General features: G+C 59.6%; 54 protein-coding genes (2 of these 54 cut by a window edge). 31 read left to right on the top strand and 23 right to left on the bottom strand.

What is annotated here, in order from left to right; all coding sequences use genetic code 11:
* The 5 genes from GO988_RS03880 to GO988_RS03860 form a co-directional block, all read left to right on the top strand.
* On the top strand, nucleotides 1-892 hold the 3' portion of the coding sequence (locus GO988_RS03880) for a carboxylate-amine ligase (protein ID WP_157562194.1). The gene continues 212 nt to the left of window position 1, outside the view; only the last 892 of its 1104 coding nucleotides appear in the window; its start codon lies beyond the left edge, outside the window; the stop codon is at nucleotides 890-892.
* Between the two features lie 115 nt (nucleotides 893-1007).
* The gene (locus tag GO988_RS03875) at nucleotides 1008-1802 is read left to right on the top strand and encodes a type 1 glutamine amidotransferase (RefSeq protein WP_317164780.1); all 795 of its coding nucleotides are present in this window, start codon (nucleotides 1008-1010) and stop codon (nucleotides 1800-1802) included.
* Nucleotides 1803-1890: 88 nt separating this feature from the next.
* Nucleotides 1891-3081, top strand: coding sequence for a hypothetical protein (locus GO988_RS03870; RefSeq protein ID WP_157562192.1), 1191 nt, complete (start codon nucleotides 1891-1893; stop codon nucleotides 3079-3081).
* 61 nt (nucleotides 3082-3142) lie between these two features.
* The gene (locus GO988_RS24740; RefSeq protein WP_157562191.1) at nucleotides 3143-3637 is read left to right on the top strand and encodes a YkvA family protein; all 495 of its coding nucleotides are present in this window, start codon (nucleotides 3143-3145) and stop codon (nucleotides 3635-3637) included.
* A 175-nt stretch (nucleotides 3638-3812) separates the two neighbouring features.
* Nucleotides 3813-4691: a LysM peptidoglycan-binding domain-containing protein gene (locus tag GO988_RS03860; protein WP_157562190.1), complete on the top strand. Its 879-nt coding sequence runs from the start codon at nucleotides 3813-3815 to the stop codon at nucleotides 4689-4691.
* A gap of 220 nt (nucleotides 4692-4911) precedes the next feature.
* Here the strand turns inward: GO988_RS03860 and GO988_RS03855 are convergent, their stop codons facing one another.
* Nucleotides 4912-5784 carry an SDR family oxidoreductase gene (locus GO988_RS03855; protein WP_157562189.1) on the bottom strand — a complete coding sequence of 291 codons (873 nt, stop codon included), beginning with the start codon at nucleotides 5782-5784 and terminating at the stop codon, nucleotides 4912-4914.
* Nucleotides 5785-5945: 161 nt separating this feature from the next.
* Between GO988_RS03855 and GO988_RS03850 the strand changes: the two genes are divergently transcribed.
* The 3 genes from GO988_RS03850 to GO988_RS03840 all read left to right on the top strand — a co-directional run bounded on the left by GO988_RS03850 (nucleotide 5946) and on the right by GO988_RS03840 (nucleotide 8710).
* Entirely contained in the window at nucleotides 5946-6806 is an 861-nt protein-coding gene (locus GO988_RS03850; protein WP_157562188.1) for a Rossmann-fold NAD(P)-binding domain-containing protein, read from the top strand.
* A gap of 27 nt (nucleotides 6807-6833) precedes the next feature.
* Entirely contained in the window at nucleotides 6834-8147 is a 1314-nt protein-coding gene (locus GO988_RS03845; protein ID WP_198172493.1) for a BaiN/RdsA family NAD(P)/FAD-dependent oxidoreductase, read from the top strand.
* A gap of 110 nt (nucleotides 8148-8257) precedes the next feature.
* Nucleotides 8258-8710, top strand: coding sequence for a PA2169 family four-helix-bundle protein (locus GO988_RS03840; RefSeq protein WP_157562187.1), 453 nt, complete (start codon nucleotides 8258-8260; stop codon nucleotides 8708-8710).
* 202 nt (nucleotides 8711-8912) lie between these two features.
* Here the strand turns inward: GO988_RS03840 and GO988_RS03835 are convergent, their stop codons facing one another.
* A complete protein-coding gene (locus tag GO988_RS03835; protein WP_157562186.1) occupies nucleotides 8913-10889 on the bottom strand; it encodes a DEAD/DEAH box helicase in 1977 nt (658 codons plus the stop codon).
* A gap of 428 nt (nucleotides 10890-11317) precedes the next feature.
* Complete coding sequence (locus GO988_RS03830) at nucleotides 11318-11515, bottom strand: cold-shock protein (protein ID WP_157562185.1); 198 nt, start codon at nucleotides 11513-11515, stop codon at nucleotides 11318-11320.
* Between the two features lie 156 nt (nucleotides 11516-11671).
* On the opposite strand from GO988_RS03830, the gene GO988_RS03825 reads away from it, so the two are divergent.
* Both GO988_RS03825 and GO988_RS03820 read left to right on the top strand, forming a co-directional pair.
* Entirely contained in the window at nucleotides 11672-12100 is a 429-nt protein-coding gene (locus GO988_RS03825) for an acyl-CoA thioesterase (RefSeq protein WP_157562184.1), read from the top strand.
* 260 nt (nucleotides 12101-12360) lie between these two features.
* Nucleotides 12361-15864, top strand: a complete 3504-nt coding sequence (locus GO988_RS03820) for a UvrD-helicase domain-containing protein (protein ID WP_157562183.1) — start codon at nucleotides 12361-12363, stop codon at nucleotides 15862-15864.
* Nucleotides 15865-15898: 34 nt separating this feature from the next.
* On the opposite strand, the gene GO988_RS03815 is transcribed toward GO988_RS03820, so the two are convergent.
* Nucleotides 15899-16426 (bottom strand): vitamin K epoxide reductase family protein, encoded by a 528-nt coding sequence (locus tag GO988_RS03815; RefSeq protein WP_157562182.1) that lies wholly within the window; start codon nucleotides 16424-16426, stop codon nucleotides 15899-15901.
* Between the two features lie 151 nt (nucleotides 16427-16577).
* Here GO988_RS03815 and GO988_RS03810 point away from each other — a divergent pair, with 151 nt between their 5' ends.
* The 12 genes from GO988_RS03810 to GO988_RS03760 all read left to right on the top strand — a co-directional run bounded on the left by GO988_RS03810 (nucleotide 16578) and on the right by GO988_RS03760 (nucleotide 26663).
* Nucleotides 16578-18290 (top strand): S8 family peptidase, encoded by a 1713-nt coding sequence (locus tag GO988_RS03810; RefSeq protein ID WP_157562181.1) that lies wholly within the window; start codon nucleotides 16578-16580, stop codon nucleotides 18288-18290.
* Between the two features lie 37 nt (nucleotides 18291-18327).
* Nucleotides 18328-19332: a YitT family protein gene (locus GO988_RS03805; RefSeq protein ID WP_157562180.1), complete on the top strand. Its 1005-nt coding sequence runs from the start codon at nucleotides 18328-18330 to the stop codon at nucleotides 19330-19332.
* Nucleotides 19333-19420: 88 nt separating this feature from the next.
* The gene (locus GO988_RS03800; RefSeq protein ID WP_157562179.1) at nucleotides 19421-20248 is read left to right on the top strand and encodes an MOSC domain-containing protein; all 828 of its coding nucleotides are present in this window, start codon (nucleotides 19421-19423) and stop codon (nucleotides 20246-20248) included.
* A gap of 35 nt (nucleotides 20249-20283) precedes the next feature.
* A complete protein-coding gene (locus tag GO988_RS03795) occupies nucleotides 20284-20958 on the top strand; it encodes a DUF2461 domain-containing protein (RefSeq protein ID WP_157562178.1) in 675 nt (224 codons plus the stop codon).
* Nucleotides 20959-21303: 345 nt separating this feature from the next.
* A complete protein-coding gene (locus GO988_RS03790) occupies nucleotides 21304-21681 on the top strand; it encodes a RagB/SusD family nutrient uptake outer membrane protein (protein ID WP_157562177.1) in 378 nt (125 codons plus the stop codon).
* Nucleotides 21682-21690: 9 nt separating this feature from the next.
* Nucleotides 21691-21813 (top strand): hypothetical protein, encoded by a 123-nt coding sequence (locus GO988_RS24345; RefSeq protein ID WP_262885643.1) that lies wholly within the window; start codon nucleotides 21691-21693, stop codon nucleotides 21811-21813.
* Complete coding sequence (gene fucP / locus GO988_RS03785; protein ID WP_157562176.1) at nucleotides 21797-23050, top strand: L-fucose:H+ symporter permease; 1254 nt, start codon at nucleotides 21797-21799, stop codon at nucleotides 23048-23050. The genes GO988_RS24345 and fucP overlap by 17 nt, the downstream gene beginning before the upstream one ends.
* 3 nt (nucleotides 23051-23053) lie before the next feature.
* Entirely contained in the window at nucleotides 23054-23815 is a 762-nt protein-coding gene (locus tag GO988_RS03780; RefSeq protein ID WP_157562175.1) for an SDR family NAD(P)-dependent oxidoreductase, read from the top strand.
* 9 nt (nucleotides 23816-23824) lie between these two features.
* Entirely contained in the window at nucleotides 23825-24682 is an 858-nt protein-coding gene (locus tag GO988_RS03775; RefSeq protein ID WP_157562174.1) for a fumarylacetoacetate hydrolase family protein, read from the top strand.
* On the top strand, nucleotides 24669-25505 hold the full coding sequence (locus GO988_RS03770) for an amidohydrolase family protein (RefSeq protein WP_157562173.1): 837 nt from the start codon (nucleotides 24669-24671) through the stop codon (nucleotides 25503-25505). The genes GO988_RS03775 and GO988_RS03770 overlap by 14 nt, the downstream gene beginning before the upstream one ends.
* Before the next feature lie 37 nt (nucleotides 25506-25542).
* Entirely contained in the window at nucleotides 25543-26331 is a 789-nt protein-coding gene (locus tag GO988_RS03765) for an L-fucose dehydrogenase (RefSeq protein ID WP_157562172.1), read from the top strand.
* A 140-nt stretch (nucleotides 26332-26471) separates the two neighbouring features.
* Nucleotides 26472-26663 (top strand): hypothetical protein, encoded by a 192-nt coding sequence (locus tag GO988_RS03760; protein ID WP_157562171.1) that lies wholly within the window; start codon nucleotides 26472-26474, stop codon nucleotides 26661-26663.
* Nucleotides 26664-26837: 174 nt separating this feature from the next.
* On the opposite strand, the gene GO988_RS03755 is transcribed toward GO988_RS03760, so the two are convergent.
* Nucleotides 26838-27461: a deoxynucleoside kinase gene (locus tag GO988_RS03755; RefSeq protein WP_157562170.1), complete on the bottom strand. Its 624-nt coding sequence runs from the start codon at nucleotides 27459-27461 to the stop codon at nucleotides 26838-26840.
* A 124-nt stretch (nucleotides 27462-27585) separates the two neighbouring features.
* On the opposite strand from GO988_RS03755, the gene GO988_RS03750 reads away from it, so the two are divergent.
* Complete coding sequence (locus GO988_RS03750) at nucleotides 27586-28035, top strand: hypothetical protein (protein WP_157562169.1); 450 nt, start codon at nucleotides 27586-27588, stop codon at nucleotides 28033-28035.
* A gap of 20 nt (nucleotides 28036-28055) precedes the next feature.
* Here GO988_RS03750 and GO988_RS03745 read toward each other — a convergent pair whose 3' ends face one another.
* A complete protein-coding gene (locus GO988_RS03745; RefSeq protein ID WP_157562168.1) occupies nucleotides 28056-28535 on the bottom strand; it encodes a hypothetical protein in 480 nt (159 codons plus the stop codon).
* 147 nt (nucleotides 28536-28682) lie between these two features.
* Here GO988_RS03745 and GO988_RS03740 point away from each other — a divergent pair, with 147 nt between their 5' ends.
* A complete protein-coding gene (locus GO988_RS03740; RefSeq protein WP_157562167.1) occupies nucleotides 28683-29207 on the top strand; it encodes a GNAT family N-acetyltransferase in 525 nt (174 codons plus the stop codon).
* A 38-nt stretch (nucleotides 29208-29245) separates the two neighbouring features.
* Complete coding sequence (locus GO988_RS03735) at nucleotides 29246-29473, top strand: CDGSH iron-sulfur domain-containing protein (protein ID WP_157562166.1); 228 nt, start codon at nucleotides 29246-29248, stop codon at nucleotides 29471-29473.
* Between the two features lie 102 nt (nucleotides 29474-29575).
* Here GO988_RS03735 and GO988_RS03730 read toward each other — a convergent pair whose 3' ends face one another.
* Nucleotides 29576-30601, bottom strand: coding sequence for a hypothetical protein (locus GO988_RS03730; protein ID WP_157562165.1), 1026 nt, complete (start codon nucleotides 30599-30601; stop codon nucleotides 29576-29578).
* Nucleotides 30602-30695: 94 nt separating this feature from the next.
* Complete coding sequence (locus tag GO988_RS03725; protein WP_157562164.1) at nucleotides 30696-30950, bottom strand: acyl-CoA-binding protein; 255 nt, start codon at nucleotides 30948-30950, stop codon at nucleotides 30696-30698.
* Nucleotides 30951-31120: 170 nt separating this feature from the next.
* Here GO988_RS03725 and GO988_RS03720 point away from each other — a divergent pair, with 170 nt between their 5' ends.
* Nucleotides 31121-31645, top strand: coding sequence for a CinA family protein (locus GO988_RS03720; RefSeq protein WP_157562163.1), 525 nt, complete (start codon nucleotides 31121-31123; stop codon nucleotides 31643-31645).
* Between the two features lie 76 nt (nucleotides 31646-31721).
* Nucleotides 31722-33023, top strand: coding sequence for a metal-dependent hydrolase family protein (locus GO988_RS03715; RefSeq protein ID WP_157562162.1), 1302 nt, complete (start codon nucleotides 31722-31724; stop codon nucleotides 33021-33023).
* An 83-nt stretch (nucleotides 33024-33106) separates the two neighbouring features.
* Here GO988_RS03715 and GO988_RS03710 read toward each other — a convergent pair whose 3' ends face one another.
* The 5 genes from GO988_RS03710 to GO988_RS03690 all read right to left on the bottom strand — a co-directional run bounded on the left by GO988_RS03710 (nucleotide 33107) and on the right by GO988_RS03690 (nucleotide 41137).
* A complete protein-coding gene (locus GO988_RS03710) occupies nucleotides 33107-33850 on the bottom strand; it encodes a peptidylprolyl isomerase (protein ID WP_157562161.1) in 744 nt (247 codons plus the stop codon).
* 146 nt (nucleotides 33851-33996) lie between these two features.
* Nucleotides 33997-34917 (bottom strand): manganese catalase family protein, encoded by a 921-nt coding sequence (locus GO988_RS03705; RefSeq protein WP_157562160.1) that lies wholly within the window; start codon nucleotides 34915-34917, stop codon nucleotides 33997-33999.
* Between the two features lie 170 nt (nucleotides 34918-35087).
* Entirely contained in the window at nucleotides 35088-36272 is a 1185-nt protein-coding gene (locus tag GO988_RS03700) for a zinc dependent phospholipase C family protein (RefSeq protein WP_157562159.1), read from the bottom strand.
* A gap of 459 nt (nucleotides 36273-36731) precedes the next feature.
* A complete protein-coding gene (locus GO988_RS03695) occupies nucleotides 36732-38798 on the bottom strand; it encodes a M13 family metallopeptidase (protein WP_157562158.1) in 2067 nt (688 codons plus the stop codon).
* 287 nt (nucleotides 38799-39085) lie between these two features.
* Nucleotides 39086-41137 carry a M13 family metallopeptidase gene (locus tag GO988_RS03690; RefSeq protein WP_157562157.1) on the bottom strand — a complete coding sequence of 684 codons (2052 nt, stop codon included), beginning with the start codon at nucleotides 41135-41137 and terminating at the stop codon, nucleotides 39086-39088.
* A gap of 171 nt (nucleotides 41138-41308) precedes the next feature.
* Here GO988_RS03690 and xseA point away from each other — a divergent pair, with 171 nt between their 5' ends.
* Nucleotides 41309-42715, top strand: a complete 1407-nt coding sequence (xseA, locus tag GO988_RS03685; protein WP_157562156.1) for an exodeoxyribonuclease VII large subunit — start codon at nucleotides 41309-41311, stop codon at nucleotides 42713-42715.
* 25 nt (nucleotides 42716-42740) lie between these two features.
* Nucleotides 42741-43064 carry an exodeoxyribonuclease VII small subunit gene (gene xseB, locus GO988_RS03680; RefSeq protein ID WP_317164779.1) on the top strand — a complete coding sequence of 108 codons (324 nt, stop codon included), beginning with the start codon at nucleotides 42741-42743 and terminating at the stop codon, nucleotides 43062-43064.
* A gap of 68 nt (nucleotides 43065-43132) precedes the next feature.
* Here the strand turns inward: xseB and GO988_RS03675 are convergent, their stop codons facing one another.
* From GO988_RS03675 to GO988_RS03665, 3 genes are all read right to left on the bottom strand, one after another.
* The gene (locus GO988_RS03675) at nucleotides 43133-43672 is read right to left on the bottom strand and encodes a heme NO-binding domain-containing protein (RefSeq protein WP_157562154.1); all 540 of its coding nucleotides are present in this window, start codon (nucleotides 43670-43672) and stop codon (nucleotides 43133-43135) included.
* A 154-nt stretch (nucleotides 43673-43826) separates the two neighbouring features.
* Nucleotides 43827-44699: an anti-sigma factor gene (locus GO988_RS03670; RefSeq protein WP_157562153.1), complete on the bottom strand. Its 873-nt coding sequence runs from the start codon at nucleotides 44697-44699 to the stop codon at nucleotides 43827-43829.
* Nucleotides 44700-44719: 20 nt separating this feature from the next.
* Nucleotides 44720-45280: an RNA polymerase sigma factor gene (locus tag GO988_RS03665; RefSeq protein WP_317164778.1), complete on the bottom strand. Its 561-nt coding sequence runs from the start codon at nucleotides 45278-45280 to the stop codon at nucleotides 44720-44722.
* Between the two features lie 250 nt (nucleotides 45281-45530).
* Between GO988_RS03665 and GO988_RS03660 the strand changes: the two genes are divergently transcribed.
* Nucleotides 45531-46928, top strand: a complete 1398-nt coding sequence (locus GO988_RS03660) for an NAD-dependent succinate-semialdehyde dehydrogenase (protein ID WP_157562152.1) — start codon at nucleotides 45531-45533, stop codon at nucleotides 46926-46928.
* A 105-nt stretch (nucleotides 46929-47033) separates the two neighbouring features.
* On the opposite strand, the gene GO988_RS03655 is transcribed toward GO988_RS03660, so the two are convergent.
* The 5 genes from GO988_RS03655 to GO988_RS03635 form a co-directional block, all read right to left on the bottom strand.
* Nucleotides 47034-47801, bottom strand: a complete 768-nt coding sequence (locus GO988_RS03655; protein ID WP_157562151.1) for a YdcF family protein — start codon at nucleotides 47799-47801, stop codon at nucleotides 47034-47036.
* Between the two features lie 91 nt (nucleotides 47802-47892).
* Nucleotides 47893-48249, bottom strand: coding sequence for a thioredoxin family protein (locus GO988_RS03650; RefSeq protein WP_157562150.1), 357 nt, complete (start codon nucleotides 48247-48249; stop codon nucleotides 47893-47895).
* Between the two features lie 72 nt (nucleotides 48250-48321).
* Nucleotides 48322-50088 carry a DUF885 domain-containing protein gene (locus tag GO988_RS03645; RefSeq protein ID WP_157562149.1) on the bottom strand — a complete coding sequence of 589 codons (1767 nt, stop codon included), beginning with the start codon at nucleotides 50086-50088 and terminating at the stop codon, nucleotides 48322-48324.
* Nucleotides 50089-50200: 112 nt separating this feature from the next.
* Entirely contained in the window at nucleotides 50201-50818 is a 618-nt protein-coding gene (locus tag GO988_RS03640) for a class I SAM-dependent methyltransferase (RefSeq protein WP_157562148.1), read from the bottom strand.
* 195 nt (nucleotides 50819-51013) lie between these two features.
* Nucleotides 51014-52081, bottom strand: a complete 1068-nt coding sequence (locus GO988_RS03635) for a fatty acid desaturase family protein (protein ID WP_157562147.1) — start codon at nucleotides 52079-52081, stop codon at nucleotides 51014-51016.
* A gap of 416 nt (nucleotides 52082-52497) precedes the next feature.
* Between GO988_RS03635 and GO988_RS03630 the strand changes: the two genes are divergently transcribed.
* A complete protein-coding gene (locus GO988_RS03630; protein WP_232341353.1) occupies nucleotides 52498-53928 on the top strand; it encodes a DNA/RNA non-specific endonuclease in 1431 nt (476 codons plus the stop codon).
* On the opposite strand, the gene GO988_RS03625 is transcribed toward GO988_RS03630, so the two are convergent.
* Both GO988_RS03625 and GO988_RS03620 read right to left on the bottom strand, forming a co-directional pair.
* Nucleotides 53925-54776: an alpha/beta hydrolase gene (locus GO988_RS03625; RefSeq protein ID WP_157562146.1), complete on the bottom strand. Its 852-nt coding sequence runs from the start codon at nucleotides 54774-54776 to the stop codon at nucleotides 53925-53927. The genes GO988_RS03630 and GO988_RS03625 overlap by 4 nt on opposite strands.
* Nucleotides 54777-54928: 152 nt before the next feature.
* Nucleotides 54929-55968, bottom strand: partial view of a M28 family peptidase gene (locus GO988_RS03620; protein WP_157562145.1) — the 3' portion only. 610 nt of this gene lie beyond the right edge of the window; 1040 of the gene's 1650 nt are visible here — the last part of the coding sequence; its start codon lies beyond the right edge, outside the window; it ends in the stop codon at nucleotides 54929-54931.

The following is a 55968-nucleotide window of genomic DNA, read 5'->3' as shown; positions in this document are numbered from 1 at the left end:
CCTGCGCCGCCAAGTTATTGAGCTGGCCGACCGAGTGGGGTTGAAAATTGCGGCGGCGGGCACGCATCCATTCTCACGCTGGCAAGACCAACCCATTACGCCCGACGCACGCTACGATAAAATCGTGGAAGAATTGCAGGAGGCGGCGCGCTCGAACCTCGTTTTTGGAATGCACGTGCACATTGGCATCGAGAACCGCGACTTGGGCGTGTATATGATGAATGCGCTGCGGTATTTCCTACCCCACCTATTTGCCTTGAGCACTAACTCCCCTTTTTGGGAAGGCCGCGAAACTGGCTATAAGTCTTTTAGAACCAAGGTTTTTGAGCGGTTTCCGCGCACGGGCATTCCCGGGTATTTTACGAGTGCTTCTGATTACGACGAATTCATTGCGCTGCTCATCAAAACTGGCTGCATCGATAATGGCAAGAAAATCTGGTGGGATTTGCGTCTACACCCGTTTTTTGATACTATCGAATACCGCATTTGCGACATGATGATGCGCTCCGACGAAACCATTGCAGTAGCAGCAGTTATGCAAGCCCTCGTGGCAAAAATCTACAAGCTGAAGTGCCAAAATCTTAACTTTCGGCTTTACCGCAGCGCTCTTATTAAGGAAAACAAGTGGCGCGCCGCGCGCTACGGCATCGATGGAAGTCTGATTGATTTTGGCTCGCAGGAAGAAAAACCGGCTCGCCAATTAATATTAGAACTGCTCGATTTTGTTGATGATGTACTTGACGACTTAGGTAGCCGCCACGAGGTAGAATACGTACTAAAGATGCTGGAAATGGGCACCGGTGCCGACCGGCAGCTGGCAGTATTCCACGAAACCGGCGATTTAACTAAAGTGGTGGATTATATTCTGAGCGAGACAACGCACGGACTTTAACCACTGATGCTTAGAAATTTATTCGTATTTTTACGCCTTGTTTTTAGTAAAAAACCCATAAAACACTAGTGCCATCTATATAATTATGAGTACATTTCGAGTAGCTATTTTGGATATGTATAACAACTTCCCCAACGAGGGAATGCGTTGCATCCGCCAATTATTACGCCGCGCTGAAGTAAGCAATCAAGTAAATTTTGCCATCGATACATTCAACGTACGGGCCAATACTGAACTACCTGGCCTGGAGTATGATATTTATATTTCGAGCGGCGGCCCAGGCAGCCCCCTACCCTCTAGCGAAGCCTGGGAGCTGCCCTATTTCCAGTTTATAGATGCGCTTTTCGCCCACAACAAAGTTGCCGAGCGCAAAAAGCATCTATTGCTCATTTGCCATTCTTTCCAGTTAGTAAGCCGGCATTTAAGTATCGGCGAAGTGAGTAAGCGTAAATCCACTTCCTTCGGGGTTTTACCCGTGCATTTGACTGGTCCTGGCCACAACGACCCGGTTTTTGCACAGCTCCCAGAGCCTTTTTTTGCTGTAGACTCCCGCGATTATCAGCTTACCGATTTGCAGCCTGCTCGCTTAACGGAACTCGGTATCGAGGTGCTGTGCCTGGAGAAGGAACGCCCGCATATTCCACTGGCTCGCGCCATTATGGCCCTGCGCTTTTCCGATGAAGTTGTCGGCACGCAGTTTCATCCCGAAGCGGACGGCGAAGGCATGCTACGCTATATGCTCACCGATGAGCGTAAGCAGCAAGTCGTTACCGCCTACGGAGAAGACAAATACCACGAAATGGTGCGTCTACTCAGCGACCCTACTACCATTGAATTAACCGAGTCGATTATTGTGCCCACCTTTTTGCGCCGCGCACTTGCGGAGTTGGGCGAACCGGTTTTGGCTTAGTCAAGCACCCGTGTTGAACTGAATTTTGAAATTAATTGGCGCGAATCAAACTGGTTCGCGCCTTTTTTTATCCATAGCTTTTTCCTCTATGATTCCTGCCCCGCGCCAGCTTTTCAACGCCGCCTTTACGCCCACTAGCTATCAGCACATGTTGGCGGCCATTGACCAGGAATTGCCCGGTCAACTGGACTTTCGGGTAGCTGAAACCCCAGTATTTGTGCCAGCCGCATTGCGTGACAAACTAGTTCGCGCTGGCCAGGATATTATTGCTGTTTTACAGCAGCCTGATTTTAAGCAATTAACCCAGAATGCTATTCCTCCCGGTCAACGGGTACCAAATGAGGACGCGCACGCTGAATTTTTAACCTTTGACTTCGCCGTGTGCCGCAATGCTGCGGGTGAATTGGAACCACAGCTCATTGAGATGCAGGGGTTCCCCTCGCTTTATGCTTTTCAGGCTTACTTGCCTGGTGTATTTGCCCAGCATTATCCCATTGCCGATTCTGTTTCTCCCTTCTTAGAAGTAGCAAATGAAAGCCAGTATTTGGCGGAGCTCAAAGAGTTAATTATTGGAAACGAAAACCCTGAAAATGTTATTTTGCTGGAGCTTTTTCCAGAGCAGCAAAAGACGCGGATTGATTTTAAATTATCTAAAAAATACTGGGGCATCGAGGCGGTGTCGCTCCCGGATGTACGCAAGCGGGGCAGGCAATTATTTTATGAGAAAGACGGCCGTGAAATTCAAATTAAACGAATTTATAACCGCATCATTTTTGACGAATTAGCGCGTTATCCCGACCTACATCCCGAGTTTAATTTAATTGATGACGTTGATGTGGAATGGGTAGGGCACCCTAACTGGTTTTTCCGCATCAGCAAGTATACTTTGCCCTTAATAAAGAGTCAGTTTGCGCCTCCAAGCTACTATTTGCATACGCTGGAACACTATCCTGCCGACCTGGAGAATTATGTCCTTAAACCGCTTTTCTCGTTTGCCGGGGCAGGCGTCAAGCTTCACATCACAGCGGCAGAATTAGATGCATTGCCGGACAAGCATAATTATTTACTACAACGCAAAGTGCAGTATGAGCCCGTTGTGCAATCGCCCGATGGCCTCGTTAAATGCGAAATACGATTGCTGTACACCTGGCAAAAAACGGCTGCCCAACCTAAATTATTAGCTGGTCTGGCTCGCTTGAGCCGCGGTGAAATGATTGGGGTTGATTTCAATAAAAACAAGGATTGGGTTGGCGGCACTACCCCTCTCTTCGAGGTGTAGCCCTTTAAACTAAAGCGGGCAGGCTTGCGTAATAGGCAGCTATTGACTTTTCCAGTTTCCTATGCCTACTCTTGCTCAGCGCGGCCTGCAAATATCCAAAAACGCTGTTTTCAACCTGTTCGTCAATCGGGCAACTCGGTTGCTGGGTCGGCCATTCAAAATAATTACCGTTCTTAATGAAACCGCTGATAAACTAGCGGATGAAAAAAGCAAGGATAATAAGTTCAAGCAACTGTTCGACGTAGCGCTTACTTTGGTGCGGCTGGTACGCAGTTATGCCAATGGTAGCTACCGAGAAATCCAGACCAGCACGGTTGTTTCGGGCTTAGCTGTTCTTCTTTACGTATTATCACCTATTGATTTGATTCCTGACTTTATTCCATTAGTGGGACTTCTGGATGATTTGAGCTTGGTAAGTTGGTTTGTAGGTAAGTTTCATGGGGAGATAACGCGCTTCCGTGCATGGGAGCAATCAATGGCCATCTCTGTTTTGCCTACTACCCCTGCTCAAGGGGACGCTTCGTTGCCTGCGCTGGCTGAGCTTGGCCATTCATAATCACTTCCTCTACAGCTTACAATGCCCTAGCACCGATTTATAATTCGTGCTTGGGCATTTTAGCTACTACGCAGTAGCATTTGCCAAACGCTAAACCCAGCTGAAATGGCGGGTTCATACTTTCCACTTTTACTACGTTATCAATAACGTATTTCAACTGCCGTTTTTTCTGCGCATGCTTTTTCGTTTAATTCCTTTTGCGCGGCTTATTTCTGCCGTTGTTTTACCAAGTAGTTTATTACTGGCGCAGCCCCCATTAAGCCAGCAACCTACGCCAAGCACCCTAACGACTTCACAATTAATAACGCGCTTAACTGCGGCTATCAGCAATCTGAAGACACTGCGTGCGGTGGTAGATGCCCGAGAACGCATTGGCAATAAATACATACCTGCGGTATCGACTATAAAGGTGATTACAAAGCCTTTGCAGATTTATTTGAAGAATCAGAAAGGTGTTGAAGTATTGTATGTAACGGGGCAAAACAATGGCGATGCCTGGGTATACCCAGCCGCGTTTCCTTATATCACGCTCAGCCTAGACCCTAAGGGTGCGCTGATGCGCCGCGACCAGCACCATACAGCTTTGCAAATAGGTTTCGGCACCATCTCTGACTTGCTGGAGGGCTCTGATAAATTGCTCGATAAATCGTTTAATCGTTCTTTTCGCTACGTAGGCGATAGCACGACGCAGCGGCGCGCTTGCTACGTGTTGCGCTCCGATTACCCGCAGTTTCGGTACATAAGCTACAAAGCGGGGAAGAATGAAACGCCCGCTACGGTAGCAGCTCGTTACGGCTGCGGCGAATACCGCATTTTGGAGCGCAATAACCTTAGCCCGAGCAGCCAACTCTCGGAGGGACAAGTCATTCAAGTGCCCAATGCTTATGCTCGGCGCACCATTGTGCTAGTAGACCCAAAATCATTCTTGCCGATTTCGGTCACTGTTTACGATGACCGCGGGCTTTACGAGCGTTTCGAGTTTTCAAACGTTATCACTAACCAACCTATCCCCGCGGAAGAGTTCCAGAAAGGCTATAAAGGTTACAAGCTCTAGGCCACGGATTACCAAGGATGTTAGCGGATTACACGGATGTTGTGGACGGCGCTTAACTGCTCTATCAGTAAGATTAATAAGCAGATAGTAGATAGCTGGCTGGTAAGCAAATGACGATGAAGCCATTCATCGACACCACGAAAAAGGCCACCTATTCGGGTGGCCTTTCTGGCGTCTACAAAATCTGTAAAATCCGCCAACATCCTCGGTAATCCGTGGTCTAGCGGCGCATGGTTTTTTCAATCTGGTCCCACATTGCGGGGGTAAGAACGCCCAATTTGTTGAATTCGCCGGCACCGTTTAGCCACTCGCCACCGTCAATGGTAATAACCTCGCCGTTGACGTAGGCCGAAAAATCTGACACCAGGTAGGCCGCCAGGTTTGCTAGCTCCTGGTACTGCCCTACCCGCTGCAGCGGCACACTGGCCGCGGGGTCGAGTTGGCTGGCTAAGGGCTCGGGAAATAACCGGCTCCAAGCACCCTCAGTAGGAAAAGGGCCCGGCGCAATGGCATTGGAGCGAATACCGTATTTAGCCCACTCTACCGCCAGCGAGCGCGTGATGGCCAGCACGCCCGCCTTGGCCGCTGCCGAAGGCACGACAAAGGCCGACCCCACTGAAGCATAGGTGGTCACAATGTTGAGGATGGTGCCGGGCTGCTGCTCGGCTATCCAGCGCTTGCCAATGGCTAAGGTGCAATTGTAAGAGCCCCGCAGTACGATATCGACGATTACGTCGAACGCCTTGTGGCTTAAGCGCTCGGTAGGGCTAATGAAGTTGCCCGCCGCATTATTAAGGAGTACATCAACGCGCCCAAACTCCTCATACGTGCGGGCCAACATGGCTTCTACCTCGTCGTACTTGCGCACGTCGCAGGCTACGGCTAGCACTCGGCCACCCGTCTGCTGGCGCAGTTCGGATGCTGTTTGTTCCAGTACAGCGAATTTGCGGCTGGTAATAGTCACATTCGCCCCTAATTGCAGGAAATAAGTGGTCATGGCTCGCCCCAGGCCGGTACCACCACCCGTTACGATGATAGTTTTGCCGGCCAACGCATTGTCGCGGAGCATAGGTTGGGTGTAGGGAGTACTCATTAGGGGGGAGGTGGCTGGCCAGCTTCGTTCCGGCACTATTTATGCCCCGAAGGTAAGTAGCAACCTGTTTTAAACATCTGTCAGCACATAGCGCTTTTTCCTAGTTTATGTGCAACTTGCAGCCTTTTAGCATAACAAACTAGTATTCGAATACCATTTTTATGTCTGTTTCTCTCGCCCCAAACCCGGCGGCTACTACAACTACCGTGGCTATCTTAGGCTGCGGCTGGCTGGGCTTACCATTGGCGAAAGCTTTACTAGCGCAAGGCTACCGGGTAGTAGGCACTACGACCTCGGCCGACCAAGTGCCCTTGCTGGCGGCGGCGGGTATTGAGCCGCATTTGTTACAGCTAGGACCCGAATTCTCTTCGGCCGACGAAGCTCGGCTTACTCATTTATTGCAACAGGCCAGCCTACTGGTTTTGAATGTGCCGCCGCGTGCAGCGGTGGCTGGGGGCTACCCCCAGTTGCTACGCCCAGTGCACCGGGCGGTGGCCGCCGCGCGGCTCAAAGCCGTCCTATTCGTGTCGACTACCGGCGTGTATCCGGATGAGCCTCGGCCCATGTACGAAACCGATGCCGTAAGCACCCGCGATGCAGCCTCTGATGTGCTCCGTACCGAAGGGCATTTTGTGCCGCGCTATAGCCAGTGGCAGAGCACGGTGGTGCGCCTGGGTGGCCTCATTGGGCCCGACCGGGCGCCGGGGCGCTTCCTGGCGGGCCGGCGCGACTTGCCCCAGGGCGAAGCGCCCGTCAACTTGCTGCATCTCACCGACGCTGTAGGAGTCCTTTCTACTATCATTAACCAAAACATCTGGGGGCACACACTGAACGTTTGTGCAGCCTCGCACCCCACCCGGCGCGAATTTTACCCCGCCGCGGCCCAGCATATCGGCCTGGCCGCCCCCACTTTCCGCTCCGACAGCGGCGGGGGCAAGCTCATTGATAGCAGCCGCCTGCGCAGCTTAGTCCCCTATCAGTTTGCGCACGACGATGTGCTAGCAGCCCTCGCCTTTTGCTGATGGTTGGCGGCAGGGTTATCTTTGATAATGCCTGCCGATTTCGCTACCCCCCTCTCCAGTATTAACCCTCACGCTGCCCTGGCTCCTATTGTGGTGCTGGGCGGCGGGGCGGCGGGCTTTTTTGGAGCTATTGCCTGCGCTGAGGCTAACCCCGGTGTACCCGTCTTCCTGCTCGAAAAAAGCCCCAAGCTGCTGAGTAAAGTACGCGTATCGGGCGGCGGGCGCTGCAACGTGACGCACGCCTGCGACTCGGCGGCGCAGCTGGTACAGCACTACCCCCGCGGCGGCCGGCAGCTAAAGGAAGCCTTCCAAAAATTTGGCGTAGCCGATACCATTGCCTGGTTCGAAAAGCGGGGAGTCAAGCTCAAAACGGAGGCCGACGGCCGCATGTTTCCGACCACCGACAGCAGCGAAACCATTGCCCGCGCCTTGGAAGATGCCGCCCGCCAAGCCGGCGTACGCGTCTTCACCCGTACGGCTGCCGAGCACATTACACCGCTGCCCGGCGGTGGTTATAGCCTAGTGCTTAGCGGAGAAGGTAGTAGTAGCCTGGGCCCTACCCTCCTCGCAAGCCGGCTACTGGTAGCCACCGGCGGCAACTCGAAGTCGGTGGCTTATGATTGGCTGCGAACCCTAGGCCATACCATTGCTGAACCGGTGCCTTCGCTCTTTACCTTCAATGTGCCGGCCTCGCCCCTGCGCGAATTGCCCGGCGTGAGTGTATCCCACGCCCGCGTCGTAATAGCCGGCGAAAAGCTGCAATACGAAGGCCCTTTGCTAGTTACGCACTGGGGCGTGAGTGGGCCCGCCGTGCTCAAGCTCTCGGCGTGGGGCGCGCGCCGCCTGCACGAACTTGGCTACCACAGCACGGCGCTCATCAGCTGGGTGCCTGCCCATACGGATGAAACGTTGCGCCCTTGGGCCCAGCAGTTTCGGCTCGACAATGGCAAGAAGCAGGTGGCGGCCCACCCGCAGTTTGGCCTACCCACCCGCCTATGGCGCACCTTGGTCGAGCAGGCTGGTCTGAGCCCCGACACGCGTTGGAGCGATGTACCCGCCAAGGCCCAAAACCGCCTTCTAGAGCTATTGCTGCGCACGCCGCTGCAAGTGCAGGGTAAAACAACCTACAAGGAGGAATTTGTAACTTGTGGCGGTATTCCACTGGCCGAAGTTAATTTCAAAACGATGGAAAGCCGCTTGATACCTGGCCTGCATTTTTCTGGCGAAGTACTTGACATTGACGGTATTACTGGCGGCTTCAACTTTCAGGCTGCCTGGACTACCGGTTTCTTGGCAGGCCAGGCAATGGCCACGGCTACGGTGTCGCAGGCAGTAGCCTAGCAGCGCAAAAGCGGGTAGAAAATTGGGATATCTCAGGGCCAACCGCAACCTTGTGGGCCCTGCGCTAGTAAACCCGGCTAAACTCTCCCACTTTAATTTTCTTTCCACTCATGGAAGCCAAAGCCACCCAAGCCGCCCTCAACGAACTCATCACTGTCCTCAAAGATGGCCAGAAAGGCTACGCCGATGCGATGACTGACGTAAAGGACCAGCACCTGAAAGACTTGTTCAAGAAATATTCGGCGCAGCGGGCGAGCTACGTTACCGAGCTAGAAGACCAAATGTTTAAGCTTGACCTGCATCCCGATACCAACGAGGGCTCGTCGGTAGTAGGTGCCATTCACCACGCTTGGATTGACTTGAAAGCCGCCGTAACTGGCCACGACAACCACGCCATCCTCGCTGAGTGCGAGCGTGGGGAAGATGTAGCTAAGAAGGCCTACGAAGAAGCTACTAAAGTACAAGACTTGCCAAGCGAGCTTAAGTCGATTATCGAAAAGCAGTCACAAGGCGTACTCGCTGCTCATAATGAAATCAAAGCACTGCGCGACTCATCAAAGTAGTCTTTAAATTAGAGCAACACAGCTAAAAGCTGTTACAAACAAAACAGGCTACCCCAGTGGGGTAGCCTGTTTTGTTTACTAGCGGTTTAGTTGCCCCTACCCTCACTTCGGTTTTGCTGGATGCACGAGAAAAGAAGCTTAACTAAAAAGGCCCCAACTGCTTGAAGCAGTTGGGGCCTTTTTAGTTAAGCTTCAGGCAAGACTACTCGCCCGAGTCACGCTTGCCTTTGTAGCCGCCACCGTAGCTGCTGCCACCGCCTTGGCCACCTTTGTAGCCGCCACGCTGGTAGCCACCGCCTTGGCTGCCGCCACGGTCGCCGTAGCTGCTGCCGCCGTCACGGTTGCCTTTGTAGCCACCGCCATAGCTGCTACCGCCTTCACGACGGTCGCCGCTACCGAAGCCACCGCGGCTACCACCGCCAAACGGGGGGCGGCCACCTTCGCGACGGTCGCCGCCGCCGAAGCCACCGCGACGCTCGCCACCACCAAAGCCACCTTCGCGGCGCTCGGGGCGGTTAGTGCCTTCTTCTTTAGCAGCTGCGTCCTGCACCGGGGTAGCAATGCTGAACGTAACCGGCTGGCCTTGGATGCTGCTGCGGCCAAGCTGGCCCACAATCTCCTCAGCGAACTCGTTCGGTACTTCTACAAAGCTGAACTTGTCGTAGAGCGCAATATCACCCACTTTGTTGCCGGGCAGGTTAGTGCTCTCGCCAATCAAGTCCACTACATCGCGGGGGTGCAGGCGGTCCTTCTTGCCCATGCTGATGAACAGGCGGGTATAGCCGGGGCGGCTAGCGCCTTTTTCGCGGCTAGCGTCGAGGCTTTGCTCGTTGCGCTTATCCTCTTTCATCGTCATCTTGAGCAGCGCGGCCGCGATGTCGAGCGACGTCACTTCTTCGCTCTGGTCGAGCAGGCGCTGTACGCGGCCGATGTACTTGTCGAGGCCGCCTTTCTCCACAACCTCCTTAATCTGGTTGAGGAACAAAGTAGTTTTCACTTCCGACACGTCAGCAAACGAGGGCACTTGCGCCAGTTTGATATCGGCCTTGGTGAAGCGCATGATGTCGCGCAGCTTGTAGATGTCGCGGCCACTCACGAAAGTGAAGGCGCGGCCATTCTTGCCAGCGCGGCCGGTGCGGCCGATGCGGTGCACGTAGTACTCCTCGTCGGCAGGCAGGTCGTAGTTGAATACGGCCTCCACGTTGTCAACGTCGATACCGCGAGCGGCTACGTCGGTAGCCACCAAGATTTCGAGCGTGTTTTTGCGGAATTTATCGAGCGTGTTCTGGCGCTGAGCCTGGCTCATGTCGCCGTGCAGGCCGTCGGCGAAATAGCCTTTGGCTTGCAGGTCAGCCACAATCTCGTCTACCATGCGCTTCGTGTTAGCGAAGATGATGGTCGATTTCAGGTTGTACATGTCCATGATGCGAGTCAGGACATCCTTCTTCTGCGGGCCACGCACTTCGAAGTAGCTCTGCTCGATGTTGGACACCGTCATTTGCTGGTGGTTAACCTTCACTACCTGCGGGTCACGCTGGTACTTCTTGGTCATGTCCATAATCGGCTTGCTCATCGTAGCCGAGAAGAACACCGTCTGGCGATTCTCGGGCATCTTGCTGAGCACAAACTCGATATCTTCGCGAAAGCCCATGTCGAGCATTTCGTCGGCTTCGTCGAGGATGATTTTGGTCGCCTTATCAAGCTTCAGCGTGCCGCGCTCGATGTGGTCCATCACACGGCCAGGAGTACCGATGACGATTTGCACGCCGCGCTCTAGGGCGCGGAACTGCCGGTCGTAGGACGAGCCGCCGTAAATCGGCACTACAGCCAGGCCTTTCTTATACTTACCTAGCTTCTGGATTTCGCCCGAAACCTGCACAGCAAGTTCGCGGGTAGGGCAAAGCACAATTACTTGTACGTCACGGCTTTCACCGTCTACTCCTTCGATGGCGGGAATGGCGAAGGCAGCCGTTTTACCGGTACCCGTCTGGGCTTGGCCGATAACGTCTTTGCCAGCGAGCAATACGGGGATAGCGGCCGACTGAATGGGCGAGGCTTCCTCGTAGCCCATTTCGGTGATGGCACGCTGTACTTCAGCGGAGAGATTGAGTTCGTCGAAGCGAATTTTAGCTTTGTCGACGGCTTTAACGGGGGTATTTTCTACTTGTTCGGTATCCATGTTGGAACGGAATAGGTTGCTGGGCCGCCTGGTTTTCCAAAACCTGGGCAGCTTGTGGGGAATGAGACTACGCTCTGAAAACAGCCGGCTCAACAGCGGCGGCGCTTCTTCCCCCTCAACCTTCCTACTAACGACAAGGCGGAAAAAATACGACCGATAAAACGGGAAATTACTCGGCGGCCAACTACTTACTCTGGGCCACCCCGGCCACTCAATGGGGCCGTTCTCAAATGCGGGTGCAAAGGTACGTATTTTATTTGAGAAATTTGCTACTATAACCTTATTAATTTTCTTTTCTCCGTGCCCTACCCCCGTTTATTATGCCGATGGGGGTAGGGCATGGAGAAAAGAGAAAAGCTGTAAAAGCATAAAAGGTGCGATTCCAGCGAGGAATCGCACCTTTCGTAGCACTTAAAAGTGTCGTTAGCTTAGAGCAACGCTACTTTTACAGCGTTCGGGCCTTTGCGGCCTTGGGCTTCTTCGTACTGAACTTTGTCTTTCTCGCGCAGCGACTTGGCATCTACGAGGTCCGTGACGTGAACGAAGATGTCTTCGCCAGTTTCGTCATTTTTGATGAAACCAAAGCCTTTGGTTTCATTGAAGAATTTTACCGTTCCGGTCGGCATAATAAAAAAAAATTGGTGTGTCGTCAAGGCAATGGGCGAGCTGGAAGGACCTCGGATGCGTAAACAACCTGTGCGGACCGGAACAGCACCTCAATTCCTTGAGTTGCGCCAAAGATAGACAAAATTCCCGAACTTCGCCTACCCCTAAAAAAACTTATGGATACTCCCGAAGTCCCGTCCCGCGCTTTTAGTCACGACTTTAGCGTGGCAGAGTCGGACATCGACCAGCTCGGCCACGCCAATAACGTGGCCTATGTACGCTGGGTGCAGGACGTGGCTGCTGCTCACTGGCACCACCTTTATCCGCCTACCGATTCTCTTCCCCCCCAGGTGTGGGTAGTGCAAGAGCATCAGGTACGCTACCTGCGCTCGGCCTATGCGAGCGAGGAGCTGCGAGCTACTACGTGGGTGGCCGACGTGAAGGGCGCCAGTTCCAAGCGCCTCACCCGCATCGAGCGCGTGGCCGATGGGCAACTGCTGTGCGCCGCCGAAACACAGTGGGTGCTGTTGGATGCAAGCACTGGCCGGCCGGTGCGGGTGCCGGGGGACGTGGCAGAGCGGTTGCTGCCTATTGGGAAACAGTAAATAGTACGCTTCTGCTGCTTGCTGTCAGAACCCTTGGCTGCCCTAAATCATTACCAAGTATACTCAATGCCGCTCACCGTTGCAGCATCGTTCTGCCTCTCAAGTCCTCCTTAAGAAATAAAGCTCCCGCAACAAAATCAACGTTTTTTCCTGCGAAAGTATCTGATTGATAAAGCTTACAGCGGTTTGGCCCATTGGAAATCAGCTTTCCAGCTAAGCTATATCTCTAAGCAAGTTATTGTGTTTGTTCAACGTAAATAATGCCTGCCCCTTTTCGCATCTATTCCGCCTCAGCCGGCTCCGGCAAGACGTACCAATTAACGAAAGAATACCTCAAGCTGGCGCTGGGCTACCCCCAGCCGGCTGACCCCACGGGGGAGCGGCGTTTCAACCCAAGCTATTTTAAGAATATTCTGGCGATAACTTTCACCAACGACGCGGCGGGCGAGATGAAGGAGCGCATTGTAGGAGCGCTGCGACGCTTTGCGCAAGGTGCTGACGACAAGCCCGATGCCTTACTGACCGAAGTAGCGACCGAACTAGCACAGGAGCAGCAATTACCGCCCTACCTCACTACCCCCGCCGAGTGGCAGCAGGAGGTGCGGCGGCGGGCGGCGGCTACGTTTCGGCTGGTGCTGTACCACTACGCCGACTTTGCAGTGAGCACGATTGACTCGTTTGTGCAGCGGATTGTGACGGCTTTTACGCGCGAGCTGGGCCTACCCGCCTCGTTTGAGGTGGAGTTGGATACCGATAGCGTGTTGCGCTCGGCAGTAGCCGCGCTGCTCGACAAGGTGAACCGCGACCCGCAGAGCAAGCTGCTGAGCCAGACGCTGGCCGACTACGCGCTGGGCCAGGCCGAGCAGGGCCGCAACTGGAACAAGCTACCCGACGAGCTACTCGATTTTGGCCGGGCTTTGTTCAACGAGAGTGTGCACGAGGCGGTGGCGCAATTGAGCCAAAAAACGATGGCTGACTTTCGGACGCTCGACCAAGAAATTCGTACTCGGCAGCGCGCCACCGAGGAGGCCGTGCAAGCGCAGGCCGACCGCGCCCTGGCGGTGCTGACGAGCGGCGGCATCGCGGCCGAGCACTTGGCTAGTGGCGGCAACGGCATTTATGGGCACTTTACGAAGTGGGAGCGCTGGCTGAGCGCGCCCGAAAAAGACGCGCTGTTCCCTACCCCCACGGCCCGCAAAACCATCGAGAGCGGCAAGTGGTGGAGCGATAAGGCCAAGAAGGCCGGCCTGGTGCCCGCCGTAGAAGCTGCGCAGCCCGAGTTGGAAACGATATTTGGCGAACTGCTGGCCCTGCGCGAGCAGCACTTGCCGAGCTACTTGCTGCTGGGCGCGTTGCAGCCTTTTCTTTTTCATGCCTCGCTGCTGAGCGAGTTGAATAAGCTGGTCGAAAGCATCAGCCGCGAGCGCAACGTGGTGCTGATTTCAGAATTTAACCGGCGCATTGCGGCCATTGTGCTCACCGAGCCGGTGCCGTTTTTGTACGAGCGGTTGGGCGAAAAATACCGTCATTTATTGATTGACGAGTTTCAGGACACGTCGGTTTTGCAGTGGAATAACCTCTTACCCCTGGTCGAAAACGCGGTGTCGAATGGGGGGCTGTCGTTGGCAGTGGGCGATGCCAAGCAGGCCATCTACCGCTGGCGGGGCGGCGAGCTGGAGCAAATTTTGCGCCTCTACCAGGGCGACACGCCGGCGCTCGCCGCCCGCGCCCGCGATGCCGACATGCGCCACTTGCTGGAGGGCCGCTACTTCACGCTGCAAAACACGCTGGAGCCGCGCTCGCTGGCCACGAATTACCGGAGCCGGGCCGAGATTATTAGCTTTAATAATGAGTTCTTTACCTACGTTCGGGAGCGCAACACCGACGACGAATTGGTAGCTGGTATTTTTGAGGACGGGTTTCAGCAGCTGGTGCCGGCCGCCAATTCGGCGGCCATTGCCCCTACCCCCCCTGGCCACGTCGAGCTGCTTTTTACGAGCAAGGACGCGCCGGCGCGCCGCTACGCCCCTACCCTCGGCCAGTACCTCGACGAGCCGCTGCCGGGCTACCCAGCCGAGGCCGCGCTCGACTACAACGAAAGCACCTGCTACCTGGCGTTGCAACTGATAGAGCAGGCCTTGGCCGATGGCTACCCCCTGCGCGAAGTGGCGGTGCTGTGCCGCACACGCTGGCAGAGCCGGCTGATAGCCAAGTTTTTAAAAGAACGTGGCTTTCCCATTATCTCGGCTGATTCGCTGGCCTTGCAGTTTGCCGAAGTGGTGAACCTGCTGGTGGCCGTGATGCGGGTGCTGCACCAAAGCGGCGACACGCTGGCGCGGGCCGAAGCCCTGCTGCTGCTCGACAAAGTGGTGCGGCGCCTACCCCCTACCCCAGCGCGCGCCCGGCACATTGCCGAAGTGGCCAATGATAAGGAAACTGGCAAGCCCTTTTTTGACGAGCTGCGGAGCCTGGGTTTTGATGTGGACGAGCACCGCACCGGCAACTTGGGGCTGTATGAGCTGACCGAGCGGCTCATTGGCACGTTTGGGCTGCTGGGCGCTAATGCGGAAAGTGACTACCTGTTCCGGTTTTTGGATTTAACGCTGGAATTCAGCCTTAAATACGGCAACAACTTGGGCAGCTTTCTCACGCACTGGGACGAGCGCAAGGGCTCGCTGAGCATCAACGCGCCGGGCGGGGCCGATGCCATTACCATCACTACCGTGCACAAGGCTAAGGGGTTGGCGTACGGCATCGTCATCGTGCCGTTTGCCGACTGGACGCTGGTAACGCGGCCCGACACCTTGCTCTGGGGCCGGCTCGACGCGGCCGACAAGCCCCTGCCCGAGCTGCCCGATGTGGCCGTGGTGCGCCTCAACAAGACCTTGCCCTACACGCCATTGGCCGAGCAAGACACCGAGGAGCGCGAAAAAACCCTCCTCGACGGCCTCAACACGCTCTACGTGGCCTTCACCCGGCCGCGGCACCGGCTCTACATCATCAGCAAGCTGCCGGCCGAACCCAAGAAAACCACTGGCGAGCTGCCCCTTAGCCCTACCCCCGTGCCGGCCGCCAACCAAGGCCCCGCCCGCGATGTGGCCGACCTGCTGGCCGGCTACCTCCGCCACCGGGGCCAGTGGCAGGATGAAACCACCAGCTTTGTGCTTAACCAGGGTACAGCGGCCGACGTGAAAGCGCTAGCTGCGAAGCCGGCCGGCCGCCAGTTTGCGCTCACTAATCTTCGCTCTACGCCCTGGGATGAGCGGCTAAAGCTGCGACGCCACGCCACCACCGTATTCGATTTTGACGAGCAGGAAAAGCTGGGCGAACTCAACCGCAAGCTGCACTACGCCCTGCGCCGGCTGCTGTCGGCAAAGGATTTAAGCCGCTCGCTGCGCCAATTAGTAGCCGAGGGCATTGTTAATCAGCAGGAAAGGCCCGAGCTGGAAACCCGCCTGCGCACCCTGCTGGCCGACGAGCGCCTAGCGCCCTACTTTGCCGAAGGACTAGCGGTGGAAACGGAGCGCGAAATACTGGTGGGCGGCCACACGCACCGCGCCTACAAGCCCGACCGCATTGTGTTTGGCGAGGGGGGTAGCCGCGCCGAGCAAACCGTGACGATGCTCGACTTTAAGCTGCCGCCCCCGCAGGATATCCACAAAATCCGGCTGCGCGAATACGCCCGGCTGTTTCGCGAGCTTGGGTACGTGGACGTGCGCGGGGTTATTTATTATTTCGGCTCGGGTGAGGTGGTGGAGGTGTAGCCGAGCCGCTAAGCTGGCTGCACTTCCCTACCCCCTACTTCGCAGCCGAGCCTTTTTTACCCAGCAGTGTTTTGATAGCCTTAATGGCTTCGGGCACGGCCAGGATGGCCGTTGCGGTGGCGGCCACCGTACTGGCCTGGCAGTAAAAGCAGAGCTTTTTGTTCTCTTGCCACTCTTCGCGGCCTAGCTGCACATTGGTAACCAGGTCGATAAGGGTTTTGCCGAGCAGCGCAACTGGTAGCCAAGGCTGCTGCGTAGCCCGCTCCTGGCCGCCCGCCGAAGCCAGCGTAGCCGTGATGCCAGCCGTGATAATCATGGCCGGCGCGTCGGGCATTTGCAGGCGCTTGTAGGCGTAGTCGGAGGCGTCTACTTTATCAGAATCGAATACAGCGAGGGGCGGGTCGGGTAGGTGCGAAATGATGCCCGTCTGGTAGAGCGTCACGATTTGGCCGGCCACCGCCGTTACAAACGAAAGACCGATTATCCAGCGGCGGCGGGTAAGGTCGGGGCTATGGCCGAGGCGCAGCTGGCGCGAGAGTTCGGCGGGGGCAAGGGTAGGCATGAGCAGGGAATAATGGCTATATCTTTGGTACGCCGGGGCGCTGGCGCGGGTTATGCTGCGGCGCAGCCCACCCGTGGCTGGGCGCAACGCCTACCCGCCCCGTTGCGTCTATACCTATGCGGCCGTTTTGAGGCCGCCTTTATTATTGCTGATGCTTTCCAACCGACTTGCTACCTGGCCGCGCCTAGCGCTGGCTACCTCCCTTGCCCTACCCGCCACCCTGGCCGTGGCCCAATCTACCCCCGTTATTCCGGACGCGGCGGCACCCGCCACTACCACCACGCCCGCCGGGCCTACCGTGGCCGAAGCCGCTGCCGCTCAGTGGTATCTGCGCGACCCGCAGCTGGATAAAACGCCCGGCACCGGCACTACCCGCGCCTACGCCGAGCTGCTGAAGGGCCGCGTGCCCACGGCCGTAGTGGTGGCCGTTATCGACTCGGGCATCGACACGGCGCACGTCGACCTCAAGCCTGTGCTGTGGCGCAACCCCGGCGAAATTCCGGGCAATGGCATCGACGACGATAAGAATGGCTACATCGACGACGTGCACGGCTGGAATTTTTTGGGGGGTAAGGATGGCCGCAATATCTCGGTCGAAACCCTCGAAGTGACTCGCGTGGTGGCCAAGCTGGGGCCGCGCTTCGCGGGCAAAACCGCCGCCCAAGTGAAAGCCGCCGACAAGGCCGACTACGCCACGTACCTCAAGGCCAAAAAAGCCTACGACGCCAAGCGCAAAGAGCTTACGGAGGAGTTGCAGCAGGGCGAGCAGATAAGCGGCCCGCTCACGGAAATGACCTCCATGCTCAAGCAGAAGCTGGGCGTAACCCGCCTCGATACGGCTACTATGCGCCAAGCAGCCGCCAAGCTTCCCGAGGCGGAGGGCGGTGGCCTGTTGCTCTCGCTCTACCAGAACATGAAGCAGGGCGGCATCGGCGACACCGACGCCTTGCTGGCCGAAATTGGCACGGAGCTGAAAGACCAGCGTGAGCAGCTCGACTACAGCCTGAATACCAAATTCAATGCCCGCGCCGACATTGTGAAGGACAACCCCGACGACGTTACGCAGCGCAACTACGGCAACAACGACGTGACGGGCCCCGACGCGCTGCACGGCACCCACGTGGCCGGCATCATTGCCGCGGTGCGCACGAATAACCTGGGGGTACAAGGCATTGCCGCGGCTCCCGTGCAGGTAATGAGCGTACGCGCCGTGCCCAACGGCGACGAACGCGATAAGGACGTGGCCAACGCCATCCGCTACGCCGTCGACAACGGGGCGCAGATTATCAATATGAGCTTTGGCAAGGAGTTCTCGCCCCAGCGCCCGGCCGTGGAAGCGGCCTACAAGTACGCCGCCAGCAAAAACGTGCTGCTGGTGCACGCTGCGGGCAATGAAGACGATAACCTCGACGTCATCCCCCACTACCCCGCCTCGTTTTACCTCGATGGCACGGTGCCACCCAACTTGCTGACTGTCGGCGCTTCGGGCCCGCAGGACGATGAGAACCTGACCGCCAGCTTCTCGAATTACTCTAAGCGCCAAGTCGATGTATTTGCGCCCGGCGTGGGCATCTACTCCACACTGCCCGGCAATAAATACGGCTCGGAAAGCGGCACCAGCATGGCCTCGCCCGTGACGGCGGGGGTAGCGGCCGTGCTCAAGTCGTATTACCCCAGCCTCACGGCCGTCGACCTCAAGCGCATTATTCGGCAGTCGGCGCAGGTACACCATACGCTGGTGCTGGTGCCCGGCGAGAAGGGTAAGAAAGCGGATTTCGCTACGCTTTCGGCCACTGGCGGCATTGTCGATTTGTACGCAGCCCTACAGCTAGCAGCCCAAACCGAGGCAACCAAGAAGCCCTAGCTTCGGCGCCAGGTTGATTTTTTGCGTAAGTTGAGGCATGCTTCCTCAATTATTCATCTTAGAACGCCTGCGGCGGCTACGGGCTAGCCCAGCCGCCGCACCGGCGTCGGACGCCGCTATTACCAATCATCCGGCCATTGCCGATGCCCACCTGAACCCGCCTACCGGCCCAGCCGAGTCGTGGCTAAAATCGGAAATCCGCAACCTGCTTTACCTGGTAGCGGGCGTTTTTTCGGCGGCGCTCGCGCTCGAAGCCTTCATTCTGCCCAACGGCTTGTTTGATGGTGGCGTCACGGGCATTTCGCTGCTGGCGGCCCGGCTCACCCCTGGCCACCTGCCTTTGTCGGTCTACCTGGTTGCGCTCAACCTGCCGTTTATCTGGTTGGGCTACCAGCAGTTGGGTAGGAGCTTTGCGGTGCGGGCGCTGGGCGCCATTCTGGCGCTGGCCGTAGTGATTGAGGTGGTGCACTTCCCGGTCGTCACGCAGGATAAAATGCTGATTGCCGTGTTTGGTGGCTTCTTCCTGGGCGCCGGCATTGGCCTGGCCATGCGCGGCGGCGGCGTACTCGATGGCACCGAAATTCTGGCCGTGTACCTCAGCCGCAAAGCCAGCCTAAGCGTAGGCGACTTTGTACTGGTGCTCAATATCTTAATTTTTATTATCGTCGCCTTGGTGATATCCGTTCCCACGGCGCTCTATTCCATTCTTACCTACCTGGCCGCGTCCAAAACCATTGAGTTTGTGGTCAATGGCATTGAAGAATATACCGGCGTTACTATTATTTCCGAACACAGCGACGCCATCCGGCGCGCCCTCACCGAGCGCCTGGGCCGGGGCGTTACGGTATACGCCGGCCACCGCGGCTACGGCTCGCGCGGCGAGCAGCCCAGCCCCATCGACATTGTGTTTACGGTGGTCACGCGCCTAGAGGTATCGCAGGTCACGACCGAAGTTAACCAACTCGACCCCAGAGCTTTCATCATTATGCACAGCGTAAACGATGCCAAAGGCGGCATGGTAAAAAAGCGAGCGCTGCACTAGGCGTTGCCTTTGCAATTAGGGCTTAAAAAGAACGTCGGACCTCCTTACGGGAAGCCCGACGTTCTTTTTAAGCCCTAACTTTGCTCATATGCCTACCCCCTTGCCTACGCTCACCGGTCTATTTATTTATCCTGTTAAGTCGCTTGGGGGCATTAGTTTGCCGGCCGCCGAGCTCACGCCGCAGGGCCTGCGCCACGACCGCCGCTGGCTGGTAGTAGATGCCCAAAACCGCTTTCTTACCCAGCGCGAGCACGCCGAGATGGCGCTGCTGGCCGTGGAGGCTGCCCACAATGGGTTTTTGCTGCGCCACCGCCAGCGGCCCGAGCTGCTGCCGCTCTACGTGCCTTTCGTAGCCAGCCCCGATAAAACCTTGTTTGTCACCATCTGGGACGATATGGTATTTGCCTGGCGCGGCGCGCCCGAAGCCGACGAGTGGCTCAGCCTGGCCCTCAACCGCGCATGCAAGCTGGTGTACATGTCGGATATGGTGCGCCGCGAAGTCGAGCCCGACAAGCCCGAGCTGAACCCTGCCGGCACGCTCGTTAGCTTCGCCGATGGCTACCCCTACCTGCTGGCCAGTGAAGAATCGTTGGCCAAGCTCAATGCCCAGCTTGCCGAGCCTGTACCCATGGACCGCTTCCGGCCCAACCTGGTGGTGAGTGGGGTAGCGGCCGATGCAGAAATGAGTTGGGGCAATTTTCAGATTGCGGGCCACGCCTTTCGGGCGGTGCGAGGCTGCGGGCGCTGCGTCGTCACCACCATCGACCAGGCCACGGCCCAGAAAAACCCCAGCAGCGAGCCACTGCGCACGCTGGCCACCTACCGCAAGCAAGGCAGCAAAGTGCTCTTTGGCCAGAACGTGACGGGGCCCCCTAGCGGCCTCATCCAAGTGGGCGACACCTTGGAACTGGCCTAGAACCCCTACCCCCCCTAGTTGCGTTAAGGCCTGGCATGGACCTGGCTTTCGTACTGGATTTTTTGCGCCGCCTGGCGGCTAACAACAATACGGCCTGGATGCAGGCCCACCGCGCCGACTACTTGCGCGCCCGCGACACGTTTGCCGAACTCGTGACGCAAGTGCTGCGCCAGGCCACGCCCATCGCCCCCGAGCTAGCGGGCCTTACGCCGGCGCAAGTACTCTTTCGGCTCCATAAAAACGACCGCAGCCAAACTGACCCCGAACCTTACAAGCGCCGCCTGGGCGCGGGGCTAGTGCCGGGCGGGCGGCATGCGTTGCGCGCCGGCTATTTTCTGGCCCTGATGCCGGGGGGCGGCTCGTGGCTGCGGGCGGGACGCTTTACGCCTACCCCACCCGAACTGGCCGCCATCCGGCAAGAAATTCACTACGACAGCGCCGGGTTTCACCGCCTGCTCGAAGATGCGCTTTTGCGCAGCCACTTCCCTACCGGCTTAGATATGAGCGGCGAGCAACTAACGCGCCCGCCCCGTGGCTACGCCGCCACCGACCCCGACTTGCCCTGGCTCAAGCTCAAAAGCTATGGGGTAGGGCGCCTATTTTCGGATGCCGAGGTGCTGGCGCCCGACTTTATCGAGCGCGTAGTAGCCGGCATTCAAGCGGCGCGGCCGTGGGTCGAGTTTTTAAATACGGCCCTGCTCACGGCCTGATAAAAGGTGAGCCCAGTACCAGCCCTAGCTTGGCCTGGCCTACTGAGAGGAACTTCTATCTCGTTGTGTCGATTGCCTGAAAACTGCTTGGTTTTCCGAGCTAGCAGGCCAGCTAGGCTAATAGCCTACAAGAAGATGCCAAAAGCCAGGATAGGCTGCGGGTCCCAGGTTTTAATCTTTATAACCTGTTTCTGCTCACTTATCCAGCTCACGTACGCGGCATTTCCAGGTAGCCTGTGCGCTATGCTACCTGCGTAATCGATAGCACCTACGAGCCCTTTCGGCTAATTAGTCGTTTCGCAATGGTTTTTCGCACGCGATGGCAACTACGGCTTGCAAGCCGGCATGACCCGCACCCAGATGTTCAACGCCATTTTCTACGAGCGGCGGCTTGAGTTTGCCTTCGAGGGCAAGCGCTTCTGGGCTTTGCGGCGCTGGAAAAAAACCGAGAGCACCCTCGATGGCAAGTGCCGAATAGGGGCCTTTATCAACTTGAAAACCACGGCTATGCCTGCCGATTTCGCTACCACCCGCGACAACGAGAACCTCGACCTGGCTTATACCAACTACTTCACCATCACCTTCAAGCAGCTCGATACCAAGTACACCATCAACTGGCTGCCGGCTTACTACTTCTTTGCCATTCCGCAATCGGCCATCGACAACAACCCCAGCTTGGTGCAGAACAACGCCTGGGTCGGCGCCTTCGACCCGCTAAAATAACCAAGCGATTTGTCTATCTTCTTGTTTATCAATGCGCCGTTGCCCAACTTGGGTGGCGGCGCATTGGCCTATTCGGGCCTCGTGCGAGCTTCCTTCTGTTCCCTACCCCCACCCCATGATTACGCGCAGTAGCAACCGGCTTGCCATTGGTCTCATCACCTCGCTGTTCTTCCTGTGGGGCTTCGCGCTGAACCTGAACCCGATTCTGATACCGCACCTCAAGAAAGCCTGCCAGCTCACCGATGCGCAGTCGGCCTTTATCGATTCCGCTTCCTACATCGCCTACTTTCTACTGGCCATTCCGGCCGGGCAATTCATGAAACGCTTTGGCTACAAGGGGGGCATTATCGTGGGCTTGCTGCTGTTTGCGGCCGGCGCGTTTTTGTTTTACCCCGCCGCAGCTGCTCGCTCGTACGCCTTTTTTCTGGCGGCGCTCTTCATCATTGCCTGCGGCCTCACCTTTCTCGAAACCGCGGCCAATCCCTACATTACCGTGCTCGGCGACCCCGACGGGGCGGCCCGGCGCATCAACTTTGCGCAATCGTTTAACGGGTTGGCGGCCATGCTGGCGCCGCTGCTCGGCGGCATGTTCATCTTGTCGGGCCAGCGCCTGACGGCCGCGCAGGAGGGCGCCATGTCGCCCGCGCAGCTCGCGGCCTACCTCAACCACGAGGCGCAAGCCGTGCAAATACCCTACTTGCTTATTGGGGGGGTAGTGCTGCTGGTGGCCTTGGCCCTGCTGCGCACGCCCCTGCCCGAGTTGGTGGAAGAAGACGAAGCCAGCATTGCGGGCGGCTCGCTATTGCGCGAAAAAAACCTTTTGCTGGGGGTAGTAGCGCAGTTTTTCTACGTGGGAGCGCAGGTCTGCGTCAGCAGTTTTTTCATTCGCTTTGCCGAGCGCGTGGCGGGCATTGCGGAGAAAACGGCGGCGCTCTACCTGTCGGGGGCGCTGCTGGGCTTCACGGCGGGGCGCTTCATTGGCACGGCGCTGATGCAGTATGTGCGCCCGGCGCGCCTGCTGGCGTTGTACAGTCTGGTTAATTTTTTTCTGGTGCTGCTGGCCGTGCTGCTGCCCGGCAAGCCCTCGGTGTACGCGCTAATGGGCGTCGAATTTTTTATGTCCATCATGTTTCCCACTATTTTTTCGCTCAGCATTCGCGGGCTGGGCGCCAAAACCAAAGAAGGCTCGTCGCTGGTAATTATGGCCATTGTGGGCGGCGCTATTTTTCCGGTTATTGCGGGGCGCGTGTCCGATGCCAGCACCATCCAGGTGGCCTACGTGGTGCCGGCGCTGTGCTTTTTGGTAGTGCTGTTATTTGCGCTGCAAAACCTCAAAGTCAAATCTGTCAAGCTCGTCGCAGCTCACTAACGCATGTTTAGCTTAACCGGAAAACGCGCCGTCATTACGGGCGGTGGCAGCGGCATTGGCCGGGCCATTGCGCTGCTCTTTGCCCGCCAAGGGGCGGAGGTCCACATCATCGAACTAAACGCCGAAGCTGGGCAGCAGGCGGCCGACGAAATCCGGCAGGCCGGGGGTAGGGCCCACGTGCACGCCGCCGACGTCAGCCAGCAGGCGCAGGTAGTAGCTGCTTTTCAAGCCATTGGCTGGGTCGATGTGCTTGTGAATAATGCCGGCATCGCGCACGTCGGCACTGTCGAAACGACCAGCGAAGCCGACTTCGACCGCGTGTACCAAGTCAATGTGAAGGGCGCCTACAACTGCCTGTTTGCGGCCGTGCCGCTGATGAAAGCGCAGGGCGGCGCCATTGTGAACCTGGCCTCCATTGCGGCGCACGTGGGCCTCACCGACCGCTTTGCCTATTCGATGAGCAAAGGCGCCATCTTCGCCATGACCTTATCGGTGGCTCGCGACTACCTCAGTAGTAACATTCGCTGCAACAGCATCTCGCCCGCGCGGGTGCACACGCCCTTCGTGGATGGCTTTATTGCGAAGAATTACGCTGGCCGCGAAGCCGAAATCTTCGAGAAACTCTCCCGCAGCCAGCCCATTGGCCGCATGGGCACCCCCGCCGAAGTTGCTACCCTGGCCCTGTACCTGTGCTCAGACGAGGCCGGTTTCGTTACGGGCTGCGACTACCCGCTCGATGGCGGCTTTATTACGCTAAACACCTGATTTCTACTCATGAAACTCATTCGCTACGGCCAGCCCGGCCAAGAGAAACCCGGCATTCTGCTGCACGACCAGCGCTACGACGTTTCGGCTTTTGGCCAAGATTATACCGAAGACTTTTTTGCGACTAATGGCCTGCAACGGCTCGCCGAGTTTGTGCAGGCCAATGCCGGCGCTCTACCCCCGCTCGCCGCCGACGAGCGCCTGGGCCCGCCCGTGGCGCGGCCCTCCAAAATTCTGTGCATTGGGCTGAATTACGCCGACCACGCCCGCGAAACCGGCGCTACCCCCCCGCCCGAGCCGGTGCTTTTCATGAAGTCGACCACCGCCTACGTGGGGCCGAATGACGACCTTGTCATTCCGAAGAACTCGACCAAAACTGACTGGGAAGTGGAGCTGGCGGTCGTTATAGGTAAGCTCGCCTCATACGTAGAAGAAGCTGATGCGCAGGCGTATATCGCGGGCTACACGCTGCATAATGACGTGTCGGAACGCGAGTTTCAGCTGGAGCGCAGCGGCACCTGGGACAAGGGCAAGGGCTGCGACACCTTCGCGCCCGTCGGCCCGTTTCTAGCTACCCCCGATGAAATCGGCGACGTCAATAACCTGCGTTTGTGGCTGACCGTGAACGGCCAACCCATGCAGGATGGTACTACTGCCAACCTCATTTTCAAGATTCCCTTCCTCATTTCCTACCTCAGCCAGTTTATGACGCTGCTACCCGGCGACATCATCTCGACGGGCACGCCGGCGGGGGTAGGGCTAGGTTTTAAGCCGCCCGTGTACCTCAAGCCCGGCGACGTGGTGGAGCTGGGCATCGACGGGCTGGGCACGTCGCGCCAAGTAGTGAAAGCATATGGCCAGAATTGACGCCCACCAGCATTTTTGGCGCTTCGACCCGGTGCGTGATAGCTGGATAACGCCCGAGATGGCGGCTATTCAGCGCGACTTCCTACCCCCCGATTTAGAGCCTATTCTGCAACAGCACGGCTTCGATGGCTGCGTGGCGGTGCAAGCCAGCCAGTCGGAAGCCGAAACCGACTGGCTACTGGAGCTGGCCGCGGCGCACAATTTTATTAAGGGGGTAGTGGGCTGGGTCGATTTGCAGGCCGACAACGTGGCGGAGCGGCTAGCTTACTACCAGCAGTTTGCGAAGCTCAAGGGCTTTCGGCACGTGCTGCAAGGCGAACCCGACCGGGCGCTGCTGCTGCGGCCCGCGTTTCGGCGCGGCCTGACTGCGCTTTACCTGCACGGCTTCACTTACGATTTGTTGATTTTGCCCGACCAGCTGGCGTACGCTGCCGAGCTGGCCAGGGCCTTACCGCTGCAGCCGTTTGTGCTCGACCATAGTGCCAAGCCGCTCATCAAAGCTGGCGAGCTGGAGCCTTGGCGGCAGCACATGCGGACCCTGGCCGCCCACGAAAACGTGCTGTGCAAAGTCTCGGGCCTGGTGACGGAAGCCGACTGGCTGCACTGGCAACCTCAAGATTTTTGGCCCTACCTCGACGTGGTGTTTGAAGCCTTCGGGCCCCAGCGCGTCCTATTTGGCTCCGACTGGCCGGTGTGCAACGTGGCCGGCGGCTACGAGCGGCTGTACGCCCTGGTAGCGGATTACGTCGCCCGGCTGTCGGCCGCCGAGCAGGCGCAGTTTTGGGGTACCAATGCAGTGCGTTTTTACGGCTTGTCCGATTAATTGCTCGTTCCTTATTGCTTATTACTCCTTACCCACCATGGATTTACAGCTTCGAGACAAAGTGATTATCGTGACGGGGGGCGCCAAGGGCATTGGCGAAGGCATTGCGCGCGTGCTTGCCCAGGAGGGCGCCATTCCGGTTATCGTCGGCCGCCAGGAGGCCGATAACCAGCAGGCCGTGGCGGCCATTGAAGCGGCCGGCGGCCGCGCCGGCCAGGTAGTGGCCGAACTCGCCGAACCCGCCGCGTGCGAGCTAGCCGTGCAGGCCGTGGTGGCCCAGTTTGGCCGCATCGACGGGCTGGTAAACAATGCCGGCGTAAACGACGGGGTAGGGCTGGAAAAAGGCGACTACCAAGGCTTTATGCAAAGCTTGCACCGCAACGTGGTGCACTACTACCTCATGGCCCACCACGCCCTGCCCGAACTCAAAAAATCGCAGGGGCCCATCGTCAACATTACCTCCAAAACGGCCGAAACTGGGCAAGGCAACACCTCCGCCTACGCAGCCGCCAACGGCGGGCGCAACGCGCTCACCCGCGAGTGGGCCGTCGAGCTGCTCAAGTATGGCATCCGCGTCAATGCCGTGATGGTGGCCGAGTGCTGGACGCCGGCCTACGAAACCTGGGTGCAAACGCTGCCCAACCCCGAGGAGAAACTACGCGAAATCACGCGCAAGATTCCGCTGGGCAACCGCATGACCACGGCCGAGGAAATCGCCAACACCACGGCGTTTTTGCTGTCGGCCCGCTCTAGCCACACCACGGGCCAGATACTTCACATCGACGGCGGCTACGTGCACCTCGACCGGGCCCTGGCCAACGCTTAATCAGCTTGTTAGGCATACGCTAGTCGGCACCGAACCCGGCCGTTTCGCTGACAACCAACGGGTTGCCCCTACCCCCCTCGCAGACCAAGCGCTGCTGCGCAGCAAGCGCATTGGCATCTACGGTACCAGTTCGCACGCTTTTGAAGGCACGCAGCCATTTTTTAGCTACCCCGGCCGACTTCGAGCACATTATTCAAGCCTTAAAGCAAAGCCTGGTAAAACCCACGATGTACCTCACGTACCGCGTCGCGTTTGGCCAAATAAAGGAGAAGTTTGCTCAGTGGCTTACTTCGGTGGCGGGCGTCCTCAAAGCCGTCGTAGCGCTGCTTTGAGGACGCCCGCAGTTGCAGAAATTACTATATACTGCCTGTGCAACAATATTTTATGAGCTAATGCAGGAGCAACGACGGTTATTCTGGATTCCTTATCGCTTGGGGTACTGTAGCGCCGAAAGGGGGATAATAGGTCAACAACACCTGCTCGTTACCGCACTGCCCCTTTATTGACTAAAACAGCCCGAACAGTTTCCCATTGATGCGCTCAATGATGTCGCCCAAGTCTTCGGGGCGGCGCACGTAGTCCAGCTCGTTCACGTCGATAATGAGCAGCTTGCCGTGCTTGTAGTTGGCAATCCACTGGTCGTAGTGCTCGTTGAGATTTTTGAGATACTCGATGCTGATGGTGTTTTCGTAGTTGCGGCCCCGCTTCTCAATCTGGCCGATGAGCTTGGGCAGGTCGGCCCGCAAGTAAAGCAGCAGGTCGGGCGGGTTTACGAGGTCTATCAGGCTCTTAAACAGGGCGTAATAATTTGCGTAGTCGCGTTCGGCAAGTAAGCCCGACTGGTGCAGGTTGGCAGCGAAAATGTGCGCATCCTCGTAAATAGTCCGGTCTTGAATAACGCTCTTGCCTTGGCGCACTAATTCCTGAATGCGCCGCGTTTGCCGGAAGCGTCCGTTTAGAAAATATACTTGCAAGTGGAAGGCCCACCGCGGCATATCAGCGTAGAAGTCTTTCAGATACGGATTATCATCTACTTCTTCTAAAAAAACTTCCCAGCGAAAGTGCTGGGCCAGTTTGTGGGCCAGCGTGGTTTTGCCGGCCCCAATGTTGCCGACGATTGCAATGTGCATAGTGAGGTGAGAAATAGCAGGGCGGAAAGCTGGCAAAGATACGTAGCCTCCGCAGCCCCGCCGTACTTGCCGCATCCTTTACCCGGCCCCGCCGGTTCGCTCTGTTCTTCCTGCTTCTTTCGCTATGAAAACCACTTATAATACGGCCGAGCGCTTGCTCGACCTGCCCGACCCCCATCGGGCGCTACTGGCCGAATTCGACTATTTTCCGGCCCACGACTTGCTGTATGTGCGCTGGCACGGTCACCTCACGGCCTCGTCTATTGTGCAGGGCGCGCAGGCCAGCCTCGACTTATTTCGGGGCCGGCCCCTACCCCGCCGCTTGCTCAGCAACCATCGCCTCGCCACCGGCGACTGGGGCGAGGCGGTGCCGTGGCTGCACTACGAGTGGCTGCCACAGGCCCTGGAGCAGGGGGTAAGCGTCCTCTCTCACGTGTTGCCCCACGAGCTCAGCAGCCCAGTAACCGCGGCCCCTGGAGGGCCCGAGTTTGTGGATGTTCTCAAGCAAAATTTAGTACTCCGCTCGTTTCGCAACTCGCTGGCGGCCTGGCAGTGGGCCATCACACGCCGCTAGCCGGAGGTGGGGCATAGGGTTTATTTGTCGAGGCGCTCTTTTACGCGCCGGGCGCTTTGCAGGGTATGAAACTCGCCCTGGCAGCGGCGCACATTCACGCGCTCGGTAAGGGGCAGTTCGAGGCGCACGGCTTCGTAGCGGGCATTGAGGCGGGTAAGGGTGGCACTGGCTTCGTCCCAGTCGCGGTCGCTCCACTGGCGGCGCTGGTCGTTAGTGGCTTCTAGAAAGCGCTCGAAGAGGTCGTTTATCTGGCTGGCTGGCACGCGGCTGATATCGACGCTCTCGTGCAGCATTTTCACCAGCACAGGGTCAGCATTGGTTACGGCAGTAGTAGCCGTAGTAGCGCGGCGCGTAGTGGCGGCCGTGCGCGGCACCGAGGCGTGGGGGCGGCCACCTACCAGGTCGCCCTGGCGCAGCAGGCTATCCTGCGTTGTATTTTGAGCAATTCCCACCAAGGGTAGCGAAGCCAGCAGTACGGGCAAAAAAACGGCTTTTTTCATAGTAAATAGTACGGGGCTAGTGCAAAAGGATACGCCAGCCTAGGCAAATTAGACGCCAACTTAACGCGAAGGCCGGGCGCTGCGTATGCCGTGTGGGCCACAAAAGTCGCTTTTTTGGCCGACCTTCGCCCGCTTCTTACGCTTTATATGCCTTCTCGCTCTGTCCCGGCCGTTCCGGCCACGCCCCTCCACATTCAGCCCGCCACCGAGCAGGACATTCCGGCCATCATTGAGCTGGCCGAAGCTACCTGGGAGCCTACCTACCGCTTCATCATCTCGAAAGAGCAGATTGACTACATGTACCGCGTCATCTACACGCCGGCCTCGCTGCGCCGGCAGATGCGCGAGCAGCACCACACCTTCTTGCTGGCGTATGTAGAAGGGCAGGCCAGCGGGTTTGCCTCCTACTCGGAGAAGCCCGATAATGTGTACCACCTCAACAAAATATACGTCCTGCCCTCGCACCAAGGCCAGGGCCTGGGCCAGCACCTGCTCCAGGCCGTGGTCGAAGCGGTACGGGCCGCCGGGGGCCGCACGCTAGAACTCAACGTGAACCGCCACAACCCGGCGCTGGCTTTCTACGAGCGCCAAGGGTTTGCCCAGCACCGCGAGGAGGATATTCCCATCGGCCCGTACTGGATGAACGACTTTGTGCTGCGCAAAGACCTGTAGCCCTACCCCCCCCTTTACTCACCAACCCAAACCAGACCATGGCTACCAAATTAACCGTTCTCTCCAATGGCTCGCTCCGCGTGGAGGGCGAAGATTTCGAACTCGTCGATGCCCAAGGCCAGCCCTACGGCCTCGGCGGCCGGCAGCGCATCAGCATCTGCCGCTGCGGCCTCAGCGCCCAAAAGCCATTCTGCGATGGCTCGCACAAGGGCCACTTTGAGCACCCAGCCGTAGCCTTTGACTTGCCCGCGCCAAAAACGGTGTAGGCATAAAAATCAGCCCCCAAAGCCCGGCCTGCTGCACTTTGTGCAGCAGGCCGGGCTTTTTTTACAAACTAGATTGCGCTTGGCTACTCCTGCCCTACCCCCCTACATTACCTTCAGCATCAGCCACAGGTTGAGGCGCACCACGTCGCCCATCGAGTCGCAAGCATCAAATTTTTGGGTGCGGTGGTAGCGGTTGAGGGCCGTTTTGAGCTCGTCTACTTTGGCGACGGGGGCCAGCTCTTGGCGGCGCATCACGTCGAGCAGGGCCTTGAGGCGGTGACGCTCGGCGCGGGCGCGACGCGCCATTAGGGTGCGCTCCTCGGCTTGGTACTGGCGCAGGGTAGATGACTTGAGCAGCCGGGCGCACAGGTCTACTACGGGCGCATTATCCTTGAAAAACTGCGGCACATACATGGCCCGGCGGCCTTCGTAGCTCTGCTGGTCGAAGTCGATGGCCCGCACCCGATACTGCTCGTCCTCGAAGTCGGGCGTCACGTCGATGACGTAGTTGTAGGCCCGCATATCGCCGAGCAAGCGCGCAAAGCAGCGCTCGTTGAACTTGACAAACTCCTTGGCAATGCGCACTTGGTTGAGGTGCGGCTGGTTGAGCCGCAGCCGGATAAAGTCGTCGCCCGGAATGCCGGCAATATGCTCCTCGATGAGCGTATTGCCACTGTCTACGAGGTAGTTCATCGAGTTCGGCGACAGCAAATGCTCCAGCTCCAGGCCATAGAGACGCGAGGCATCAGCCTGCTTCACGTAGAAATAATCGTAGTTATCGTTGAGTTGGTTGAGGATGCGTACCCGAAACGGATGCGAGTTGCCGAAGCGGCAATAATCGATGCGGTCGGCCAGTAGGTCGTTGGCAAACGAGAGGTCGCCGGCCGTTTTGAGCAGCGCATATACTTGCACCAAGCCCTGGCTAAGCTCCACGAGCGTGCTGGGCTCGTAGAACACCGTTTGCCACAGCGTATCCTTGCCCGCCCGGTCGAGCAGCGGAAACGAATTGCTGAAGCGCAGCAAATCGGCGTAGCTCACGGGCAGCGGCGCCTCACGGTCGTAGTCGCGCAGGTATTGGCGCAGGGCCGGCGTGAGCGGGTAGCTGGGCTTTTTGCGGGAAATGTCCATCTGGCATTGCTATCAACTAGTAAGGCAACTCACTAAAACGTCCTGCTTCACTTTGCTCAGCAGGACGTTCTTTTGTAGCGTAACGCAGGAGTACCTACCCCACCAATTCTGCCACCAGCTCCACATACTGCTGGCGGGCAGCGTCTTTGCTGAGGCCGGCGAGTTGGTGCCAGGCATCGTGCTTGGCAATGGCCTTGAAGTCGAAGCCGCCGGGCCGAGTGCCGGTGTTGTCGCCTTCGGTGGCTTGCTTGTAGAGGGCGTAGAGTTGGAGGAGCACCGTGTTGGAGGGCTTGGCGGGCAGTTGCTGCGCCTGCTGGGCAGCCGCCTCGAAATCTTGTTGGGTAGTCATAAAAAAGAGAAAAGCGGGGAAAGTAACCGGCGCTTTAGCGGCGCTTAGGCTCACAAACGTAGCGCGTAGCGTCGGCTTGGGCGCGCCGCCCGGCTGGGCGCGGCTGCAACACCACGGCGGGCTAACTGCGTAGGATGGTAGATAGACCCTTGCTCCCTCTTGTACTCTGCATGAAATCCTCCCCGTTTGCGTCCGATTGCACTCCTCTCATCAAGCTCTTTCTGCAATATAAATTAACCTTGGCCCTGGCCGAAAGCTGCACCTGTGGCTTAGTGGCCGCCCAACTGGCCCCCACCGAGGGCATAAGCGATGTGCTGCTGGGCTCGGTGGTGACGTACCACGCGCTGGCCAAGCAAAAGCTACTGGGCGTGAGCGCCGAAACCATCGAGCTCTACTCGGCCGAAAGCCAGCAGACAACCAACGAAATGGCCATGGGCCTGCACCGCCACCTGCCCGAAGCCGACGTATGCGTGGCCGTGACGGGCCTCTGTGGCCCCGGCCCCTCAGCTACTCCCGATAAGCCGGTGGGCACCGTGTTCGTGACGATTTTTATTGACAAGCACGCCCACGAGTACCGGACGCAGTTTAAGGGCGACGCGAATAGCATGCGCCAGCAGGCCGCCGATTTTATCTATCAGCAACTGACGGAGTTACTCACGCGCCTGCAGCCGATGGTGAAGCCCGAGAAGCCCTGAGAAAAACGAGGGGGTAGCAAAGCGGCCTAGCGCGTAGCTTGCAGCGAAATTTTCACACTTTTTCGCTTCTTAGTCCATGCGCACTGCTACTCGCATACTCCTCCTACTTACTGCTTTCGGCCTGGCTGGGCCGGCCGCGTTTGCCCAAAAAACCTACCTGCACTGCGGGCGCCTGCTTGACGTGCGCAGCGGACGCCTGCTGAGCCAGCAAACGCTAGTGGTGGAGCGCGACCGCATTGTGGCGGTGCAGGCAGGCTACGCGGCTGGCGGCGCCCAAGACCAGGTTATCAACCTCGAAAACCGCACCGTGCTGCCCGGCCTCATCGACTGCCACGTGCACCTCGAAAGCCAGCAGAGCCGGGCCTCGTTTGCCGAGCAGTTTACCCTCAACCCCGCCGATATCGCCTATCGGGCGCAGGCCATTGCGCTCACGACGCTGCGCGCGGGCTTCACCACCGTGCGCGACTGTGGGGGCTCGGGCGTGAACACGGCGCTGCGCAAGGCCGTGGCCCAGGGCCTGGTGCCGGGGCCGCGCATTTACTCGGCGGGCACGGCCATTTCGAGCACCGGCGGGCACATGGACAGCACCGATGGCCTGAGTGATTTTATGATGGATAAGCTCAACCCCGGCCCCGCCGAGGGGGTAGCCAACGGCCCCGAGCAGTGCCGCCAAGCCGTGCGCGAGCAGTTTCGGCGCGGCGCCGACCTCATCAAAATTGCCAGCACCGGCGGCGTGCTCGACCTGAGCAAGGACGGTACCGGCGCGCAGTACACGGAAGAGGAAATTCGGGCGGTTGTGCAGACTGCCCACGACCTGGGCATGCCCGTGGCCTGCCACGCCCACGGCGCCGAGGGCATCAAGCGGGCGGTGCGGGCCGGCGTCACGAGCATCGACCACGGCTCGCTGATGGATGCCGAGGCCATTCAGCTCATGGCTAAAAGCCGCACCTGGTACGTGCCCACGCTCATCGCGGGCAAGTCGGTGGCCGATACCGTGCGGGCGCACCCCGGCTACTTTCCGCCCGTGATTGCGGCCAAGGCGCTCAACGTGGGCACCCAGATGCAGGGCACGTTTGGCCGAGCCATTAAGACGGGGGTAAGGGTGGCCTTCGGCACCGACGCGGGCGTGTATCGCCACGGCCAGAACGCCAAGGAATTTGGCTACATGACCGAGGCTGGTATGTCGCCCCTCAACGCTATCCGCACGGCTACCCTCAACGCCGCCGAGTTGCTCGGCGACCCCCAAAACCTGGGCGCGCTGGAGGCCGGCAAATACGCCGACGTGGTGGCCGTGGAGGGCGACCCTTTGCAGGATATCTCGGCGCTTACGCGGCCGAGTTTTGTGATGAAAGCGGGCAAGGTGTACGTGGGGCAGTAGGTCGGAATAAGCCTAGAACTAAAACCAGCACGTCGTGCCCCGACAAGCTCGGCACAACGTGCTGGTTTTATTCGACAGCCTGGCTACTTTACCACTTCCACCTTCATGGCTACGTCATTTATTGGCCATTTATCCTGAGGGTCGACGGGGATTTTAGAGATGGCCTCCACCACCTCAAGCCCTTCGGTAACCTCCCCAAACACAGTGTACTTGCCATCGAGCGAGGGCACGCCACCCAGCGTGCTGTAGGTTTTGATTTGGGCGGGCGTGAGGGGGCGGTCCGCCGCAGCTTTGGCCTGGAAAGGCACCAGCTTCTCGCCCACCACAAAGTAAAAATCGGTGTTCGACGACAGGTGGCCGGGGTTCTTTTCGTCGTCGTAGCGGGCCATGCCCAGCGCTCCTTTAAAGTGAAAATGACCTGGCCGAATTTCGGGAGGTAGGCGGTAGCGATGCAGCCGAATGGTGCGGTTCAGGCTTTGGCCGCCCTGTACGGCAAAGCCCTTGACAACGCGATTGAACACAGTTTCGTCGAACACGCCGCGGCGCGTCAGCAGCAGAAAATTGGCCCGGTGAATGGGCGTGTCGTCGTAGAGCTTCACCCGGATATTGCCCAAACGGGTCTTAAACAGCACCTCCGAACCGGGGTATTGGCGCAGGTAAGCCAGCATTTGGGGCGCCACGGCACTGTCGGCGAGGGTGGCAATGTTGGGCCCCGGCGCCTTGGGCTTCGGCGGGGGGGTAGTGGCCGCGGGCTGGTCGGCGGGGCCGCAGGCGGCGAGCACTGCCAAGGCCAAAATGAGGGGTAGGGAAAGGCGGGAAAACAGCATAAATAAGGGGCTCGAAGCACCGCCAAGATAGCGCCCGCGCTGGTTTTGCGGCCGGCTTACCTCCTCACCAGTCGCCAACAGGACGTCCTGCTTCGGCAAGCGGAGCAGGACGTCCTTTTTCCTTGAGCTAGTCTGTACTTACTGGCCTAGCGGTAGGCGCGCAACTCCTTTTCCAAGCCAAGTTTCTTGGCGATGTCAGCAAACATTTCGGGGTCAAAATCGTCTTCACCGGGCGAGTTAAGCTGGGGTTCCTCTTCGAGCACGGGGTAGGGCACGCCTTTGATGGCGCCTTCCTTCACCACGAGTTCCGAGCCGTCTTCGGGGTGCTGGCCATTCCAGATAAAGCCGGCTTCCTTGTAGGCATTGGGCGAGAACGTGTACAGCTCGCGGTGCAGGCCGTGCTTCATAAACTCGCGCGCTTCGGGGAAGGCTTTGTTGGAGAGGTTCGGCACGGGCATGATTTTCTTCACGTCTACGCCGGTCAGCTTCTCCAGGGCCAGGGCGTAGGCATACACGTGCAGGCCGCCGCGCACCAGCAGGTAGCCCACCATGGTGCGGGCGCAGGGGTCGGTTACCATCTCGTACACCCGCATTTTGTTGGCACGGGCGCCGCACTCCAAGAAGAAGTTGTGCAGCAAGTCGAGGCGCAAGTTGCCCGAGCTAAATACGTTGTCGCCCGTCCAGGGGCGGCCCATGGAGTCTACCGGCAGCGCGGCCTGGCCGCTGGCCAAGAAGTGGTGCGTATTGCGGGCATCGGCAGCGCCGGCCAGTGGGCCGGGCACGGGGTCGGTGCCGCGCTTGGTGGTGCCCGTTAGCAGCAGGTTGATGGCGTAGCTAACGGCCTCAATGTGCGAATACTCTTCGGCGGCAATAGCGGCCGTGAGCGAGTAGAATGGCCGCAGCCGGTTGCGCCCCCGAAAGTTGAACGACTGAAACGTGTAGTTCATTAGGGTGCTCATCTCACCAAATTTGCCGCCTAGCAATTCCTGCACGGCAGCGGCATCGTTGGCCGAAGGATTTTTGGGCTTGGGCAAGTCAAGTGACAGCTCGTCTAAACGCAGTATCATAGGCAAAAATGGTGAGGTGAAACAGTAAAAAAGCTGGCCCCGCCGCAGGCGGAACCAGCTTCTTATACGGCCACTTTGGCGCGGCAATCATCCACTATTTTATAGCCTGAACTATACGGCGAGGGCATTTTTCACGCAACATTCACGGTATTTGCGCGCTGCGCCCAGCATCACTTCTGCTTAACTTTTTCGGTGCCCGCGGCGCCCTTGGTTTTCACCTTCACTTTGGTGGCGCCGGCGGGCGCCGCCTCGGGGGTAGCGGGGGGGGTAGGCGTGGGGGGCGCCGCCTCGGGTGGGGGCGGCGGGGCAGCCTCGCCGTCGGCGGCCTTTATTTCGTCGGGGGCTTCGGCTTTTTTCTCTTTTTGCTGGGCCAGCAACAGCTTGTCTTGGGGCAGCGAGTTGGCTTTCCAAGAGGTGAGCTGGGCCGCCAGGGATTCTTTTTCCTCCTTGCCGAGCTTGGCGGGGGCCATAAGCTTGCTGAGGTCGGGCCGGCCGGCTTCCTGCCAGGCCGTGAGCCACATTGACGCCACCATGGGTGCGGCCGTTTGCAGGCGGTAGTCTACCTGGCCACCCACTTCCTTGTTGTAAGCGGCGGCAAAGGCATCGGAGTAGCGGCGCTGGGTGTGGCCAAAGCGGTGGCTATACGTGTACTTGGTTTGGGGCGTGAAGCCCTTGCTCACCTTGGCTTCGAGGTCGTAGGTGGCCGTGAGGAAGCCGTAGCTGCTCTGGATGACCCCCCAAATGGCGGCCAGCGGGTCTTTGAGCACCTTCCCCTCTTCCCCCGTCAGCTTATAAGCGTTGATAAACTGCTCGGGCAGCTGGCTTTCCCAGAGGCTGTGCAGCCCGGTTTGGCCCGTAAGCTGGCCGTCGTAGTTGACGGTGGTATGCAGCGGCACGAAGGCATCGGCGGTGTAGTGGCTTAGCTCGGCCGAGTACATAATGATGCCCACCGTGTCGCGCTCGCTAAACGCCGATACCAGCTTGTTCTTGGTTTCGATGACCGTCCAGGGCACAGTGCCGTACTTTTTGAGGGTATCGGCCGAGAACTTCTCCACTGCCTCGTCGTAGCCGCGGGGCACCTTGGCAAAGGGGTTGTCCTCCGAGTAGTGGTCCATGTCGATGAAGTGGCGAGCGGCCTCCTCCGGGTCTTTGGTACGGCGCTCGTCGGGGGCGGTGCTCAAGCGTACCAGCTCAGGCAAGTGCCGAAAGTAGAAGGCTTGCAAGCCCGCGGGCAGTTCGTACACGGCTACCTGCGTGATGACGCGGTGCCCAAAAAAGCCCCAGGCCTGCGCAGCCGGTGCCAGCGGCCCCAGCAGCAGCGCTGCCAGCCCAAGCGATAAAAATATCTTTCTCATAAAGCGAATACAATGGCCGGGCCCTACCCCCTCGGGTGGGCCAGCGGGGCCGAAGTTCGGGGCGGGCGCGCATATTTCCACCACTGGGCGGGCGCGAGGGAGTAGGCCCCCGGACCCCGGCAAAATCCAGTTTGCCAAATGCCAGAATCTTACACGTTCAGAACCCAACCTCCATTGCCCCTCGCTGCGTACAAGCCCTACCTTACTCTTGCCGCCTACTCTAGAAAAGCCACCAGCAGCGCTCGGTTTCCCAAAACGACGCGGCGGCCTATTCTGAGAAATAAAACAAACTTGTGTGTGGAGGTTGCAAAACCCCTGGCTGTAGCGGACTACTAAGCCCGGCTTTCTCTTGCGGGAAGCTGGGCTTTTTGTTGTAGCGTAGCTTCAAAGCTGAGCTGCAACAAAAAAGCCTGGCTATAAAGCCAGGCTTTTTTTATACACAAGTACTTTACCTACCCCCTACCAAATGCGCGAGCGGTCGGCTTCGGCACGCACCATCTTGGTGCCGTCTTTGCAGCCGAAGGCCTGGTAAAACTCAGGCATGTTCATGAGCGGGCCGTTAGTGCGGTACTGGCCGGGCGAGTGCGGGTCGGTCTGGATTTGCTGGCGCAGGGCCTCGGGGCGCTGGTTCGAGCGCCAGATTTGGGCGTAGCCCAGGAAGAAGCGTTGGTTGGGCGTGAAGCCGTCAATCTGCTTGCCGGCTTTGGCCTGCGCCGTCTTCTGAAACGCCTGGTAGGCGATGGTGAGGCCGCCAATGTCGGCTAGGTTTTCGCCCATCGTCAGGTCGCCGTTCACGTGCACCGAGTCGAGGGGCGAGAAGGCGCTGTACTGCTTGCCCACCATCGCGGCTTTGGCCATAAATTTCTCGCCGTCTTCTTTAGTCCACCAGTCGCGCAGGTTGCCCTTAGCGTCCGAGCGGCGGCCCTGGTCGTCGAAGCCGTGGGTCATTTCGTGGCCAATCACGGCCCCTACCCCCCCGTAGTTCACGGCGTCATCGGCCTTGGGGTCGTAGAAGGGCGGCTGCAAAATGCCGGCCGGGAACACAATCTCGTTCATGCTCGAGTTGTAGTACGCGTTCACGGTGGGCGGCGTCATGCCCCACTCGCCGCGGTCAATTGGCTTGCCAAACTTCTTGAGGTTGTCCTCATTAGCCCACTCGGCGGTGGCGAAAATGTTTTGCAACGCACTCGTGCGCGTGATTTTCAGCTTCGAGTAGTCCTTCCACTTGTCGGGGTAGCCGATTTTCACCGCGAAAGCGTTCAGCTTCTGAATGGCCTCCTTCTTGGTGGCGGCGCTCATCCAGTCGGTGGCCATGATGCGCTCGGCGTAGGCGGCGCGCAGGTTTTCAACCATTTGCTTGGCGCGGGCCTTGGCGGCGGGCGAAAACGCCTCGTCCACGTAGAGTTGGCCAAAAGCCTCGCCCAGCGCGCCGTCGGTGGCGCGCAACGAGCGCTTCCAGCGGGGCTGCTGCTGCTTGGCACCCGTCAGCACCTGCGAGAAGCGGAAGCTGGCGTCGTTGTAAGCTTTGGGCAGCGCCGAGGTTACGCCCGACACCAGGTGCCAGCGCAGGTACTGCTGCTGGTCGGCGATGGGCGTGTTGGTCATCAGCGTGTTAACGGCTGCCAAGTACTCGGGCTGGCCGATGATGAGGTCCTGGGCGCTGCTCAGGCCACTTTCCTTCAGCACCAGCGGCAGGTTGAGGTTGGGGTAGTCTTTGGCGGCCTGGGCCACCGGCACCTTGTTGTAGTTCTTGAGGCGGTCGCGCAGCTCAACGCGGCTGCGGCTGGCCTGAGCCATCTTGGTTTCGAGCGCGATTACGGCGTCGGCGTTGGTGGCGGCCAGGCTTGGGCTGTCGCCCAGCAGCTGGTAAATGGCAATCTGGTAGTTGCGGTACGCCGCCCGGATGCCCTTCGAGCGCCCGTCGTCCTTGAGGTAGTAGTCGCGGTCGCCGAGGCCCAGGCCGCCCTGGCCCATGCGCACGGCGTACTGGGTGCTGTTTTTGCTATCTTGCCCTACTCCAAAGCTGTACCAACCCGTACCAAACGACTTAGGGTCAGCCATGTACTTCTGAATATCGGCCAGGCTTTTGAGGCCAGCAATCTGGTTTAGGCGCGGCTGCAAATACTTGAGGCCGGCCGCTTCGATGGCCGCCGAGTCCATGGCGGCCGCGTAGAAGTCGCCTACTTTTTGCTCGTTGGTGCCGGGCTTGGCGCTGCGGTCAGCGGCAGCCTTCTCCAAGATGCGCTTCTCAATGGCCTGGTTGTTATTCGTCAGCTCGTTGAAGCTGCCCCAGCGGGTTTCGGCGGGCGGCACGGGGTTATTTTTCAGCCAAGTACCGTTCGCGTAGTGGTAAAAGTCTTCGCAGGGTGCTACCGACTGGTCGATGTTGGCCAGGCTGATGCCTATTCCTTGCTGGGGGGGGGTAGGCTTGGTAGGTTTGGCCGGCGGCCCAAAAGCCGTGGTAGCAGCCAGGCTGCCGAGCCCCAGCGTAGCGAGCGCCAACCGCGAAATGGTAGTAGAGGACATGAAAAGGAATGAGTTGAAGAAAAGACAGAAAGCCGAAAGTAAGGCATAGATGCAACCTCGGCAGCACAGTTGCATTGCTTGGGGGTAAAGGCGGGGGTAGGGTCAAAAAATTCCCGCAAAAAAAGAATGCTGCGCTGCTAAAAGAGAACGTCATGCTGAACGAAGTGAAGTATCTCGCTCGCTTCGCTGGGGAATTAACAGCCCCAGCGGCGTGGCAAAGATGCTTCACTAGCGTTCAGCATGACGTTCTCTTTTAACGGCCTTTCAAAGCCAACTACCCTGGTAGCCTACCAAATGCGGGCTTGCTCGGCCGTGGGACGCTCCATCTTATCGGAGGGCTTGCAGCCGAAAGCTTGGTAAAACTCGGGCATGTTCATGAGCGGGCCGTTGGTGCGGAACTGGGCCGGCGAGTGCGGGTCGGTTTGCACCTGCTGGCGCAGGTATTCGGGGCGAGCGTTGGTGCGCCAGATTTGGCCCCACGCCAGGAAGAAGCGCTGGTTGGGCGTGAAGCCGTCAATCGACTTGCCTTCTTTAGCCTGCGGCGTTTTCTGGAAGGCCTGGTAGGCAATGGTGAGGCCGCCGAGGTCGGCCAGGTTTTCGCCCATCGTGAGCTTGCCGTTCACGTGCACCGAGTCAAGGGGCATGAAGGCGTCGTACTGCTTGCCCACCATGGCAGCTTTGGCGTTGAACTTCTCGCCGTCTTCCTTGGTCCACCAGTCGCGCAGGTTACCGTGCGAATCGTACTGCCGGCCTTGGTCGTCGAAGCCGTGGGTCATTTCGTGGCCAATCACGGCGCCAATACCACCGTAGTTCACGGCGTCATCGGCCTTGGGGTCATAGAAGGGCGATTGCAGGATGCCGGCCGGGAATACAATCTCGTTCATCGGCGGGTTGTAGTAGGCGTTCACGGTGGGCGGCGTCATGCCCCATTCGGTGCGGTCAATTGGCTTACCAAACTTGCTCAGGTTGTCCTGGTTGGCCCACACGCGGGCGGCCAGCACGTCTTGCAAGTAGCTCTGGCGCGTAATGGTCAGCTTGGAGTAGTCCTTCCACTTGTCGGGGTAGCCGATTTTCACCACGAAGGCGTTCAGCTTCACTAGCGCTTCCTTTTTGGTGGCGGCGCTCATCCAGTCGGTAGCCATAATGCGCTCGGCGTAGGCTTTGCGCAGGTTTTCAATCATTTCCTTGGCGCGGGCCTTGGCCTGCGGCGAGAAAGCTTTATCGACGTAGAGCTGGCCAAAGGCCTCGCCCAGCGCGCCATCGGTGGCGCGCAGCATGCGCTTCCATCGTGGCTGCTGCTGCTTGGCGCCGCTCAGCACCTGCGAGAAGCGGAAGGCCTCGTCGCTGAATGCTTTCGGCAGGGCCGAAGGCACGCTGTTCACTAGGTGAAAGCGCAGGTACTGCTGCTGGTCGGCGATGGGCTCGGCGGCCAGCATGGCGCTCACTTCTTTCAGGAAAGCGGGCTGGCCCACAATTACTTCCTTGGCCGTGCCCAAGCCCATCGCCTTGAGCATCAGGGGCAGGTTGAGGTTCGGAAATTCTTTGCTGGCCTGAGCTACCGTCAGCTTGTTGTAGTTGGCAATGGGGTCGCGCAGGTCTACGGGGCTTTTGCTGGCTTTGGCCAGGCGCATCTCAATGCGCATCACCTTGGCGGCGTTGGCGGTAGCTGTGGCCTCGCTGTCGCCCAGGTTTTTGAAGGTGTTTACCAGGTACGACTGGTACGCGGCCCGAATGCTTTTCGAGCGCGCATCATCCTTCAGGTAGTAGTCGCGGTTGGGCAGCGTGAGGCCGCCCTGGTAAAACTGAAAGGCGTACTGGGTGCTGATTTTCTCGTCTTGCCCCACGCCCGCGTTAAACCACGCGCTGCCGGCCTGCGACTTAGGGTCGGCCAGGAAGGCCTGCATTTGCGGCAGCGTTTTAATGGCCGCAATGCGGTCGAGGTAGGGCTTGAGGTAGGTCAGGCCCGCTTTTTCGATGGCCATCGTGTCCATCGCAGCGGCGTAGAAGTCGCCTACTTTCTGGGCGTTGGTGCCCTTGGCGGCGGTTCCCGCGTTGCGGGCCAGCTCCTCCAGAATGGCTTTTTGGGTGGCGTTGTTGCGGTCGGCCAGCTCGTTGAAGCTACCCCAGCGGCTTTCGGCGGCTGGCACGGGGTTGTTTTTCAGCCAGTTGCCCGAAGCATAAAGGAAGAAGTTATCGCAGGGCGATACCGACTTGTCGATGTTGGCCGGGTTGATGCCAACGGGAGAGGTAGTTTGGGCCGCGGCGGGGGTGCCAATGGCCAGGCCCAGCGCCGCTACGGCTAGGGCCGCGCCCCGCTGGTAACGGGAAGTTTTTGACATGTAAGAAGAAAAATGTGGATGGGTTGGGGCCCGCAAGTTAGCGTCGGGACAACGACGCCACAAAGGCTGGACTGTTGCAGGCGGCTGGGTGGGGTAGGCGGTAGCTAGCCGGGGCGGTACTTTTACTACTTGTTACTTATCCGGCAAGCGCCAGCTTCCCGTACGCAGTTTATGCCGCTTTACCCCCGCCGCGCCGCCCCTACCCCCGCCGAGCCGGCCGCCCCGCTTAGCCTGGGCGCGCTGCTCACGCAGGTGCGCGCCGCCCTGCACCACCGCTTCCCCGACAGCTACTGGGTGGTGGCCGAGGTAGCCGAAATGACCCGCCCGCGCCAGCAGGGCGGCCACTGCTACCTCACCCTCACCGAGCCCGCCGCGGGCGCCGAGGCCCTGGGCTTCACGGCGCAGGCCCGGGCCACGCTTTGGGGCAGCCGCTATGCCCAAATCGCGCCCGCTTTTGCCGAGGCCACCGGCCAAGAGCTGCGCCCTGGCCTGCGCCTGCTGCTGCGCGTGAAGGTGACCTTTCACGAGCAGTACGGCTTTTCGCTCGATGTGCTGGCTCTCGACCCCAGCTACACCGTGGGCGAGCTGGCCCGCCTGCGCCTAGCTACCCTGCGCCGCTTGCAGGAGAAAGACCTGCTCGAGCGCCAGCAGGAATTGGCCCTACCCCTCGGTCCGCAGCGCCTGGCTATTATCTCCTCCCCCACGGCGGCGGGCTTCCAAGACTTTGTGCATCAGCTTGAAGAGGCGCCTTACGACTTTGCCCTCACGCTGTTTCCGGCGCTTATGCAGGGCGAGGGCGCGCCCGAAAGTATTCGGGGTGCCCTCGATGCCATCCGGCCGCGCCGGGGGCAGTTTGAGGTCGTTATCCTTATTCGGGGTGGTGGCTCGAAAACAGATTTGCTGGCCTTTGACGAGTATGGCCTGGCGGCGGCCGTGGCCTCGTTTCCGCTGCCCGTGCTCACCGGCATCGGCCACGAGCGCGACGAGGCGGTGGTGGACCTCGTGGCCCACCGCGCCCTCAAAACCCCCACCGCCGTGGCCGCCTTTCTGGTAGACCGCCTGGCCCGGCTCGAAGGTATTTTTCTAGATTACGCCGAGCGCGTGGCGGCGCTTAGCCAGCAGCACTTGGCCCGCCACCACGCCCACCTCCAGCGCCTGGCCGACCACTCGCGCGAGGCCGCGCGCCAGCAGCTGCGCCGCACCCAGGCGGCACTAGCGCAGCGCAGCCGCCAAGCTACGCAGGTGCCACGCCAGCACTTGCGCCAGCTCGGCCAGCAGCTCGAAAGTTTTCGCTATACCCTACCCCAGGCGGCGCGCCGCAGCCTCACTCGCGAGGAGCAGCGCCTGCGCCAGCGCTCGCGCACGGTGCTGCGCCGCTTTGCGCGCCACCACCAGCGGCGGCGCGAGCAGCTACTGCGCCAGCGCTTTTTGTTGCAGCGCGGGCTGGAAAAGAAATTGGTGCGTTTAGAGCTAAAAGTGCTGCATTTGGAAACGGCTGCCCTGCGGCGCGAAAACCAAATTTTGCGCCAGCAACCTACGCTGGCTCAGCCCTCCGGCTTGCCAACGCACAACGCCTAATTCTCTTACTATAATCCAAACAGAAGTGACCTACAACGAAGCCATTCAAGAATTAGAAACCATTCTTCGCAGCCTCGAAACCGACCAGGTAGATGTCGACGACCTTACGGCCCGCGCCGAGCGCTCGGCCGAGCTCATCCGGCTGTGCCGCCACAAGCTGCGCCACGCCGAGGCCTCGCTCGACCGCGTATTCGACTCGCTTGATGAAGAAGAAACCGAGCCCGAAGAGGACGACGAAGACCTTGACGACGATGACCTTGCCGAGGACGACAGCGAAGACGACGATGCAGAAGACGACGATTATCAGCCCGGCGGCCCTGGCCGGCCCGCGCAGCCTCGGCTATTTTAGCCGCTCAGCTTACCTGAAGGGGGTAGGGTGCGGGTGCAAGCGCCGCACCCTGCCCAAGGCGCCGGAAATTAATTGCGGCGAACGTGAATTTGCACGCGCTCGCCGTCTTCGCTGGTGGTAGGCAGCACGTCGATGCGGTCGGCTTCGTCGTAGTAAGTGGCTACGCCGCGCACAATGCCCACGGCCAGCCCCCCCATGCGGCGCGCCGACACATAATCAATCAGCAGTTCGTTGGCGTTGAGGCGCGTGACCTGAAGCACGGGCGGCGCATTGTCGATATGCTCGCGCCGCACTTGGTTATGCAGGCTATTTTCGGTGTGCTCCAGCATATCAAGCGTGCGCCAGTCGGGGTTCAAGTACTTCTGGTACATATACATGAGGTCGGGCACGAGGTATTCGCCAAACTTCTCGTGTAGCTCGCCAGCCGGAATACCCGTCATCTCGGCAGCCCGGCCTATCAAGGCGTACAAATGCTCGTCGGGGTACACTTCCTTGTGGCTAAAATTCCCTTCTTCGAGGCCCGCCAGTTCTACCAGCTTCACCCAAGTGCTGTGGTCGTATTGCGTCTGAACGTATCGTTTGAGCAGCGTTAGAATGGTGCCGTGCATCAGGGAGGGGATTAAAGCTGCTCGCTAAACGACTGAGCCAGGCAAAAAGTTAAAAGGGATGCTACCCGGCTTTTCAGCTAGGTAGCATCCCTTTTTTTACCTGTGCGTGGCGGGCGCTAGGCTTAAAATATTTATAACGAGCGCGTTAGCGAAGTCAAATATTTCCAATCACCGTCATAGTGGTGAGGGTGGGGCCGGCGCTGCCGCCCGTGGGTTCCACCGTCATGGCAAAAGCCTGGGCGCTGGCAATATCCTTCATGAGCTGCAGGCTGTCGCCGGTGGCCGTATTAATGGCCAGCACGCCCGCATCAACAGGCTTGCCGTTGTCGAGGGCCCACAGCTGGTACTGCTTGCCCGCGGGCAAGGCAGGTAGCTGCTGCACATCTACATACACGCGGTGCGAGGCTTTATTAAACAGCACGCGAGCGTGCGCTTGGGGGTGAGCGGGCGTGCCAGCCAGCGCCACCATTTTAAACTCGTTGGGCGAGCGCAGTACATGTAGCTGCTCCTGCGTAGAGGTGAGGCGGCGCTCCATTACTTGCGAGGTTTGGGCAAAGCGGGCCTGGCTGTTTTGAGCGGCTACCAAAGCCGTATTGGCCTGCTGCCAGCGGGTGTAGAACAGCGCGTTAGCTAGTAGGCTTAGTAGCAGGGCCACCGAGGCGGCAATGGCTAGCTCGTTGCGGCGCGGGGCGGGCTCGGCAGCTGCGGCGGGCTGGGGGGGGTAGGCGTTGGATGCCGATACGCGCATGGTAGTGGCTTCGGCCACCAGGTTTTCGGCGGCATCAACAGGGCGCCCAATTTCGGCTAGTACGCGGCCCAGCACCCGCTCGCGCAGGCCGGCCGGCGGTGTAATGGCATGTACTTCAGCGTAAACGCCCGCGCCCGCCAACAGCTCGTCGAGTTCTTGGCGCACTTCGGGCGAGCGCCGGGCCCAGGCCTCTACCTCGGCCTGGCCGGCCGGATCTAGCTCACCCAGCGCATATTGCGTTAAGCGGCCCGACTCTATATAGGTTTGGAAATCTTCCACGGATGGTTCGAATAATGCTGTTAGCGGATAAGTTTGGCAAGAATCTTCAGCGCGGTTCGAGCCCGTGTTTTCACTGTGCCTAGCGGCAGGTTTAGTTCTTCGGCCGCCTCACTCTGAGTGAAACCGCCAAAATAGAGCAGGTCGATAACCTGCCGCTGCTCGGGCACTAGCTGCTTCGTAATTTCTTGCAGGCCAACATGCTCGGGGCGGAAAGTTTCCGGGGCAGCCTGCCGCTGGGCGGCAAGGCTATCGTCGAGGCCCTGGGTTTTAGAACCTACGCGATGTTGCCGCGAGCGGATTTTGTCGATGGCCAAATTCCGGCTAATATTTACAACCCAGGTAAAAAGCCGGCCCTTGGTGGTGTCGTAGCTTTCCATGGCGTGCCAGATTTTGACCAGTGCTTCTTGCAGCACATCCTCGGCTTCGTCGTCGGCTTTCACAATGCGGTGAATGACGCCGTATAGGGCCGCCGAGTAGCGGTCGTAGAACTCGGTCATGGCCGACTGGTCCCGCGCTCGCAAGCGCTGGACCAGTGCCGCTTCGGCGGCAGTTGGGGTGGAGATGAGGGGTAGGTCGGACACGGGTAGGGCGACGGGGACTAAACCGGAGAAGCCAGCCGAAACGTTCGGTAACTCTGGGCGAAAGTAGGGGTAAGAGGCGTTTTTGACCCGCTAACCAGCGGCTGGCTCGCAGTGCTTGGGCAACCAAGCGCGCAACCCAGATGGGGGTTATACGGTTTGGCAAGGCAAGCGGCCGCCCAATTGGGCGGCTCCGCCTCAATTAGGTAGTAGCTGGCAATGCGGCGCTTACCTTCTTCCTACCCCCTCCCCCATGGCTATCGAATCCATCAACCCTTATACTGGCCGCCGGCTGCGCCGCTACGCTGCATTTTCGTGGGCTAAGACCGAGCGGATTTTAGCCCAGGCGCACCGCGCGGCGGTGCAGTGGCGCACTACCACGTTTGCCGAGCGTGCGGCCGTGCTGCGCCGGGCTGCCGCGCTGCTGCGCGAGCGCCAAGAGGACTTGGCCCGCCTTATGGCCCTCGAAATGGGCAAACCCCTGCGCGACGGCCGCGCCGAAGCCCAAAAATGCGCCGCCTGCTGCGACTTCTACGCCGCGCACGCCGAGAACTTTTTGGCCGATGAGCTGGTAAAAACGGATGCCGGCCGCAGCTTTATCAGCCACGCGCCGCTGGGCGTGGTACTGGCCATTATGCCCTGGAATTTTCCGCTTTGGCAGGTGGTGCGCTTTGCCGCGCCGGCCCTGATGGCGGGCAATGTGGGCCTACTCAAGCACGCGCCCAACGTGCCACAGTGCGCGTTGGCGCTGGAAAAGATTTTTCACGACGCGGGCCTACCCCCCGCCGCGTTCCGGACCTTGCTTATTGAGACGGATTTGGTGGAAAAACTACTGGCCGACGACCGCTTGCGGGCCGTGACGCTCACCGGCTCGGAGCGGGCGGGCAGCGCCGTGGCCGCGGCGGCCGGGCAGCACATCAAAAAAACCGTGCTGGAGTTGGGCGGCTCCGACCCCTTTATCGTGCTGGCGGATGCCGACGTGGCGCTGGCGGCCCAAACCGCTGCCCAAGCGCGCATGATTAATGCGGGCCAGAGCTGCATTGCGGCCAAGCGTTTTATTATCGAAAAGCCCGTGTACCGCGAATTTGTGCAGCTGCTAAAAGGGCACCTGGCGCAGTTGCGCTACGGCGACCCGCTCGACGAAGCCACCGACTACGGCCCGCTAGCCCGCCCCGACCTGGCCGACGGCCTAGCCCAGCAAGTGGCCGACTCCGTAGCGCAGGGTGCCAAAATAGAGCTGGCGGGCGGTCAGGCCCAGCCCGGCGCCACGCGCTTCGACCCCATGGTTTTGAGCAACATCAAGCCTGGCCAGCGCGCCTACACCGAGGAGCTGTTTGGGCCCGTGGCCCTCGTGTTTGTTGCCAAAGACGCGGCCGATGCTGTACGCCTGGCCAACGACTCGCGCTTTGGGCTGGGCGCGGCCGTTTGGACGCGCGACGTGGCCCAGGGCGAAGCCTTGGCCCGCCAGCTCGAAAGCGGGGCCGTTTTCATCAACGGCTTAGTAAAATCGATGAACGAGCTGCCCTTCGGCGGCGTCAAGAAATCGGGCTACGGCCGCGAGTTGTCGGCGCTGGGCATCCGCGAGTTTGTCAACCAGAAATCGGTGTGGATTGCCAAAGAAGCGCAGCCCAGCCACGAAAAAACGGAGTAGGCCCCTAGCTGATTGTTTAGTCATTGCTAGCGGTTGTGGCCGCGCTACGCTCACCGTAACTGAAGGGGTAGGGCCCTGCGGACAGTATAGCCCTACCCCCTTTGGCTAGCAGTAGCCCGCAGCTTTATACACCAAGTAGCCAGCCATTTCGTGCAGCAGCAAGCTCCAGCGGGTGAGGGCGTCGATGTCGGGCACGAGCCAGTAGTCGGGCGTCCAGTAGCGGTCGGTGGTGCGAAAGTCGCCGGGGAAGGCCTGCGCCTGCAAGCCTACTTTCGCAAAGCACCCCTGCGCCCGCCGTTGGTGAAAGGCCGACGTAATGAGCACCAGCGACTTGATATCGGGATGTTGGGCAAGCAGCTGCTTGGTATAGCGCGCGTTCTCGCGGGTGTTGCGGCTGCGCTCTTCGAGCAGAATAGCCTGGCGGGGCACCTTGGCCAGCAGCAGCAGCGTGGCCAGGTCGGCGGCCTCGGTGCTAGCCGTGGCCAGCACCGCCCCCGAGCCGCCCGAGATGATGATGTGCCGCACCAGCCCCGCCCGGTACAGCCACAGCGTGTAGGTAAAGCGGTCGCCGCCGCGGTGCAGGTACACGCGGTCGTGGGGCGATTTTTGGCCGCTCGTGACGCCCGTGAGCAGCACCACCGCATCGGCCGGGGCAATGGCGCGCAGCGGCACGGGCGGTTTTTCCCAGGCTAGCAGCGCCTCATTTACCAAGGCGTTGTTGGTGCCCAGCAGCGTGAGCAGCGCGGCGGCACGCAGCCAGTTGCGCTGGGCGCGGCCGCCGCCCTTAGCCACCAGGGCGGCTAGCAGCAGCGCCACCAGCCACACGGCGGGCAGCAGCACCACATCGAGGGTTTTGGAGAGTAGAAAGAACAAGTGTTGCGCTGAATTGGGTACTGGTCACAAAAGAACGTCATGCTTCGCTACGCTCAGCATGACGTTCTATAGTTTTTCAGCTTAATCAGCCCTACCCTGCCACGGGCACGAAAGCGCGCAGGCGGTCGAGCTGAGCCACTACTTCGGCCTCGGTAGTAAGGGCATCGCATTCGAGTAGGCGGCCCTGGCAATAGCTCACAAAAAAAGGGGCTATTTTTTCAGCCATCATTTTTTTGGCCACCGGGTTTTCGTCCGAGTTGAGACGCACAAACAGAATACCCACGTTTTCGGGCGCATCCACAAACTTGGCGAATGGCGGGGCAAGCAACTCACACGCCGCACAATTTTCGGAGGTGAACTTGGCAAATACTTTTAGGTGCTCGTGGGTGAGGCGGCGCAGGTGGTCGTCGTCCGTATCAACTACGTGCTGGCGGGCTTCTTCGGTCATAGAGAACAGGTTGGGAATTGCGGCTGAAACCAGCCGGCTGGGGCAAAGGTTCGGCCGGTGGCCGCGGGCGCTTTAACGGTGCAGCATCAGTTCGCGGATATATTTGACAGGTGCGCTGCCGTAGCTCAAAAATAGCTCGTTGAAGTTTTTCAGGTTGAATTTCGCACCTTCGCGCGCCTTCACTTCGTCGCGTAGGGCCACAATTTCGGTGTAGCCCGTAAAGTACGAGCTAAGCTGCACCTGGCTAAGCGTGGCGCGGTGCCACTTGTTGCGCGCCTCCGCCTCTTCTTGGAAGCCGGCGCCGGTCAGCAGCGCTACCACATCTTTTTCGCTGGCATTCTGGGTCTGAATGAGGTTATCGACCACTGCGTTCAGGGTCGAGCGCATGTTCCACTTGTCCCACAGCAGCCAGATTTCATCCGAATTGTTGCCGTAGCCACTTTCCAGCATCATGCGCTCCGAGTACACGGCCCAGCCCTCAACCATCGCCCCGTTGCCGAAGATGCTTTTCACTAGCGAGGGCGAGCGGTTGGCGTACACGAGCTGCGTGTAGTGCCCCGGAATGGCCTCGTGGATGTTGAGAATTTGCAGGGTGTAGTCGTTGTACTCGCGCAGGTAGCTCTCGGCCTGGGCGGCCGTCCAGGTGGGGGGTAGGGGCTCCACGTTGTAGTAGGTATTGGCCTGCTTGTCGTAGGGGCCGGGGGGGCTCACGCTGGCGCCCGCCCCGCTGCCGCGCATGTAGAGCGGTGTTTCGCGCACCACCAGCGGCTTGCTGGGGTCCTGGGTAAGCAAGTGGTGGTCGTTCACGAATTTGGTGAGGGTCGGGATTTGGCGTTTCACCGCATCCACGAAGCCCTCGCGCGGGGCGTGCTTCAGCGTCAGCTTGTCAATGACCTGGCGGATGAGCAGCAACGTATCCTTCGGCAGGGGCTGGCCGGCGCAATACTTGGGGAAAAGCCGCGCCGCCCGCCGGCCCATGTCGTGCAGCAGGTCGGCCTTGTGCTTTTGGGCCAGCTCCAACACCTGCGCGGCCGAGTAGCGCGACTGAATGTCGAGCGCAAACTTGCGGTCAAACAGCGCCCTACCCAGCCGAAACGAGCGGAAGCTCTGCTGCGTGAGCACTTCTTGTTTCAGAAAATCGACGTAGCCCTGCACTGCTTGCTGCGCCCCCGCAATGCGCTGGCTCAGCAGCTGCTTTTCGGCGGCACTCAGGCCCGATTTGCGCACCGAGTCGGCCAGAGCCGGGCCGAACACGGCCAGGCCGCCCTCGTTCTGGGCCACGCCCAGCGCGGCGTGCTCACGGGTGGGGTGGCTGATGTTGGCGCGAGCCGCGGCATAATAGGCGCCGGCCTGGGCAATCTTGTCGGAGATGTTGCGCAGGCGACGGTCGAGGGGGTAGTGGCGGCCATTAAGCAAGTCGCCCACGCTGGCGCCAAGGTTGTAGCTGGCCGGGTTCCACTGCCAGTTGCGCAGCGTGTCGGCGTACCAGCGCGCCGAGCGCAGCTCGTTGGCGAGCAGGCGCAAGTCAATCTGGTTGCCCGGCGAGAGGCTATCCAGGGTGAAGCCGGCCAGCGCCCCCAGGTTTTTGGCCATAAAAGCGGCATCGCTGCGGCGCTGCTGCTCGTTGGGTATCACCAGCAGCGAGTCGTATTTATGAAAACCCTGCGACGAAGCATAGTCCGGGTTCTGCTTCCACAAATCCAGAATAAACCGGTCTTTGAAGCGGTCGAACCGCGCATCGGCGGGCGTGGCGGCTGCCTGGGCAGCGGTGGTTTCAGGGGGGTTGCTAGTACAGGCGGGTAGGGCCAGCGCCAGCAAGGGGAGGTAGCGAAGCTTCATTCAACAAAAATAGGGGTGGGGCTTACCAAGCTTCCCTACTATACGCACGAGCGTGCCAAGCAACTCGCGTCCGTGGTCGCCTAGCGCCGCCTGCGCTCGGCGGCGCCTAGTTTCAACGGTACATAAACACCGTAAAGTCGCCCTCCCAATACCCTTCCAGCAGTTCGGCGCGCGAGGCCAGCGTTTGGCAAAAAGCCAGAATACCGGCGGGGTCGTAGGCCGCCAGTGGCCCACCGCCGGCCGGCTCCCAGCTAAGCAGGTTGAACCCCAGGCCCAGCTGGCAGCCGCCAAACAGCTTTTCGATGGCTTGGTAAATGAACTGCGGGTCGCGGTGGCGGTAGTTGAGCGCGCCGCTCGCCAGCACGTAGTCGGCTGGGGGCAGGGGCGTGCGCAGAAAATCGCTACTACTGAGGGTGATGCCAGCTGCATCGCGGTAGCGGGCCCGCGCTACCGCGAGCAGTTCGGGCATCTGCTCGATGCCGTGGTAGCGCACGCCGGCGTAGCGCTGCTGCAAAAAGGGATACAGGTCGGCGTAGCCGCAGCCGGCATCGAGCACCGAGTGGTGCGCCAAGTCGCCGATTTGAGTCAGAACCTGGAAACGCGCTTGCTGGCCTTCGGCGCCGGCCCAGCCTAGGGCACCGGGGCCACCGGACCCATATTTTTGAATGCGCCGCCGGTGGTAGCGAAAAATGGCCGCCGTGTCGAGCAACTGGCCTAGGGGATTGTGCATACTGAATTATTCTGATTAGGCCCACCGGCTTGGTTTTCCCAACTTCCGGCGCCCTTGCTTTAGGAGTTTGGCCCGAGATGCAGCCTCAACCTGCGTTCTCCGCGTCAGCTGGCTTAGCTGGCCTGGGGCAGCAGCACAAAAGGGCCATCAACTAGCGTTGACAGCCCTCTGCATTAAAGTGCCCTACCCCCCTCACTACGCCGCCCGGCCCATCTGCCGCAAGAAGGCAACGTGCGAGGCTACGGCGTAGCGCATTTTGGGGTATTCTTGGTAAGGCAGGCCAAATTCCTCGCAGGTTTGGCGAATAATCTTGCTGAGCACAGGGTAGTGCACGTGCGAGATTTTAGGGAAAAGGTGATGCTCCACCTGAAAATTGAGGCCGCCTACCAGCCAGCTAATCACGCGGTTGTCGGTGGCGAAGTTGGCCGTGGTGCGCAGTTGGTGAATGGCCCACTCGTCCTCCAACTTGTTGGTGACTTCGTGGGGTACTGGAAAGGCCGTTTGCTCCACGGTATGCGCCAGCTGAAACACAATGCTCAGCACGAAGCCCGCCACGCTGGCACTAACCAGAAAGCCGACTAGCCAACCCGTGAAGCCAACCGTGTAAATGGGCAGCGCGATGTAAATAATTAAGTTCAGCGCCTTAAAGCCCCAAAAAGTGAGGTGGTCGTGGCGCGTCATCGGTTTGAGGGCCACCGAACCTACTTTGCGGGTGAAGTACTTCTGGTAGTCCATCACAAAAATCCAGGAGATGTACAGCATCGAGTACAAAAACCAGAAGTACAGGTGCTGAAAGCGGTGGGCCCGGTAGCGCTTCTGGTCGGGCGTCATGCGCATCCAGGGCTGAATGTCGAGGTCGTCGTCTACCCCCTCAATATTGGTGTACATGTGGTGCACGTGGTTGTGCTTGAAATCCCACATAAAGCTGCTACCACCCAACACATTAAGAGTATAAGCGGCAAATTGATTGAGCCACGGATGGCGGCTAAAACTGCCGTGTGCCCCGTCGTGCATCACGTTGAAGCCAATGAAGGCGATAACCATGCCCGTGAGCACGCACTCGAGCAGGGCCAGGGCCGTGGGCGGCGTAAAAAACACCAGGTGCACGTACAGTGCCACCAGGCTTAGCACCAGCACCACAGCCTTGCTGAGTAGCTGGGTATTACCCGTTTGAGCCGTGCCGGCCGTTTGAAAGTGCAGAGCCGTGCGGCGGCGCAGCTCGGCGTAGAACGTGCGCGGAGGAGCGAATTTGGGAAGCGACATAAAGAGAAAAACCACCTGTTGGCTTGCCGCGCCAAAAAGGCGTCGGGGCCGTGCCGCATCTTACCCTACGGCAACCACAGCTGGCTTCTGCACCTTGCACAAGCCACTTCGCATTTGTGAAATGCAGCTGCAAAGGACGAGCATCCGCGCAGCGAAACCAGTGTTTCTTGGCTCTCCTAACGTTTAAGCTCGACAAAAAAGTGTCGCAAAAGCAGAATAGCCCGAATTTGACACGTTTTTGACGGGTTTACCTACTTGCCTGCCGTTGTGGGATGAGTGCTTCCTACCCGCAACGGTTTTGGCTGGAGCCCCTACCCCACCCTGCAGCCGCATCGGCAGCTGCTCACGCAATGTTAAGGGGGCCGTCCTATCCCTGTGCTGAGGCGCAAGCTTAGCGCGGGCCGTAGTTTCGCGCCATGCAATTGCCCGTCGCCTTCTTCGCCGCCACTTTTCTACTTGCCTGCTCGGCGCCTTCTACCGAAACCTCTACGGCGGCCACCGCCACCGTTCCAGCCCCGACCCAGGCAGCCGGCGCCTTCCCCGAAACCTTCGAGGCGGGGAGCAAAGGGGCTTACAGCGACGGTGATGAAGCGCTCGGCACCGGCGCCTGGCACTTCACCGATGCCCTTATTGGCAGCTCGGACCAGGACCATAAGGATGGCCAGCGCGCGGCCCGCCTGCGTGGCAGCCACGCCCGCCTAACGATGCTGTTTGACGCGCCGGCCGGGGTGCGGCAAATCCAAATTAGCGCGGCGGCCTACGGCGACGACGCGCCCAGCACCTGGGAGTTGTGGCTGAGCCGCGACGGTGGCCGCAACTTCCAGCGCAACGGCCAGCCCCTGACGGCCAGTGGCCCGCGCTTGCGGGTGAGCACGTTCGCCGGGGTTTCGAATGGCCCGCTGCGCCTTGAAATTCGCAAAACCAGTGGCGAGAAAACCCGGCTCAACGTAGATGATATTACGCTCATTACCAGCAGTGGCGCCGCGGTAAAGGCCGCGGTTTCTGCCCCGAGCCCTACCCCCTCGCCGGCCTCACCACGCACCACGCCTACCCCCCTGCCGCCGCGCAGCGTTGCGCAGCTGGCCGACAACGACAACCTGCTATTGGGCAACCCCAGCGGCGCTATTTCGGACCCCAGCAGCGCGACCAACTACCTGCTCCTTCATCCGCAGTACGCCACGGGCTACAATGCCCAGCGTGGGATTCCGATTTGGACGAGCTGGCACGTGGGCCGCACCGACCTCACCAAGGCCGCGCCGCGGCAAGATGATTTTCGGGCCGACCCGGCCCTCCCTCGCCAATTTTACCCAGTGGCACCGCCGAGCTATTCGGGCTCGGGCTTCGACAAAGGCCACAACTGCCCCAGCGGCGACCGCACGGCATCGCTCGACGATAACTCGGCCACTTTCTTGATGAGCAATATGGTGCCCCAGGCGCCGCAAAACAACCAGCAAACCTGGGCGCACCTCGAAGAATACACCCGCGCCCAGGTTGAGCGCGGCCAGGAAGCCTACGTGGTCATGGGCAGCTACGGCCGCGGCGGCACCGGCAAAAACGGCCCCGCCCAAACCATCGACCAGGGCCGCGTAACGGTGCCCGCCCACATCTGGAAAGTTATTGTGTTCTTGCCCGAGGGCACCAACGACCTTCAGCGCATTGCCGCCGGCCAAGGCCGCGTGGTGGCCATCGACACGCCCAACGACAACAGCATCAGCCCCGAGTGGAACCAGTACCTGACCTCGGTGGATAAAATAGAAGCCGCCTCAGGCCTCGATATTCTCAGCGCCCTACCCCCCGCCACGCAGGCCCAGCTGCAAAGCGGCGTCGATAGCGGCCGGGCGCGCTAGCCCTTACCCGCGGCCAGCTGCCCAGCCAAAAAGCGGCCCACGGCCTGCACGTTGGCCGCGGTGGTAGCCTCGTCGTCCGAAAATACCATCATCGAGCCCATGTGGTCGCCTTTGATAGGAAGCACCTCGCGGCGCTGCCGGCGGCGAGCAGCCCGCGCCACGGCCATCGAGTCGGCTAGGGTCGTGACTTTATCTTCCGTACCGGCGATGAACAGCCAAGGGCATTGTACCTGGGGCGCTACCTGGCTGTAGGTCGCGGCGTCGGCGGGCAAGAGCACTGGGCGCTCGGGCCGCGTGCGCTGGTAGTAGGCCACTACCTTTTGAGGGCTAGCCACGTAGCCCACGGTTAGCAGGAAATCGCACTGGGTGGTAGCCGCCGCCTCCGAGCCCGCAATGGTGCCCATAGAAAAGCCCAGCACGCCCACCCGCTGCCGAGGGGCGCGCCGCCGGGCCTCCGCCAGCGCCGTGCGCAGGTCGGTCGTAAACTCGGGGTAATATAGGTAATCTTGGTTGATGGCAAAGGCGTCGCTGTGCCCAAAGCCGCGGTAGTCGAATAGCAGCACCTGGTAGCCGGCCGCCGCCAGCGCCGCCGCCGGGTAAATAAGGGAGGCCATGTTTCCCGAGTCGCCCCCGGCCATTACTATCGTGGTGTGCTGAGTTGGCGCGGTAGCTGCCGGCGCTATTAACCAGGCTGCTAGGTGCACGTGGTCGGGGGTGGTAAGGGTCAGGTCCTGGTATTTTAGCCCCAGGGTGTCGGGCTTGGCCCACCACTTGGCCACGGGTTTGAGGGCCCAGGCTGAAGCAGTTTGCAACAGTAAAAGCAGCAAGAGCACACCGAATCGCACCATAAGTAGAGGGGGGTTAAAAGCGTAAAGCCAGGACCTTATGCCCTGGCTTTACTATAGACCGTCCTCTTCGTATTCCGTTGCACTAGCTTTGCCGCTGGCCGGCCCTACCCCCTGTATTGCGGATAATCTAGATAGTTGGCTAGCGCAAGCTTTTACTTGCCAAAGCGCGTCCCAAAAAAATCGCCTTTGTTCCAAGTAGGCCGCCCTACCCCCTGCGCCACCTGGTAGCCGATGAGGAAGTTGAGCCGGGCGTATTGTGCACCCGCTGCCCAGTCGAAGGTGCCGCCCACAAAATTATCCTGCTGCTTGTGGTAGGTAACGGCGCGCCACTGCTGCACCGTTTCGCTGAGGTTGTTTTTGCCATCGGCAGTTTTGTTGCCATACTTGATGTGCAACGCCGGCACGCCCTGCACCACGAAGCTGTACTGGTCGCTGCGAATAAAGCGATTCTGGGTCGGTTCGGGGTCGGGCTCGATGCTCAGCTTGAGGTAATCAGCGGCCAGCTTTACTTCATTGAGCAAAGAAGAATGGTCGGCCCCGAGCGGTACCACGGCCAGTAGCGGCGCGATAATCGTGGGCATGTCGGTGTTGATGTCGGCCACGAGTGCCGCCTTGGGCACCGTCGGAAATTTGGCGAAATACGCCGAGCCCAGCAGGCCCATTTCCTCCCCCGTGACCAGCACAAACAGCACCGAGCGCTTGGGCTTCTGTTGAAGGCCAGCGTAGAGCTTGCTGATTTCGAGCACGCTGGCCACGCCCGTAGCATTGTCGTGCGCCCCGTTGAAAATCGAATCGCCGTTGATAGCCGGCCCTACCCCCAGGTGGTCGAGGTGGGCGCTGTGCACCACGTATTCGGCCCGCAGTTTGGGGTCCGAGCCCGTTATTTTACCCACCACGTTGTAGCTATCCACGTCTTGGTAGCGGCTACGGTAGCGGGCGCTAAAGCGGCCCACCAGCGGCTGCGACGCCGCCCTACCCCCGCGCAATGCGCGAAGGGCCTGCGCGGTGTCGCTACCCGCCCCGGCAAAAAGCTGCTGCAACGTGGCCGCACTGATGGGCGCCACCAGCTGCGCCGAACCCGGCGCGTAGCTGCGCGACACGCCTACCTGGCCATCGGGCCCGAGGGCGCTCACTACCCCCTTCGGAAACTCCAACAGGTGCGCATCGGCGTGGGCCGCGGCCAGCAGCACGC

Source organism: Hymenobacter ginkgonis, assembly GCF_009755225.1.
Lineage (GTDB): Bacteria > Bacteroidota > Bacteroidia > Cytophagales > Hymenobacteraceae > Hymenobacter > Hymenobacter ginkgonis.
The sequence above is the reverse complement of the archived record's forward strand: the minus strand, read 5'-3'. Positions and strand labels throughout refer to the sequence as shown.

Excerpts from the sequence above, each read along its gene's own strand:
- GO988_RS03800 (WP_157562179.1), top strand. The coding sequence starts at position 19,421 with ATGCCTACCCCCTTGCCTACGCTCACCGGTCTATTTATTTATCCTGTT.
- GO988_RS03780 (WP_157562175.1), top strand. The coding sequence starts at position 23,054 with ATGTTTAGCTTAACCGGAAAACGCGCCGTCATTACGGGCGGTGGCAGC.
- GO988_RS03630 (WP_232341353.1), top strand. The coding sequence starts at position 52,498 with ATGCAATTGCCCGTCGCCTTCTTCGCCGCCACTTTTCTACTTGCCTGC.
- GO988_RS24740 (WP_157562191.1), top strand. The coding sequence starts at position 3,143 with ATGCCTACTCTTGCTCAGCGCGGCCTGCAAATATCCAAAAACGCTGTT.
- GO988_RS03845 (WP_198172493.1), top strand. The coding sequence starts at position 6,834 with ATGCCTGCCGATTTCGCTACCCCCCTCTCCAGTATTAACCCTCACGCT.
- GO988_RS03710 (WP_157562161.1), bottom strand. The coding sequence starts at position 33,850 with ATGCTGTTTTCCCGCCTTTCCCTACCCCTCATTTTGGCCTTGGCAGTG.
- GO988_RS03870 (WP_157562192.1), top strand. The coding sequence starts at position 1,891 with ATGATTCCTGCCCCGCGCCAGCTTTTCAACGCCGCCTTTACGCCCACT.
- GO988_RS03805 (WP_157562180.1), top strand. The coding sequence starts at position 18,328 with ATGCTTCCTCAATTATTCATCTTAGAACGCCTGCGGCGGCTACGGGCT.
- GO988_RS03730 (WP_157562165.1), bottom strand. The coding sequence starts at position 30,601 with ATGGACATTTCCCGCAAAAAGCCCAGCTACCCGCTCACGCCGGCCCTG.
- GO988_RS03795 (WP_157562178.1), top strand. The coding sequence starts at position 20,284 with ATGGACCTGGCTTTCGTACTGGATTTTTTGCGCCGCCTGGCGGCTAAC.
- GO988_RS03835 (WP_157562186.1), bottom strand. The coding sequence starts at position 10,889 with ATGGATACCGAACAAGTAGAAAATACCCCCGTTAAAGCCGTCGACAAA.
- GO988_RS03825 (WP_157562184.1), top strand. The coding sequence starts at position 11,672 with ATGGATACTCCCGAAGTCCCGTCCCGCGCTTTTAGTCACGACTTTAGC.
- GO988_RS03690 (WP_157562157.1), bottom strand. The coding sequence starts at position 41,137 with ATGTCAAAAACTTCCCGTTACCAGCGGGGCGCGGCCCTAGCCGTAGCG.
- GO988_RS03860 (WP_157562190.1), top strand. The coding sequence starts at position 3,813 with ATGCTTTTTCGTTTAATTCCTTTTGCGCGGCTTATTTCTGCCGTTGTT.
- GO988_RS03645 (WP_157562149.1), bottom strand. The coding sequence starts at position 50,088 with ATGAAGCTTCGCTACCTCCCCTTGCTGGCGCTGGCCCTACCCGCCTGT.
- GO988_RS03750 (WP_157562169.1), top strand. The coding sequence starts at position 27,586 with ATGAAAACCACTTATAATACGGCCGAGCGCTTGCTCGACCTGCCCGAC.
- GO988_RS03745 (WP_157562168.1), bottom strand. The coding sequence starts at position 28,535 with ATGAAAAAAGCCGTTTTTTTGCCCGTACTGCTGGCTTCGCTACCCTTG.
- GO988_RS03810 (WP_157562181.1), top strand. The coding sequence starts at position 16,578 with ATGCTTTCCAACCGACTTGCTACCTGGCCGCGCCTAGCGCTGGCTACC.
- GO988_RS03840 (WP_157562187.1), top strand. The coding sequence starts at position 8,258 with ATGGAAGCCAAAGCCACCCAAGCCGCCCTCAACGAACTCATCACTGTC.
- GO988_RS03815 (WP_157562182.1), bottom strand. The coding sequence starts at position 16,426 with ATGCCTACCCTTGCCCCCGCCGAACTCTCGCGCCAGCTGCGCCTCGGC.
- GO988_RS03660 (WP_157562152.1), top strand. The coding sequence starts at position 45,531 with ATGGCTATCGAATCCATCAACCCTTATACTGGCCGCCGGCTGCGCCGC.
- GO988_RS03765 (WP_157562172.1), top strand. The coding sequence starts at position 25,543 with ATGGATTTACAGCTTCGAGACAAAGTGATTATCGTGACGGGGGGCGCC.
- GO988_RS03720 (WP_157562163.1), top strand. The coding sequence starts at position 31,121 with ATGAAATCCTCCCCGTTTGCGTCCGATTGCACTCCTCTCATCAAGCTC.
- GO988_RS03775 (WP_157562174.1), top strand. The coding sequence starts at position 23,825 with ATGAAACTCATTCGCTACGGCCAGCCCGGCCAAGAGAAACCCGGCATT.
- GO988_RS03830 (WP_157562185.1), bottom strand. The coding sequence starts at position 11,515 with ATGCCGACCGGAACGGTAAAATTCTTCAATGAAACCAAAGGCTTTGGT.
- GO988_RS03625 (WP_157562146.1), bottom strand. The coding sequence starts at position 54,776 with ATGGTGCGATTCGGTGTGCTCTTGCTGCTTTTACTGTTGCAAACTGCT.
- GO988_RS03850 (WP_157562188.1), top strand. The coding sequence starts at position 5,946 with ATGTCTGTTTCTCTCGCCCCAAACCCGGCGGCTACTACAACTACCGTG.
- GO988_RS03700 (WP_157562159.1), bottom strand. The coding sequence starts at position 36,272 with ATGAGAAAGATATTTTTATCGCTTGGGCTGGCAGCGCTGCTGCTGGGG.
- GO988_RS03770 (WP_157562173.1), top strand. The coding sequence starts at position 24,669 with ATGGCCAGAATTGACGCCCACCAGCATTTTTGGCGCTTCGACCCGGTG.
- GO988_RS03705 (WP_157562160.1), bottom strand. The coding sequence starts at position 34,917 with ATGATACTGCGTTTAGACGAGCTGTCACTTGACTTGCCCAAGCCCAAA.
- GO988_RS03635 (WP_157562147.1), bottom strand. The coding sequence starts at position 52,081 with ATGTCGCTTCCCAAATTCGCTCCTCCGCGCACGTTCTACGCCGAGCTG.
- GO988_RS03725 (WP_157562164.1), bottom strand. The coding sequence starts at position 30,950 with ATGACTACCCAACAAGATTTCGAGGCGGCTGCCCAGCAGGCGCAGCAA.
- GO988_RS03675 (WP_157562154.1), bottom strand. The coding sequence starts at position 43,672 with ATGCACGGCACCATTCTAACGCTGCTCAAACGATACGTTCAGACGCAA.
- xseA (WP_157562156.1), top strand. The coding sequence starts at position 41,309 with ATGCCGCTTTACCCCCGCCGCGCCGCCCCTACCCCCGCCGAGCCGGCC.
- GO988_RS03875 (WP_317164780.1), top strand. The coding sequence starts at position 1,008 with ATGTATAACAACTTCCCCAACGAGGGAATGCGTTGCATCCGCCAATTA.
- GO988_RS03855 (WP_157562189.1), bottom strand. The coding sequence starts at position 5,784 with ATGAGTACTCCCTACACCCAACCTATGCTCCGCGACAATGCGTTGGCC.
- GO988_RS03640 (WP_157562148.1), bottom strand. The coding sequence starts at position 50,818 with ATGCACAATCCCCTAGGCCAGTTGCTCGACACGGCGGCCATTTTTCGC.
- GO988_RS03820 (WP_157562183.1), top strand. The coding sequence starts at position 12,361 with ATGCCTGCCCCTTTTCGCATCTATTCCGCCTCAGCCGGCTCCGGCAAG.
- GO988_RS03755 (WP_157562170.1), bottom strand. The coding sequence starts at position 27,461 with ATGCACATTGCAATCGTCGGCAACATTGGGGCCGGCAAAACCACGCTG.
- GO988_RS03650 (WP_157562150.1), bottom strand. The coding sequence starts at position 48,249 with ATGACCGAAGAAGCCCGCCAGCACGTAGTTGATACGGACGACGACCAC.
- GO988_RS03735 (WP_157562166.1), top strand. The coding sequence starts at position 29,246 with ATGGCTACCAAATTAACCGTTCTCTCCAATGGCTCGCTCCGCGTGGAG.
- GO988_RS03695 (WP_157562158.1), bottom strand. The coding sequence starts at position 38,798 with ATGTCCTCTACTACCATTTCGCGGTTGGCGCTCGCTACGCTGGGGCTC.
- GO988_RS03715 (WP_157562162.1), top strand. The coding sequence starts at position 31,722 with ATGCGCACTGCTACTCGCATACTCCTCCTACTTACTGCTTTCGGCCTG.
- GO988_RS03740 (WP_157562167.1), top strand. The coding sequence starts at position 28,683 with ATGCCTTCTCGCTCTGTCCCGGCCGTTCCGGCCACGCCCCTCCACATT.
- GO988_RS03790 (WP_157562177.1), top strand. The coding sequence starts at position 21,304 with ATGACCCGCACCCAGATGTTCAACGCCATTTTCTACGAGCGGCGGCTT.
- fucP (WP_157562176.1), top strand. The coding sequence starts at position 21,797 with ATGATTACGCGCAGTAGCAACCGGCTTGCCATTGGTCTCATCACCTCG.